At 67.5% G+C, this 56455-nt stretch carries 50 protein-coding genes and 1 tRNA gene (2 of these 51 cut by a window edge); 28 read left to right on the top strand and 23 right to left on the bottom strand.

Annotated elements, in window-relative coordinates:
* Window positions 1-362, bottom strand: the 5' end (the start) of a protein-coding gene (locus tag ACW17U_RS17955; protein ID WP_207205007.1) for a glycosyltransferase. It extends 847 nt beyond the left edge of the window; 362 of the gene's 1209 nt are visible here — the first part of the coding sequence; it begins with the start codon at window positions 360-362; the stop codon falls past the left edge of the window.
* 202 nt (window positions 363-564) lie between these two features.
* Here ACW17U_RS17955 and ACW17U_RS17950 point away from each other — a divergent pair, with 202 nt between their 5' ends.
* From ACW17U_RS17950 to ACW17U_RS17940, 3 genes are all read left to right on the top strand, one after another.
* Window positions 565-2232, top strand: a complete 1668-nt coding sequence (locus tag ACW17U_RS17950) for a glycosyltransferase family 4 protein (RefSeq protein WP_492054231.1) — start codon at window positions 565-567, stop codon at window positions 2230-2232.
* Window positions 2233-2348: 116 nt separating this feature from the next.
* Window positions 2349-2774 (top strand): Hsp20 family protein, encoded by a 426-nt coding sequence (locus tag ACW17U_RS17945; RefSeq protein ID WP_062150557.1) that lies wholly within the window; start codon window positions 2349-2351, stop codon window positions 2772-2774.
* Between the two features lie 99 nt (window positions 2775-2873).
* Window positions 2874-3143, top strand: a complete 270-nt coding sequence (locus tag ACW17U_RS17940) for a DUF1150 family protein (RefSeq protein WP_492054230.1) — start codon at window positions 2874-2876, stop codon at window positions 3141-3143.
* 23 nt (window positions 3144-3166) lie between these two features.
* Here ACW17U_RS17940 and ptsN read toward each other — a convergent pair whose 3' ends face one another.
* The 9 genes from ptsN to ACW17U_RS17895 form a co-directional block, all read right to left on the bottom strand.
* Window positions 3167-3631, bottom strand: a complete 465-nt coding sequence (gene ptsN, locus ACW17U_RS17935; RefSeq protein WP_062150562.1) for a PTS IIA-like nitrogen regulatory protein PtsN — start codon at window positions 3629-3631, stop codon at window positions 3167-3169.
* Between the two features lie 85 nt (window positions 3632-3716).
* Window positions 3717-4349 (bottom strand): ribosome hibernation-promoting factor, HPF/YfiA family, encoded by a 633-nt coding sequence (hpf, locus tag ACW17U_RS17930; RefSeq protein WP_062150565.1) that lies wholly within the window; start codon window positions 4347-4349, stop codon window positions 3717-3719.
* A 49-nt stretch (window positions 4350-4398) separates the two neighbouring features.
* Window positions 4399-5010: an exopolysaccharide biosynthesis protein gene (locus ACW17U_RS17925; RefSeq protein WP_492054229.1), complete on the bottom strand. Its 612-nt coding sequence runs from the start codon at window positions 5008-5010 to the stop codon at window positions 4399-4401.
* 76 nt (window positions 5011-5086) lie between these two features.
* A complete protein-coding gene (rpoN, locus tag ACW17U_RS17920; RefSeq protein ID WP_492054228.1) occupies window positions 5087-6580 on the bottom strand; it encodes an RNA polymerase factor sigma-54 in 1494 nt (497 codons plus the stop codon).
* Between the two features lie 184 nt (window positions 6581-6764).
* On the bottom strand, window positions 6765-7526 hold the full coding sequence (gene lptB / locus ACW17U_RS17915; protein WP_166504369.1) for an LPS export ABC transporter ATP-binding protein: 762 nt from the start codon (window positions 7524-7526) through the stop codon (window positions 6765-6767).
* A gap of 16 nt (window positions 7527-7542) precedes the next feature.
* Window positions 7543-8085, bottom strand: a complete 543-nt coding sequence (locus tag ACW17U_RS17910) for an LptA/OstA family protein (protein WP_492054227.1) — start codon at window positions 8083-8085, stop codon at window positions 7543-7545.
* Window positions 8086-8134: 49 nt separating this feature from the next.
* Entirely contained in the window at window positions 8135-8737 is a 603-nt protein-coding gene (gene lptC, locus ACW17U_RS17905) for an LPS export ABC transporter periplasmic protein LptC (protein ID WP_062151809.1), read from the bottom strand.
* Between the two features lie 20 nt (window positions 8738-8757).
* Window positions 8758-9375, bottom strand: a complete 618-nt coding sequence (locus ACW17U_RS17900; protein ID WP_492054225.1) for a ribonuclease D — start codon at window positions 9373-9375, stop codon at window positions 8758-8760.
* A 159-nt stretch (window positions 9376-9534) separates the two neighbouring features.
* Window positions 9535-9621, bottom strand: a tRNA-Leu gene (locus tag ACW17U_RS17895).
* A 144-nt stretch (window positions 9622-9765) separates the two neighbouring features.
* Here ACW17U_RS17895 and ACW17U_RS17890 point away from each other — a divergent pair.
* Window positions 9766-10731 carry a complex I NDUFA9 subunit family protein gene (locus ACW17U_RS17890; protein WP_492054223.1) on the top strand — a complete coding sequence of 322 codons (966 nt, stop codon included), beginning with the start codon at window positions 9766-9768 and terminating at the stop codon, window positions 10729-10731.
* Here the strand turns inward: ACW17U_RS17890 and ACW17U_RS17885 are convergent, their stop codons facing one another.
* Both ACW17U_RS17885 and ACW17U_RS17880 read right to left on the bottom strand, forming a co-directional pair.
* Entirely contained in the window at window positions 10732-11070 is a 339-nt protein-coding gene (locus tag ACW17U_RS17885) for a hypothetical protein (protein WP_492054221.1), read from the bottom strand.
* Between the two features lie 8 nt (window positions 11071-11078).
* Entirely contained in the window at window positions 11079-11879 is an 801-nt protein-coding gene (locus ACW17U_RS17880; RefSeq protein ID WP_062150585.1) for an undecaprenyl-diphosphate phosphatase, read from the bottom strand.
* A 231-nt stretch (window positions 11880-12110) separates the two neighbouring features.
* On the opposite strand from ACW17U_RS17880, the gene ACW17U_RS17875 reads away from it, so the two are divergent.
* Complete coding sequence (locus ACW17U_RS17875; RefSeq protein ID WP_492054220.1) at window positions 12111-13559, top strand: NAD(P)-dependent oxidoreductase; 1449 nt, start codon at window positions 12111-12113, stop codon at window positions 13557-13559.
* 6 nt (window positions 13560-13565) lie between these two features.
* Complete coding sequence (gltB, locus tag ACW17U_RS17870; protein ID WP_492054218.1) at window positions 13566-18083, top strand: glutamate synthase large subunit; 4518 nt, start codon at window positions 13566-13568, stop codon at window positions 18081-18083.
* Between the two features lie 519 nt (window positions 18084-18602).
* On the opposite strand, the gene ACW17U_RS17865 is transcribed toward gltB, so the two are convergent.
* The gene (locus tag ACW17U_RS17865) at window positions 18603-19775 is read right to left on the bottom strand and encodes a citrate synthase family protein (protein ID WP_492054216.1); all 1173 of its coding nucleotides are present in this window, start codon (window positions 19773-19775) and stop codon (window positions 18603-18605) included.
* A gap of 75 nt (window positions 19776-19850) precedes the next feature.
* Between ACW17U_RS17865 and ACW17U_RS17860 the strand changes: the two genes are divergently transcribed.
* The 6 genes from ACW17U_RS17860 to ACW17U_RS17835 all read left to right on the top strand — a co-directional run bounded on the left by ACW17U_RS17860 (window position 19851) and on the right by ACW17U_RS17835 (window position 26471).
* Window positions 19851-20948, top strand: coding sequence for a citrate synthase/methylcitrate synthase (locus tag ACW17U_RS17860; protein ID WP_492054215.1), 1098 nt, complete (start codon window positions 19851-19853; stop codon window positions 20946-20948).
* Between the two features lie 75 nt (window positions 20949-21023).
* Window positions 21024-21953, top strand: a complete 930-nt coding sequence (locus ACW17U_RS17855; protein ID WP_492054213.1) for a cation diffusion facilitator family transporter — start codon at window positions 21024-21026, stop codon at window positions 21951-21953.
* Window positions 21954-21990: 37 nt separating this feature from the next.
* Window positions 21991-23448: a D-glycero-beta-D-manno-heptose-7-phosphate kinase gene (rfaE1, locus tag ACW17U_RS17850; RefSeq protein ID WP_492054211.1), complete on the top strand. Its 1458-nt coding sequence runs from the start codon at window positions 21991-21993 to the stop codon at window positions 23446-23448.
* Window positions 23449-23568: 120 nt separating this feature from the next.
* Window positions 23569-24255, top strand: coding sequence for an FtsZ-binding protein FzlA (gene fzlA / locus ACW17U_RS17845; protein WP_062151815.1), 687 nt, complete (start codon window positions 23569-23571; stop codon window positions 24253-24255).
* A complete protein-coding gene (gene queG / locus ACW17U_RS17840) occupies window positions 24236-25372 on the top strand; it encodes a tRNA epoxyqueuosine(34) reductase QueG (protein ID WP_492054209.1) in 1137 nt (378 codons plus the stop codon). Before fzlA ends, queG begins: the two co-directional genes overlap by 20 nt.
* A 52-nt stretch (window positions 25373-25424) precedes the next feature.
* Window positions 25425-26471: an alpha/beta fold hydrolase gene (locus ACW17U_RS17835; protein ID WP_492054207.1), complete on the top strand. Its 1047-nt coding sequence runs from the start codon at window positions 25425-25427 to the stop codon at window positions 26469-26471.
* Window positions 26472-26521: 50 nt separating this feature from the next.
* Here ACW17U_RS17835 and ACW17U_RS17830 read toward each other — a convergent pair whose 3' ends face one another.
* Window positions 26522-27394, bottom strand: coding sequence for a UTP--glucose-1-phosphate uridylyltransferase (locus tag ACW17U_RS17830; protein WP_062150607.1), 873 nt, complete (start codon window positions 27392-27394; stop codon window positions 26522-26524).
* 167 nt (window positions 27395-27561) lie between these two features.
* On the opposite strand from ACW17U_RS17830, the gene bamJ reads away from it, so the two are divergent.
* Window positions 27562-28059, top strand: coding sequence for a BamJ family beta-barrel-assembly machinery protein (gene bamJ, locus ACW17U_RS17825; protein ID WP_492054205.1), 498 nt, complete (start codon window positions 27562-27564; stop codon window positions 28057-28059).
* Window positions 28060-28184: 125 nt separating this feature from the next.
* Here bamJ and ACW17U_RS17820 read toward each other — a convergent pair whose 3' ends face one another.
* From ACW17U_RS17820 to rfbC, 3 genes are all read right to left on the bottom strand, one after another.
* Complete coding sequence (locus tag ACW17U_RS17820) at window positions 28185-29387, bottom strand: threonine ammonia-lyase (protein WP_492054204.1); 1203 nt, start codon at window positions 29385-29387, stop codon at window positions 28185-28187.
* An 82-nt stretch (window positions 29388-29469) separates the two neighbouring features.
* A complete protein-coding gene (locus ACW17U_RS17815) occupies window positions 29470-30357 on the bottom strand; it encodes an alpha/beta fold hydrolase (RefSeq protein ID WP_492054202.1) in 888 nt (295 codons plus the stop codon).
* Between the two features lie 126 nt (window positions 30358-30483).
* On the bottom strand, window positions 30484-31047 hold the full coding sequence (gene rfbC, locus ACW17U_RS17810) for a dTDP-4-dehydrorhamnose 3,5-epimerase (RefSeq protein ID WP_492054200.1): 564 nt from the start codon (window positions 31045-31047) through the stop codon (window positions 30484-30486).
* A 33-nt stretch (window positions 31048-31080) separates the two neighbouring features.
* Between rfbC and ACW17U_RS17805 the strand changes: the two genes are divergently transcribed.
* On the top strand, window positions 31081-32103 hold the full coding sequence (locus ACW17U_RS17805; RefSeq protein ID WP_492054198.1) for a glycosyltransferase family 2 protein: 1023 nt from the start codon (window positions 31081-31083) through the stop codon (window positions 32101-32103).
* On the opposite strand, the gene argE is transcribed toward ACW17U_RS17805, so the two are convergent.
* Complete coding sequence (gene argE, locus ACW17U_RS17800; RefSeq protein ID WP_492054197.1) at window positions 32100-33275, bottom strand: acetylornithine deacetylase; 1176 nt, start codon at window positions 33273-33275, stop codon at window positions 32100-32102. The genes ACW17U_RS17805 and argE overlap by 4 nt on opposite strands.
* Window positions 33276-33633: 358 nt before the next feature.
* On the opposite strand from argE, the gene purU reads away from it, so the two are divergent.
* From purU to ACW17U_RS17765, 7 genes are all read left to right on the top strand, one after another.
* Window positions 33634-34476 carry a formyltetrahydrofolate deformylase gene (gene purU, locus ACW17U_RS17795; RefSeq protein ID WP_492054195.1) on the top strand — a complete coding sequence of 281 codons (843 nt, stop codon included), beginning with the start codon at window positions 33634-33636 and terminating at the stop codon, window positions 34474-34476.
* 76 nt (window positions 34477-34552) lie between these two features.
* Complete coding sequence (gene rfbB / locus ACW17U_RS17790; RefSeq protein WP_492054193.1) at window positions 34553-35617, top strand: dTDP-glucose 4,6-dehydratase; 1065 nt, start codon at window positions 34553-34555, stop codon at window positions 35615-35617.
* A complete protein-coding gene (gene rfbD / locus ACW17U_RS17785) occupies window positions 35617-36501 on the top strand; it encodes a dTDP-4-dehydrorhamnose reductase (protein WP_492054191.1) in 885 nt (294 codons plus the stop codon). The genes rfbB and rfbD (ACW17U_RS17785) overlap by 1 nt, the downstream gene beginning before the upstream one ends.
* 31 nt (window positions 36502-36532) lie before the next feature.
* The gene (rfbA, locus tag ACW17U_RS17780) at window positions 36533-37402 is read left to right on the top strand and encodes a glucose-1-phosphate thymidylyltransferase RfbA (protein WP_492054189.1); all 870 of its coding nucleotides are present in this window, start codon (window positions 36533-36535) and stop codon (window positions 37400-37402) included.
* Between the two features lie 251 nt (window positions 37403-37653).
* A complete protein-coding gene (locus tag ACW17U_RS17775) occupies window positions 37654-38451 on the top strand; it encodes an ABC transporter permease (protein ID WP_062150639.1) in 798 nt (265 codons plus the stop codon).
* Window positions 38452-38456: 5 nt separating this feature from the next.
* Window positions 38457-39203, top strand: a complete 747-nt coding sequence (locus ACW17U_RS17770) for an ABC transporter ATP-binding protein (protein ID WP_062150642.1) — start codon at window positions 38457-38459, stop codon at window positions 39201-39203.
* The gene (locus ACW17U_RS17765) at window positions 39200-41647 is read left to right on the top strand and encodes a glycoside hydrolase family 99-like domain-containing protein (RefSeq protein ID WP_492054187.1); all 2448 of its coding nucleotides are present in this window, start codon (window positions 39200-39202) and stop codon (window positions 41645-41647) included. The genes ACW17U_RS17770 and ACW17U_RS17765 overlap by 4 nt, the downstream gene beginning before the upstream one ends.
* Window positions 41648-41740: 93 nt before the next feature.
* On the opposite strand, the gene tkt is transcribed toward ACW17U_RS17765, so the two are convergent.
* Window positions 41741-43702, bottom strand: coding sequence for a transketolase (gene tkt, locus ACW17U_RS17760; protein WP_492054185.1), 1962 nt, complete (start codon window positions 43700-43702; stop codon window positions 41741-41743).
* Window positions 43703-43869: 167 nt separating this feature from the next.
* On the opposite strand from tkt, the gene ACW17U_RS17755 reads away from it, so the two are divergent.
* Window positions 43870-45900: an NAD(+) synthase gene (locus ACW17U_RS17755; protein WP_492054183.1), complete on the top strand. Its 2031-nt coding sequence runs from the start codon at window positions 43870-43872 to the stop codon at window positions 45898-45900.
* A 102-nt stretch (window positions 45901-46002) separates the two neighbouring features.
* On the top strand, window positions 46003-47292 hold the full coding sequence (locus ACW17U_RS17750; RefSeq protein WP_492054181.1) for a mannose-1-phosphate guanylyltransferase: 1290 nt from the start codon (window positions 46003-46005) through the stop codon (window positions 47290-47292).
* Here the strand turns inward: ACW17U_RS17750 and ACW17U_RS17745 are convergent.
* Complete coding sequence (locus ACW17U_RS17745; protein ID WP_492054179.1) at window positions 47276-48430, bottom strand: AGE family epimerase/isomerase; 1155 nt, start codon at window positions 48428-48430, stop codon at window positions 47276-47278. The two genes, ACW17U_RS17750 and ACW17U_RS17745, sit on opposite strands and share 17 nt — an antisense overlap.
* 101 nt (window positions 48431-48531) lie before the next feature.
* On the opposite strand from ACW17U_RS17745, the gene ACW17U_RS17740 reads away from it, so the two are divergent.
* The 4 genes from ACW17U_RS17740 to ACW17U_RS17725 all read left to right on the top strand — a co-directional run bounded on the left by ACW17U_RS17740 (window position 48532) and on the right by ACW17U_RS17725 (window position 51016).
* Entirely contained in the window at window positions 48532-49068 is a 537-nt protein-coding gene (locus ACW17U_RS17740) for a D-glycero-alpha-D-manno-heptose-1,7-bisphosphate 7-phosphatase (RefSeq protein ID WP_492054177.1), read from the top strand.
* Window positions 49065-49958: a dTDP-4-dehydrorhamnose reductase gene (gene rfbD / locus ACW17U_RS17735; RefSeq protein ID WP_492054175.1), complete on the top strand. Its 894-nt coding sequence runs from the start codon at window positions 49065-49067 to the stop codon at window positions 49956-49958. The genes ACW17U_RS17740 and rfbD (ACW17U_RS17735) overlap by 4 nt, the downstream gene beginning before the upstream one ends.
* Window positions 49959-49997: 39 nt before the next feature.
* Window positions 49998-50651: a fructose-6-phosphate aldolase gene (gene fsa, locus ACW17U_RS17730; protein WP_062150655.1), complete on the top strand. Its 654-nt coding sequence runs from the start codon at window positions 49998-50000 to the stop codon at window positions 50649-50651.
* A gap of 131 nt (window positions 50652-50782) precedes the next feature.
* Window positions 50783-51016: a hypothetical protein gene (locus ACW17U_RS17725; protein WP_062150658.1), complete on the top strand. Its 234-nt coding sequence runs from the start codon at window positions 50783-50785 to the stop codon at window positions 51014-51016.
* A 28-nt stretch (window positions 51017-51044) separates the two neighbouring features.
* On the opposite strand, the gene ACW17U_RS17720 is transcribed toward ACW17U_RS17725, so the two are convergent.
* A complete protein-coding gene (locus ACW17U_RS17720; protein WP_492054172.1) occupies window positions 51045-52031 on the bottom strand; it encodes a mechanosensitive ion channel family protein in 987 nt (328 codons plus the stop codon).
* A gap of 146 nt (window positions 52032-52177) precedes the next feature.
* Between ACW17U_RS17720 and ACW17U_RS17715 the strand changes: the two genes are divergently transcribed.
* Entirely contained in the window at window positions 52178-53338 is a 1161-nt protein-coding gene (locus tag ACW17U_RS17715) for a DegT/DnrJ/EryC1/StrS family aminotransferase (RefSeq protein ID WP_492054170.1), read from the top strand.
* 11 nt (window positions 53339-53349) lie between these two features.
* Here the strand turns inward: ACW17U_RS17715 and ACW17U_RS17710 are convergent, their stop codons facing one another.
* Together ACW17U_RS17710 and ACW17U_RS17705 are read right to left on the bottom strand one after the other, a co-directional pair.
* Window positions 53350-55092: an ATP-binding protein gene (locus ACW17U_RS17710; RefSeq protein WP_492054168.1), complete on the bottom strand. Its 1743-nt coding sequence runs from the start codon at window positions 55090-55092 to the stop codon at window positions 53350-53352.
* A 60-nt stretch (window positions 55093-55152) separates the two neighbouring features.
* Window positions 55153-56455: the 3' portion of a cisplatin damage response ATP-dependent DNA ligase gene (locus tag ACW17U_RS17705; protein ID WP_492054166.1), read on the bottom strand. Its footprint extends 308 nt past the window's final position; 1303 of the gene's 1611 nt are visible here — the last part of the coding sequence; its start codon lies beyond the right edge, outside the window — the gene reads right to left on this strand; its stop codon occupies window positions 55153-55155.

Below are 56455 nucleotides of genomic sequence, written 5' to 3'. Positions count from 1 at the left end.
TCCGCGCCCTGCGAGCGATAGAAGAACTCGCCAAACAGCATCTGGCGCGCCTGGGGAAACACCTCGCGAAGCTGCAGGGTCTCGCCCCAGCCCGGATGCCCGATGATCAGGTCTGGAGTGAAGCCATCAGCCTTCAGCTTCAGGGCCGCCTCGGCGGCCGCATGACCGCGCATCAAGTCGGCCTCGGCGCGGGTGGCGGCATCGAAGAGTCCCGGTGTTGAGCCGCGGGACAGGGTCCAGCGCCGGACATCGACGCCCGGCCGGCCCTTGATGCCAGACCCGCCGATCGCCGCCACCTTGTGGCCGCGCTTCAGGACGGCGTCAGCAATATGCGGAAACTGGCCCGGGAAATTCTGGTGCACGAAAAGTATTCGGCTGGCCGCCACATCGCCCTCATTGATCTGCCGCCCCCGTTCTTGGTCACGGTCGCGCAGGGCGTCAATGGCGTAGGTTCGCGGGCGGGCCTGCGGCCCAAGCTGGACGAGCGGCCTGCAAACCTCCTAAACCGCCCTTGGGCGTTGTCGGCGCATGCGGCGCGCCGTCCCTGTGCGAAAGGCCACTTCCTTGACGTCTCGTCTGGCGATCTATCACCCGGCCGGCCGGATCGGCCTTGGCGAAAACGTCTTCGGCAAGGATGTCGCCAATCTCGAACTGTTCCGGGCCATGGTTCAGCATGGCGGCCATGACCAGGTCGACTTCCTGACCCACGCACCGGTCCAGGCGGGGGATCTCCTGAAGAGCCTGGTTGGCGACCAGGCCTGCGCCACCCGCATCACCACCGCGAGCATCCTCAACCAGGGCGTTGCGGCGGCGGCCGGAACGCTTCTGCGCGGGGGCCCGCGCCTGGAGGAACTGGCCTGGCAGAGGCGGCGCAGCGTCGGCGACCGCGCCTTCAGCCTGATCGGCCTGATCCACACCATCGCCCCGCCCATGATGCGCCAGGACATCGCGATGGCGTCGGTAGCGCCGACCCAGCCCTGGGACGCCCTGATCTGCACGTCACCCTCGGTGCAGCAGGCCATGGAGACCATGTTCGACGACTGGTGCGAGTTCCTGGGGGAACGTTTCGGCACCGGCAAGCGCCTCATGCGCCCCCAGCTGCCGCTGATCCCGCTCGGCGTCGACGGCCCGGCGCTCGGCGCGGCCGCAGCGCGCGCCGATGTCCGCTCGGCGACACGGGCGGAGCTGGAGATCGGCGCAGAAGACATCCTGGTTCTGTGGGTGGGTCGACTGTCCTTCTTCGAAAAGGCCTTCCCGCAGCCGATGATGCGGGCGGTCGAGGAGGCTGCCAGGGCGACCGGGAAGCGCGTTCATTTCGCCATGGCGGGATGGTTTCCGAACGGCGCCGATGGCGAGCGCATGTATCGCCAGGCGGCTGCGGCCCACGCCCCATCGGTCGACTTCCACGTCGTTGACGGCAATGACCGCCAGCGCCTTGGGGACCTCTGGGCGGCCTCGGACATCTTTCTGTCGCTGGTCGACAATATTCAGGAGACCTTCGGCATCACGCCGCTGGAGGCGATGGCTGCCGGTCTGCCCGTCGTGATCAGCGACTGGGACGGCTATCGCTACACCGTACGCGACGGCCAGGAAGGGTTTCTGATTCCCACCCTCGGCGGGCCTGAAAACGCGCTGTCCGACGAGATGGTCGCCGGCCACGATTTCGGGCTCAAATCCTATCAGCAGTATGTCGGGGTCATTGCCCAGCACACCGCCGTCCATGTCGGACGGGCCGGCCAGGCGCTGTCCGACCTCATCCGCTCGCCCGACCTGCGTCGCCGGATGGGCGAGGCCGGCCAGCGGCGAGTGCGCGATGCGTTCGACTGGCCGGTCGTGGCCCGACAATACGCCGATCTGGCCCGGGAGCTGGCGGCGGTGCGGGCCGCCTCCGCAGACCCGCGCCCGCGTTCGACCCTTAATCCGGTCAAGGGTGATCCCTTCCGCAATTTCGCGGGGTTCGCGACCCAGGTCCTGTCGCTCAAGAGTAGCCTGACCTTGCGTCCCGGCGTCGATGTGGACGATCTCAAACGCGCCCAGACCATCGAGCTGGACATGTTCGCAGCCAACTGGCGGGGCAGCCATGAGGAATGCCAGCAGGTCTTCGCCCACCTGGCCGACGGTCGGGCCGCCACCACCGAAGACCTCCTGCTCCTGTTCCCGATGCCGCGCCGGCGAGCGGTCCAGCTGAGCCTGCTCTGGATGGCCAAATGCGGCTTCCTGGAATGGCTCTGATCGCGCCCGGCCTTGAAACCCCGGTGCACAGCCTCCACCTCTGGCCTGCGCCGTCGGGCCGTTGCTGATCCCAGGACGAACCGGCGGACGAAGTCGCTTAAGCGAAGGACTTCGCCATGAACCGGACTATTCTGTTCGACAGCCCCTTCCTGCTGGGTTTCGAACATACCCGAGACCTGATTGAACGCGCCGCCAAGGCCGCGTCAGAGAGCTATCCGCCCTATAATGTTGAGCAGGACGAGGAAGGCCGCGTCCGCATCACCCTGGCGGTGGCCGGATTTTCGCCGGATCAGCTGCATGTGACGGTCGAGGGCGGCCAGTTGGTCGTGGCCGGCAAGCGCGAGTCCGAGGCCCGACCCGAAAGTGATCGGGCCTTCCTGCACCGCGGCATAGCGGCGCGCGGCTTTGTCCGGACCTTTGTGCTGGCCGAAGGCATCGAGGTCATGGCGGCGACCCTCGAACATGGGCTGCTGCACATCGACCTGGCCCGGCCGCGTCCGGAGCGACAGGTCAAACGCATTCCCATCCGCTCAATCGCCTGAATCTCGCCGGCTTTTTAATGTCTGTTTTGTAGATCGGCCCCAGGGTCGGCCAAGCCGGGCCGACGCCGAGCCGTTCCCTATCCCAGGAGGTGGTCAGCCATGACGCCTGTTACCCACGACCCAGCCTTGACAACCGAAGCCTTCGCCGCGCTTGGCGGGCCCGACATGGTCTATGTGCGCCCCATCACGGCGGCGGAGATTCTGGCCGACGCGCCCGCCGGTACGGGCCATGACTTCGATCTGAGCCCCAACCAGGTTCTCTATGCCGTCTGCCGCGCCGACGGCGCGCGACTGGCAGTCCTGGTCGATCGCGACACGGCGATCGCCGCCGCCCTGGCCCACGAACTGGCCCCGGTTTCAGTCCACTGATCTGCTGAGAGGCTCGGCGGGCTTCAGGCCGCTGAGCTGGCGGCTTCCTGGGCCAGCAGGATATGCACGGCATCCGCCGAGCGAGCCTGGCGAAGTTGCTCGCGGAGTTCAGGCTGCCGCATCATGCGCGAGACCCGGGCCAGGGCCCGCAGGTGCTGGGCATTGGCATCCCGCGGCGCAAATAGGGCCACAAGAAGGTCGACAGGCTTGTCATCGACGGAATCGAACGCCACCGGGGTCTCGAGACGGACAAAGACCGCGCGCACGCGGTCGAGGCCATCAATGCGGGCATGGGGAATGGCCACGCCCTGTCCGACGCCGGTCGAGCCGGCCGCTTCGCGCTCCAGCAGGCCTTCGAGCACCGGCTCCGCATCGACCCCAAGCACCCGCGCCGCAACATCGGCGATCACGCCGAGCACCTGACGCTTGCCCGGAGCACTGACGCGCAGCGCCACCGCCCCGGGTTCCAAGAGATCGCCGATAGTCATGGACTTAAACGCTCACTTGCTGTCGGTCACCGCAACGCCATCGTCGAGGGCCCTCCAGAACGACCAGGATCCTGACAGGATCCCGTTAGCTCGCGGTTGACCCGTTCCCGTTCAGCGACTTGGTGCGTTCGGGATCGATCCAGCCGATATTTCCGTCTGGTCGCCGATACACCACGGACAATCCGTCATGGGCGGCGTTCCTAAACACGATTGCCTGGGACTCGGTCAAGTCCAGTTCCATGACAGCCATGGAAACAGTCATTATCTTCAAAGAGGACTGGGTTTCAGCGATGATCATGGCCGAAGGGGCACCGGCCGGGTGGGCCTCATCGCCGCCCCAGTCGTCGTCCTCGTGATCATCCACATCCGGTGCGCGCAGCACATACATCGCGGCATTTTCAGCCTGCTTTGCGGTGGCCGCGATCGAGTGGCTTTTTAATCGTCGTTTGTAACGCCTGATCCGGGTCTCGATCTTGGCCAGGGCGGCGTCGAACGCCGCATGGGCGTCACCGCCCGCTCCATGGCTGATCAGTTGCTGGCCCGAAGCCAGCTTTACCGAACAGTCGGCCCGGAAGGCATGGCCCTCCTTGCTGATGACCACGTCGGCATGGCCGCCGCGGTCAAAATACTTGCCGATGCTCAGGGTGATTTCGTCGGAGACTCGCGCTCGCAGAGCCTCACCAACGTCGACATGCTTGCCGGAGACTTGGACTTGCATGCCCTAACAACGCGCCTCTCCGGAGGCGGTGTCAAGCGCCGTATGGAGATCAGAAAAAGCTCGAAACCAGACCGATGATCCGCTGGACTGCAGCCACCACCACACCGGCGCTGACGAACAGCAGGCCCAGGCTGACCAGGGCCATCAGATAGCCCAGAAGGGCCAGCAACCCGTCCCTCTGCAACAGGGCCAGGGACAGGATCGCCACCGTCGCGCCGGGAGCCAGATTGCCCAGGGGGATGGGCAGAATCAGGACCAGGGCCAGCAGGGTGCAGACCACGCCGATCATCCGTTCGCCCAGTGGGGTGAACAGCCAGTCCAGGCGCGGACGGGTGATCATCTCCATGCGCTTGACCACGGGTGTCAGTCTGCGGAACAGGCCGCGCAGGCCATCGCGCTTGAGGGGACGGTCGAGCATGCCCCGGGGCAGCCAGGGCGCATCGGCCCCCAGGGCGACTTGCGGGGCCAGCAGCAGGATCGGCAGGCTGAGCACGGTTGAGGAGCCCGGCGGCAGGGGCAGGCAGTTCAGGGCCCCGAACACCAGCAGCATGGCACCGAAAGCGCGGCTGTCGAAGGCCTCCAGCATCTGACCGACGGTCAGGATCGGACGGGTATCCTCGCCAAACCCTTCGATCACATCCGCTAGGCTATCGGTCGACATGCTTGCTCCTGCTGCTGGAGCCTATAACGCACGACCCGACAACGGGTGATGAAGATCGCCGGACCTGCCGTTCTGCTCAGGCGGTTTCCTTGATCAGGCGCCGGCGCTCCACGGACGAAGGGATCCGCATGGCTTCGCGGTACTTGGCGACGGTGCGCCGGGCGATGTCGACTCCGGCGGCCTTGAGGATCTCGACGATGGCATCGTCGGAGTGGACATCCTTTTCGGCCTTCTCGGCCTCGACCAGGCCCTTGATCTTGTGCCGCACACTGGCGGCCGAATGGGCCTCGCCGCCCTCTGACGACTGGATGGCCGAGGTGAAGAAGAATTTCAGTTCGAACACGCCGCGCGGCGTAGCGATGTACTTGTTGGAAGTGACCCGGCTCACCGTGCTCTCGTGCATGCCGATGGCGTCAGCGACGGTCTTCAGGTTCAGCGGCCGCAGGTGCTCGACACCGAAGGCCAGGAAGCCGTCCTGCTGGCGGACGATCTCGCTGGAGACCTTGAGGATGGTCTTGGCCCGCTGATCGAGACTTTTGACCAGCCAGTTGGCCGTGGCCATGCAGTCGGACACGAAGGTCTTTTCCTGGTCCGTCCGCGCGCCCTTGGCGACCCGGGCGTGATAGCGCTGATCAACCAGAACGCGGGGCAGGGTGTCGGTATTGAGCTCCACATGCCACATGCCGCCCAGGCCCTCGCGGACATGGACGTCGGGCACCAGGGTCTCGGCGGTGTCGCTGGCATAGGCCGCGCCGGGTCGGGGGTTCAGGGCGCGGATCTCGCCGATCATCTCCCGCAGGTCTTCCTCATCGACACTGCAGGCCTTGCGCAGACCGGCCATGTCCCGCCGGGCCAGCAGCTCGAGATTGTCGAGCAGAGCAGCCATGGCCGGGTCGTAGCGGTTCTGGTCCTTGAGCTGCAGGGCCAGGCATTCGCGCAGGTCGCGGGCGCAGACGCCGGTCGGCTCGAAGCCCTGGACCACGGTCAGGACCCGCTCGACCAGGGAGAGGTCGCAGCCCAGGCGATCGGCCGTCTCGACCAGGTCGAGGCGCAGATAGCCGCCCTCATCGACCCCATCGATCAGGATCGTCGCCACAAGCTGTTCACCGACCGACAGGCCGGACTGGCTCAGCTGGCCCTGCAGGTGCTCCGACAGGGTCGGAACCGCAGTCAGGGCCCCTTCATAGTCGCCGTCATGGTCGAAGGAGCCACCGCCTCCGGCCCGCGACCAGTCGATCTGGCCACCGGCCTCACCGGCCTGTTCACCATCGCCGGTCGCGCGCTCGCCGGGCGAAACCTCGTCCGGGGTGGCATCCATTTCATGATTGGCCGAGCCTTCGGCCACGACATCGACGCCCAGATCGCTGGCCAGGGGCTCGCGCTCTGCCTCGGACGCGACTTCGCTCTCTCCCTCATCGCGTTGCAGGAGCGGATTGCGCTCCAGCTCGGCCTCGACGAAGGCGTCGAGCTCGATGTTCGACAGCTGCAGCAGCTTGATCGCCTGCTGCAGCTGCGGGGTGATGACGAGGCCCTGGCCTTGCCTGAGCTCAAGTCTGTGGCTGAGCGCCAATGCGCCCTCCTGGGCAAATCGAACAAAGTTTCGATCGCCATTGAAAGGCCAAGGAGGTTAACGCCTCGCCAACGCCTGCAATTATCGGGCCGGTGCGACCTTGCGACGTCGCACGCCCGCAGCACCCGACCCCTGCAGCGGGGCGACGTCGGGAGTCAAGTATTTGAATTTATAGCAGAAATGCTTAGACGCGCTCGGCGAAATGATCGCCGAGATAAACCCGGCGCACTTCCGGATCGTCGACAATTTCCTTCGGCGAGCCCTCGAAAAGCACCTCGCCCGCATGAATGATCGAGGCCCGGTCGATGATGTCGAGGGTCTCGCGGACATTGTGGTCGGTGATCAGGATGCCGATGCCGCGGGCCTTCAGATAGCCAATAACCTCGCGGATGTCGGCAATGGCCAGGGGGTCGATGCCGGCAAAGGGTTCGTCCAGCAGCATGAAGGACGGTTCGCTGGCCAGGGCGCGGGCGATTTCCACCCGCCGCCGCTCGCCGCCCGACAGGGCCACGGCCGGTGACTTGCGGATATGGGTGATCCGCAGTTCCTCGAGGATGTTGGTCACCGTCTCGGCGGCGGCGCGCGGGTCCTTCTCGCGCATCTCGACCACAGCCATGACATTCTGCTCGACCGTCATGCCCCGGAAGATCGAGGCTTCCTGCGGCAGATAGCCGACGCCGAGGCGGGCGCGCTGGAACATGGGCTGGGCGGTGATGTCTTCGCCGTCCAGATAGATCGAGCCGTAGTCGGCGGCGATCAGGCCTGTGATCATGTAGAAACAGGTGGTCTTGCCCGCGCCATTCGGCCCTAGCAGGCCGGCGACCTCGCCGCGCTTGAGGCGCAGAGAGACGCTCTTGACCACCGGGCGGTCGCCAAACGACTTGCCGATGGCGTCGACGAACAGGCCGTCAGCTTCGGGGCGATCGGCATCGCCAAGGGGCGTCATCTTCATGCGATCGAGCCTAACGGTTGGCCGGAGCCGGGGTCTGGGACTTTTCGGGATAGATCACCGAGCGCACCCGCCCGGTCTTGCCCCGCCCCTTGGCGCTGGATTCCAGCTTCACGTCATTGGTCTTGGTATTGACCGTCATCCGGTCGCCACGGGCCACGTCCTGGCCGCGCACCACGATGACATTGCCGGTGATGACGATGGTGTCATTGGCATAGGTGAAGACGGCATGGTCGCCCCGGACCGTCTGGTCCTGGTTGACGAAATAGACGTCGCCGTCGGCTTCCACATGATCGACATCGCCACAGCCGTTCGACCCGGGCTGGGCCCCCGGCTTGCGGGTCGAATAGGCATTGACCACGCTGGCGCGCAGCCGGCTCTTGTCCTGAAGCATCTCGACATTGCCGCGGAAGATCGTCCGGCACTGGCTGTTGATGTTTTCCTGCTCGTCCGCAGATATGTCCACGGGCGCGCTGGAGTCGTTGATGCTCTGGGCGAAGGCCGAGCCGCTCGCCAGGATCAGTGCGGTCGCCGCCGCTGCCATCCAACGCTGCATCAAGTCAGAGTCCTTATCTGCGAAGCACGGCCATGCCGCGCGCCTCTACTTACTTCCGTTCGAGCCGGGTGCGAACCCCACCCCTGAAAACGACCCGGTCGCCCTTGTCATATACGGTGTAGGCGTTGGATTTCACCTGCCCTGTCGGACCTTCGCCCAGCATGGCCGTTTCACCACTGATATTTCCGGTCCGGGTGTCGACCACCGCCTCTTCCGACGCGAAGCGATAGCCGGACCCATCATCGATGCGGACATCGCCACTGAGCGACAGCATCATCGTATCCTCGCGATAGATCCCCGACTTCGCCGTCACCCGGCTGGGCTGGGGCTCGTCGAAGCCGAGGGTCAGGGTTGGCGCATCGAGCCGGACATTCTGCATGTCATTGTCGTCACGCAGGGCCGACCGCGCGGTGATCATGAAGCTGCGGCCGTCGCCGGACTGGCCATAAAACCGCGGCGAGATCATGCGGATCTGGGTCTTGGCCTCTGCCGGAGGACGGGCGGCGGCGCGCATCGAGCGCCAGGCCACCTGGCCGGCCACGCCGACCAGGATCAGGCCGATCACGGCCGGCAGCACAATCCGCATCAGCCGGACGCGACGCGAACGCTGACGCCACCGACCCAGATCCCGGGCGATCGGTCGTCCTGGCATGGTCGCGGCGGCCGTCACGGTCAGGTGTGCGCGAAAATGTCGACCTCTTCCCAACCGGCCAGATCGAGGGCGGCACGGTGAGGCAGGAAGTCGAAAGCGGCCTGGGCCAGGGGCATACGTCCCTCGCGCACCAGCATGGCATTGAGCCGATCACGCAGCCCGTGCAGGTGGAGCACGTCGGAGGCGGCATAGGCCACCTGTTCGGGGCTGAGGCTGGCAGCTCCCCAGTCCGAGCTCTGCTGGGCCTTGGACAGCTCGACGCCGAGCAGTTCGCGCGTCACGTCCTTGAGGCCATGACGATCGGTATAGGTGCGGGCCAGCTTCGAGGCGATCTTGGTGCAATAGACGGGCGCGGTCATCACCCCGAGATGCAGCAGGAACATGGCAATATCAAAGCGGCCGAAGTGGAACAGCTTCAGGACCGTCGGATCGGTCAGCAGGCGCTTGAGGTTCGGCGCGTCATAGGTGGTCCGGTCCAGCTGGACCAGATGGGCGTCGCCGTCACCAGCCGACAGCTGCACCACGCAAAGCGGGTCTCGTCCCAGGCGCAGGCCCATGGTTTCCGAATCGATCGCTACCGCCGTCGCGCCGGCAAAGGTGCCGTCGGGCAGGTCGCCCACATGAACAAAATTGGCCAAGGTCTCAGAGCTCTCCGGCGACAGGCCTGAACGACAGACGTCGCCGAGGCTCGCGTGCCCGAACGGGTGCGCGCGACACTATAATCACGATGAAAGAGATATCTATTCGGAAGGAACTATCGGCGCCACCCCGACCTTCTTACGAAGGTTGGTAGGGGGTGGTGCCCAGGAGAGGACTCGAACCTCCACGACCTTTCGATCACTGGCACCTGAAGCCAGCGCGTCTACCAATTCCGCCACCTGGGCCCGCAGAGCGATCCGTGGATCGCCGCGAGGCCGGGACGTTTAGGGAAAGGTTTTGATGCCGTCAATCGCCAAATCGCGCATTTCGTTGCGAAGCCTCTCGCGGTCGTCTATCCCCCGCATCATCGCAGGCGACGGGGATTGAAGATGCAAGGTCTGGTCACAGTGTTCGGCGGCTCCGGCTTCGTCGGCAGCCAGGTCGTGCGGCAGCTCGCCAAGGCGGGCCACCGCGTTCGCGTGGCGGTGCGCCAGCCCAACCTGGCCTACAGGATGCGAATGCTGGGCGATGTCGGCCAGATCGAGGTCGTCCAGGCCAATGTTCGCAACCTCGCCTCGGTGGACCGGGCGCTGGAAGGGGCTGAGGCCTGTGTGAACCTGGTGGGTCTGCTGTACGAATCGGGCCGCCAGAAATTCCAGGCCGTCCATGTGATGGGTGCCCAGACCCTGGCCGAGCGCGCCAAGGCGGCCGGTGTCAGCCGCTTCGTGCAGATCAGCGCCATCGGCGCCGATGCCAAGTCCGAGGCCAAGTACGCCCGCACCAAGGCCGAGGGCGAGGCGGCGGTCCGCGCCGTCTTCCCGGGCGCGGTGATCATCCGCCCGTCGGTGGTCTTTGGGCCTGAGGACAATTTCTTCAACAAGTTTGGCCAGATGGCCGCGATCAGCCCCGCCCTGCCCCTGGTCGGTGGCGAGACCCGCTTCCAGCCGGTTTTCGTGGGCGACGTCGCAGCCGTGATTGCCCGGGCGGCCAGCCACCCGGAAGCCGAGGGCCTGACCTATGAACTGGGCGGCCCCGGTATCTTCACCATGCGCCAGATCCTGCAGCTGATCCTGACCGAAACCGGCCGCGACCGCGCCCTCGTGGCCTTGCCCTGGCCTGTCGCGCGCCTGCTGGGCCAGGTCGGCGACCTGATGGCGGGCCTCCTGCCGATCGCCCCGCCGATCACCAGCGACCAGGTCGAGATGCTGAAGAGCGACAATGTCGCCGACCATGGCCTGCCGGGCCTGGCCGAGGCCGGTATCGTCCCGACCAGCATCGAGGCGATCGTGCCGTCCTACCTCTATCGCTACCGGAAGGGCGGCCAGTACGCCCCGACCCCGGCGGGAGCATTCTAGCTAGGCCCTAGACGGGCTGGTTACCGTCAACAAAGCGATGAAGTCGGGATCCGTCACGGCCTCATCGCTGTCGGTCATCTGATAGGTTCCTGGATCGCCGGGCTCGATGGCCTCCAGTACCGGCGCGATAATGATGGTTTCGTGCCCGCTTGGCGGTGCGATCTCGATGCCGGTCTCTGGGTCGCAGACAACGACCTTACCGAAGATCTGTTGCCGCCGTGTGACCCGCCCCTCGCTGTCGAGATAGGTCAGGCCGACAAGCAGGGTCGCGCCGATCAGATCTTCGGCAAGTCCTGCATCCCAATCGTCTTCGCCTAGATTTTCGAAACTATCTGACATCCGACGCCTCAGCGCGGGATGTACAATAGCCCCAGTCCCACGACGCCCACGGCGATCCGCCACCAGGCGAACGGCGCGAAGCCGTGCTTGCTGATGAAGTCCAGCACCGTCTTGACCACAAAGACGCCGGAGACCAGCGCCGCCAGGAAGCCAAGGCCGATCAGGCCCAGGTCATTGGTGCTGAGCTTGTCGATGTTCTTGTAGAGGTCATAGGCAAATGCGCCGGCCATGGTCGGCATGGCGAGGAAGAAGCTGAACTCGGCGGCCGAACGCTTGTCGCACTTGAGCAGCAAGGCACCAGCGATGGTTGCCCCCGAACGCGAGACGCCCGGCACCAGGGCCAGGCACTGGAACAGGCCGATGATAAAGGCGGTCTTCAGCGGATAGTCGGAAACGTCGGTATAGCGCGGCTCAAGCTTCATGCGGTCCAGGGCCAGCAGGGCGAACCCGCCGGTGATGAGGGTGATGCAGACCAGCAACGGCGATTCGTAGAGGACCGTCTTGATGAAGTCGTGGGCCAGTACGCCGACAACGACCGCCGGCAGGAAGGCCAGGAAGACGCCTAGAATGAAACGGCGCGAGCCGGGATCGCTCGGCGCCGTGGTCAGCAGTCCCCAGAGGCGGCCGAAATAGACCCCGGTAATTGCAAGGATCGCGCCAAGCTGGATCAGAACCTGAAAGGTGTTTCCGGGGCTGTGGAAGCCCAGAAAATGGCCGACCAGCAGAAGATGTCCCGTAGAGGACACAGGAATGAATTCGGTCAGGCCTTCGATCAGGCCCAACACGATTGCGATCAACCAATCCGGCATCGGCTTCCCCCAGGACACAGGCCCCCGGCGTGCGCCTGACACGGTAAACAAGGAGTTCATCTATAAAGTGGACTAATTCTGCGCCCAGATGCGAGCATCTCGCAGCGCTGCGCAGGAAGCCCCGTATATAAAAGTCAATTATATAGACCACCGCATTCTTCTTGCGGAAAAGAGTCCTTATGAGCCCGCCATACGCAATTTTTCTCCCGGCAACGGGGCGAGGGAAGTCGCATGGCCGAGCGCATGCTGAAATTCACCACGGTGGCCCGCAAAACGCCTGAAAAGCGGGCGGCGGAAGCCCGTAATGGCGACTTCCACGAGATCTATGCCGACTTCATCGACGCCAAGGCGACCGAGCAGGCCTCGCGTTGCTCGCAATGCGGCGTGCCGTTCTGCCAGACCCACTGCCCGCTGCACAACAACATCCCCGACTGGCTGCGGATGACCGCCGAAGGCCGTCTGGAAGAGGCCTATCAGCTGTCCCAGGCCACCAATTCCATGCCGGAGGTCTGCGGTAGAATCTGCCCGCAGGACCGTCTGTGCGAAGGCAACTGCGTCATCGAACAGTCGGGCCACGGCACCGTGACCATCGGTTCGGTCGAGCGCTACCTGACCGACAAGGCCTGGGAGATGGGCTGGGTGAAGCCCCTGGTCGCTGGTGCCGCCACTGGCCAGTCGGTCGGGATCATCGGGGCCGGGCCCGCCGGCCTCGCCGCCGCCGAACTGCTGCGCGAGCAGGGCCATGAGGTCGTGGTCTATGACCGGCACGATCGGGCCGGCGGCCTGCTGATCTACGGCATTCCCGGCTTCAAGCTGGAAAAGGACGTCGTCGAGCGTCGCACCGGCCGCCTGGCCGAGGGCGGGGTGGTCTTCAAGCTGGGCTTCGAGGTCGGCCGCGACGCCAGCCTGCAGGACCTGCGCGACAGGCACGACGCCGTGCTGATCGCCACCGGCGTCTATGCCGCCCGCGATCTGGTGGTGCCGGGTTCCGGCAGCCAGGGCGTGGTACCGGCGCTCGACTATCTGATCGCGTCCAACCGTACCGGTCTTGGCGACACCGTCGCTGACTATGAGAACGGCACCCTGAACGCCGAGGGCAAGGACGTGGTCGTGGTCGGCGGCGGCGACACCGCCATGGACTGCGTCCGCACCGCCATCCGCCAGGGCGCGACCTCGGTCACCTGCCTCTATCGCCGCGACAAGGCCAATATGCCCGGCTCCCTGCGCGAAGTGGCCAATGCCGAGGAAGAGGGCGTGACCTTCGAATGGCTGGCCGCCCCCCGCGCCCTGTCGGGCGATGCCGAGGCCGTCACCGGCGTGCGCGCCATCCGCATGCGTCTGGGTGCCCCGGACGCCTCGGGCCGTCAGTCTCCGGAAGAGATCGAGGGCGGCGATTTCGATCGCCCGGCCCAGTTGGTGGTCAAGGCCCTCGGCTTCGAGCCCGAGAACCTGCCCGAACTGTTCTCGGCCCCCGACCTGAAGACCACCCGCTGGGGTACGGTGAAGGCCGATGTCCGCAACCAGATGACCAATCTGGACGGCGTGTTCGCGGCCGGCGACATCGTGCGCGGTGCGTCCCTCGTGGTGTGGGCGATCAAGGACGGCCGCGACGCTGCAGACGCGATTGCCCGCTATCTGAAGTCCAAGGTCGGCGCCCCGGCGCTGATCGCGGCGGAGTAGAAGATCATGAGCCAAGACATCCAGCACTATCTGGCCAACCGCCAGCGCCTGATCGACGGTCACGCCTATGATCCGACCACCGAGCGCGACGCCTGCGGCGTCGGCCTGGTCTGCGCCATCGACGGCACGCCGCGCCGCGAAGTGGTCGAACTGGCCATCAAGGCCCTGAAGGCCCTCTGGCACCGCGGGGCGGTCGACGCCGACGGCAAGACCGGCGACGGGGCCGGCATCCTGCTGTCGGTGCCCCAGGACTTCTTCACCGACCAGGTCCGACGCACCGGCCACGCCCTGCGGGCCGGGGCCATTGCCGTCGGCCAGATCTTCCTGCCGCGCACCGATCTCGGGGCCCAGGAGGCCTGCCGCACGATCGTCGAGGCCGAGGCCCTGCGTTTCGGCTTCTACATCTATGGCTGGCGCCAGGTGCCGGTGAACACCGCCGTGATCGGCGAAAAGGCCAATGCCACCCGGCCGGAGATCGAGCAGATCATGCTGGCCGCCCCGGCCGGCCTGGAAGGCGAGGCCCTGGAACGCGCCCTGTTCCTGTGCCGCAAGCGGATCGAAAAGCGCGTCCATGCCCAGAACCTGTCGGGCTTCTACATCTGCTCGCTGTCGGCCAAGTCGCTGATCTACAAGGGCATGTTCCTGGCTGAGGCCATCGACGAGTTCTATCCTGATCTCAAGGACGACCGCTTCGCCGCCAATGTGGCGATCTTCCACCAGCGCTATTCGACCAATACCTTCCCGGAATGGCGTCTGGCCCAGCCCTTCCGGATGCTCGCCCACAATGGTGAGATCAACACGATCAAGGGCAACATCAACTGGATGAAGTCCCACGAGATCAAGATGGCCGCCCAGGCCTTCGGCGAGTTCGGGGATGACGTCAAACCGGTGATCCAGCCCGGCGGGTCGGATTCGGCCAGCCTGGACAATACCTTCGAGGTCCTGGTCCGCGCCGGTCGCGACGCGCCGATGGCCAAGGCCCTGCTGGTGCCGGAGGCTTCGGGTCCCGGCCTGTCAGCTGCCCACCAGGCGCTCTATTCCTACTGCAATGCCGTCATGGAGCCCTGGGACGGTCCGGCCGCCCTCTGCGCCACCGACGGCCGCTGGGTCGTGGCAGGCAAGGACCGCTCGGGCCTGCGTCCGCTGCGCGTGGCCTATACCGACGACGGTCTGGTGATCATGGGTTCGGAAGCCGGCATGTGCGGCGTCGCCGAGAGCCGCATCACCCGCAAGCTGGCCATCGCCCCGGGCCGGATGATCGCCATCGACCTGGCCGAGGGCCGGCTCTATGGCGAGGACGAGATCATCGATGAACTGGCCGGCCGCCATCCCTATACCGAATGGCTTGGCAACATGGTCGATCTCGAAAAGGAGATCGGCCCGGGTCCCGAACCGCGCCGCTATGGCCGCGAAGAACTGATCCGCCGCCAGGCTGCCGCTGGCCTGAGCCTTGAGGATCTCGAGATGATCCTCGCCCCCATGGTCGAGGACGGCAAGGAAGCCGTCGGCTCGATGGGCGATGACAGCCCCCTGGCCGTGCTGTCGGAAAAGTACCGGCCGCTCAGCCACTTCTTCCGTCAGAACTTCAGCCAGGTGACCAACCCGCCGATCGATCCGCTGCGGGAAACCAATGTCATGAGCCTGAAGACGCGGTTCAAGAACCTGGGCAACATCCTCGCCCAGGACGCCGCCCAGGCCGACGTTTACGTGCTGCAGAGCCCGGTCCTGACCACCGGCATGTATGAGCGTATCCAGGGCCTGCTGGGCGAGAAGAACGTCGTCGTCATCGACTGCACCATGCCCCTGCCCGCCCCCGAGGCCCGGGCCGGCGACGCCCTGCGCGCCAATCTCGACCGCATCCGGGCCGAGGCCGAGGATGCCGTCCTGCGCGGCTGCGGGGCCATTGTCCTGACCGACGAGAACAGCCGCGAGGACCGGGTCGCCCTGCCGATGATCCTGGCCACCGGCGGCGTCCACAGCCACCTGGTCGGCAAGGGCCTGCGCTCCTATGTCTCGATCATCGTCCGCTCGGCCGAGTGTCTCGATACCCACTATTTCGCGGTGCTGGTCGGGGTCGGGGCCACGGCGGTCAATGCCTATCTGGCCCAGGAAACCTTCCAGGACCGTCTGGAGCGCGGCCTGCTCGGCGACAAGTCGCTGAAGGACGTCTGCCTGAACTTCAAGGGCGCCATCGAGGCCGGTCTGCTGAAGATCATCTCCAAGATGGGCATCAGCGTCATCTCGTCCTATCGCGGCGGCTACAATTTCGAGGCCGTCGGTCTGTCGCGGGCCCTGGCCGCCGAGTTCTTCCCCGGCATGCCGTCGCGCATCTCCGGCATCGGCCTGGCCGGCGTCGAGAGCAAGGCGGTCGAGCTGCACCGCAAGGCCTGGGGCCCGGCGGCGGTGACCCTGCCGGTCGGCGGCCTCTACAAGCTGCGCCGCTCCGGCGAGGCCCATGCCTTCGAGGCACGCCTGATCCACACCTTGCAAAGCGCCTGTGACAGCGGGGACTACGAGCTCTATCGCCGCTGGTCCAACGGCCTGCGGACCCAGAAGCCGATCCAGCTGCGCGACCTGCTCGACTGGCGCTCGGACCGTAGCCCGATCTCGACCGACGACGTCGAGAGCGTCAACGAGATCCGCAAGCGCTTCGTCACGCCCGGCATGAGCCTCGGGGCCCTCGGCCCGGAAGCCCACGGCATGCTGAACATCGCCATGAACCGCATCGGGGCGAAATCCGTCTCGGGCGAGGGCGGCGAGGACTCGGCCCGCTACAAGCCCCTGCCCAATGGCGACAATCCCAACAGCGCCATCAAGCAGGTGGCCTCGGGACGGTTCGGGGTCACGGCCGAATATCTGAACGAATGCGTCGAGCTGGAGATCAAGGTCGCCCAGGGCGCCAAGCCCGGTGAGGGCGGCCAGCTGCCCGGCTTCAAGGTCACCGAGATGATCGCCAGGCTGCGCCATGCGACGCCCGGGGTCATGCTGATCAGCCCGCCGCCGCACCACGATATCTATTCGATCGAGGACCTGGCCCAGCTGATCTATGACCTCAAGCAGATCAACCCGGTCGCCCGGGTGACGGTCAAGCTGGTGGCCATGACCGGCATCGGCGCCATCGCGGCCGGCGTCGCCAAGGCCAAGGCCGACGTGATCCTGGTCGCCGGCGGCGTCGGCGGCACCGGGGCCTCGCCCCAGACCTCGGTGAAATATGCCGGTGGTCCGTGGGAGATGGGCCTGTCGGAAGCCAACCAGGTTCTGACCCTGAACAATCTGCGCCACTCGGTGGTGTTGCGGGCCGACGGCGGCATGCGGACGGGCCGCGACATCGTCATCGCGGCCATGCTGGGGGCCGAGGAGTTCGGCATCGGCACGGCCTCGCTGGTGGCCATGGGCTGCATCATGGTGCGCCAGTGCCATTCCAACACCTGCCCGGTCGGGGTCTGCACCCAGGACGAGGCCCTGCGCGCCAAGTTCACCGGCACGCCGGACAAGGTCATCAACCTCTTCACCTTCATCGCCGAGGAGGTTCGCGAGATCCTGGCGGGCCTGGGCTTCAAGTCCCTGCAGGAAATCGTCGGGCGCACCGATCTGCTGGCCCAGGTCAGCCGCGGCGGCGAGCACCTCGACGACCTCGACCTGAACCCCCTGCTGGTTCGGGCCGACCCCGGCCAGAACAAACCCTACAATACCGTCGTCGGCCGCAACGAGGTGCCCGACACCCTCGACGCCCAGATCGTCCGCGACGCAGCTCCCCTGCTGGAGCGCGGCGAGAAGATGCAGCTGACCTATACGGTCCGCAGCACGGCCCGCACGATCGGTACCCGCACCTCCAGCCATATCGTCCGCAAGTACGGCATGAAGGGCCTGCCCGCCGGCCACCTGACCGTCCAGCTCAAGGGTTCGGCCGGCCAGAGCCTTGGGGCCTTCGCGGTCCAGGGCCTGCGCATCGAACTGACCGGCGAGGCCAATGACTATGTCGGCAAGGGCCTGTCGGGCGCGACCATCGTCATCAAGCCCTCGCGCACCCTGGCCGCCCCGGAAAGCAATGCCCTGATCGGCAATACCGTGCTGTTCGGTGCCACCTCCGGCCGGCTGTTCGCCGCGGGCCAGGCGGGCGAGCGCTTTGCGGTCCGCAATTCGGGTGCCACCACGGTGGTCGAGGGCTGCGGGGCCAATGGCTGCGAGTACATGACCGGCGGCCAGGTGGTGATCCTCGGTCCGACCGGCGGCAATTTCGGGGCCGGCATGACTGGCGGCATGGCCTTCGTCCTCGACCAGCACGGCCGGTTCGAATCCCAGATCAATCCCGAAAGCATCGTCGTCCAGCGCCTGGCCTCACCCTATTGGGAGGGCGTGCTGCGCTCGCTGGTCGCCGAACATGCCCGCGAAGCCGACTCGGCCTTCGCCGCCTCCCTGCTGCGCGACTGGGACCGGGTGCGGGATCTGTTCTGGCAGGTCTGCCCCAAGGAGATGGTCAGCCGCCTGCCACAGCCGCTGGTGGCGGAAGAGGTCGCGGCCTAAGGCGCTTTTTGGGCGCGGAGGACTCGCCCCCTCCGCGCCTTCGGCGCTCCTCCCCCGTAGGGGGAAGATGAAGGGCGCTGACTCATCTTCCCCCTGAAAGGGGGAGGACGACCTGCGCAGCAGGACAGGAGGGGGCCTGCGGCGTCGGCCGGAAGAAGCACCGCCTCGCCTCCGCGCCCACGCAGGAGCCATCCTTAAATCTCACGGCGAGACGATCGCTGGTCTGGAAAGGTCACTCCGCCGACACCGCCCTTCGGGCGGCCGCTCCGCGGCGGCGGGCAATGTCTGCTTCCGAGACTGAGCGGGCCTTCAGTTTGCCCGAACTGACGGCCAACGCCGGACGCCCCCTCCGTCACGATGCGTATTCGCATCGCGCCACCTCCCCCGCACGCTTCGCTACGGGGCAGGTGGGTTCATCTGTTCTTCTCCTGCCCCGTGAAACGGGGGAGGTGGCGCGGCGCCGATAGGCGACGTGACGGAGGGGGCGCTGCTGAGCCTGACTTCCGCAACCCACCCTTCTCAGACCTTCAGCCCGCCGGCGTCCGCAACCAGCGCCTCGCCCACATACCGCGCCCTCGGCCGGATCAACCGCCCGGTCTGCCCCTGCTCGATGGCATGGGCCAGCCACCCGGCCGTGCGCGCCACGGCGAACAGGATGAAGGGCGCATCGGCGGGCAGGGCCAGGGCTCGGGCCAGACCCACCAGGGCGAAATCGATATTGGGCAGCTGCCCCGTCGCGGCCTCGGTCTCCCGCCGGAGATCCTCGAGCAGGGCGGGCGGCTCGAACGCCGCCAGTAAGGTCCGCGCCCGAGGATCCCCGTCCGGATAGAGCGGATGCCCAAAGCCCGGCGTCGACGATCCCTGCGCCAGGCGGGCGCTCACGGCCTTGGCGGCACCCGTCCGGTCCGCCTCGGCGACGAAGGCCTCGACCCGCGCCGCCATGCCGCCGTGCAGCGGACCTGACAGGGCGCAGAGCCCGGCCAGGGCGGCGGCCGACAGCGACGCCCCCGTCGAGGCCGCCACCCGGGCCGCGAAGGTCGAGGCGTTCAGTTCGTGATCGGCCAGCAGCACCAGGGCCATCCGCAGCAGGTTCGCCCCCGCCGCGTCGACGCCCCAGGCCCGCGCCAGACGCTGATGCGCCGCGCCTTCGGTGACCTCGCCCGCCGCCGCATCGACCACGGCGTCGAGCAGGCTGGCGGCCTCCATGGCCAGGGCCAGCGGCGCCCGTCCGCGCGCTGGAGCTTCGGCCCCCGCCCGCAGCGCCAGGGCGTTGAAGAGGCGGGCGCGAGCGGTCTCGCCGGCCACGACATCCCCGGCCCGCGCCGCCTGCCAGGCCGCGCCATGGCCGCCGCGCAGCAGCCGCGCCGTCTGTTCCAGGGTGTGGTCCTGCGCCAGAACCGCTGCATCGCGGCCGCGATACCAGAGCCTGCCGCCCGCCACCGTGGTGATGGCCGAGGCCAGGACCGGCTCGCCCCAGGCTATGGCCTCGGCCGCCACATCGGCCGCGCGCCGGCCCCGGGCCTTGCGGGCCTGCAGGGCGGCGACGTCGGAGGCCCGGTAGAGACTGCGGCGGGGATCATCGGGATGGGCGGCGGCCTCGATCCGGCCGCGGCTCACATAGGCATAGAGGGTCTGGGGCCGGATCCCCAGCCGGTCCAGCACCTGTTCCGCGTCCAGCCAGTCATTCGCCATATAGATTGATTATATTGATCAAGATTGACGATCAAGTGCGGAGAGCGCGATCTGGCCGGCGAAAGGAGACCTGAAATGTCCGATGGTCTTGCCCAAGGGCTTGAAGGCGTGATCGCCGCCCATACCGTGCTGTCCGATGTCGACGGGGCCCATGGCCGCCTGGTCATTCGCGGCTACGCCGTCGAGGATCTCGCCGGCCACACCCCCTTCGAGCAGGCGGCCCACCTGCTGTTCGACGGCTTTTTCGATGACCTGCCGGCCGATCTGGCCCCGGCCATAGGCGCAGCCCGGGTCCGGGCCTTCGCCGAGGTCGGGGCGCTGGACGAGGGCCTGGCAAGGCGCGATCCGGTCGAGGCCATGCGCGCCCTGCTGGCCCGCCTGCCCGACGGCGATGATCTGGCGACGGCCCTGCTGCTGCTGGCCGCCCCGGCCGTCCTGACCCCGGCCGTGCTGCGGGTCGCGGCCGGCCAGGCCCCGGTCGCCCCCGATCCGGCCCTGTCCCATGCCGCCGACATCCTGCGGATGACCCGGGGCCAGCCCGCGACCGAGGCCGAGGCCCGGGCCCTGGACGCTTATCTGGTCACGGTCTGCGACCATGGCCTCAATGCCTCGACCTTCGCGGCCCGGGTGATCGCCTCGACCCGGGCGGGCCTGACCTCGGCGGTGCTGGGCGGGATCTCGGCCCTGAAGGGTCCGCTGCACGGCGGCGCGCCGGGGCCGGTGATCGACATGCTCGACGCGATCGGCACGCCGGAAAACGCCCGGCCCTGGCTGGAACAGGCCCTGGCGCGCGGCGACCGGCTGATGGGGTTCGGCCACCGCATCTATCGCGTCCGCGACCCGCGCGCCGACGCCCTGAAGGCGGCCGTCCGCCGGCTGTCAGGGGCCTCGGGGACCCTGCCCGGCCGCGTCGCCTTCGCCGAGGCCGTCGAGCAGGCGGCCCTGCAGATCCTGCGCGAGCGCAAGCCCGACCGGCCACTGGATACCAATGTCGAGTTCTACACCGCCCTGCTGCTCGAGGCCCTGGGCCTGCCGCCGGCCAGCTTCACCTGTGTCTTCGCCATGGGCCGGACGGCCGGCTGGATCGCCCATGCCCGCGAACAGCTGGCCGGCGGCAAGCTGATCCGTCCGCAGTCGGTCTATGTCGGACCCGGGGTGAGGCAGGCGGCCTGATCGCCGCAAGGCGAGAACGACTCGCGCGAGTCGTTCTCGCTGGGGTGCAGCCGCCCGGCTTGGTATGGAGCGGGCATGACCCTCTCTGCCCTGTCGCCCGAAACCCAGGCCCTGACCCGTCGCGTCACCGCCCTGTCGGTGGCGGTGGCGGCCGTGCTGATCGTGGTCAAGACCCTGGCCTGGCTGGCCAGCGGCTCGGTGGCCATGCTGGCCTCGCTGTCGGACTCCGGTCTCGACCTGGTGGCCTCGCTGATCACCTTCTATGCCGTGCGCTATGCCGCCGAGCCGCCGGACGCCGAGCACCGCTTCGGCCACGGCAAGGCCGAGGCCTTTTCCAGCCTGATGCAGGGCGGCCTGGTCTTCGCCTCCGGGGCCCTGATCGGCCAGGAGGCGATCCGGACCCTGTACCATCCCCGCCCGGTCGAACAGGGCGGCATCGCCATGGCGGTGATGGTGGTATCGATGGTCCTGACCCTGGGCCTGATCATCGCCCAGTCGAAGGTGCTGAAATCGACCGGCTCGATCGCGGTCTCGGGCGACCGGGCCCACTATGCCGCCGATCTCGGCTCCAATGCCGTGGCCCTGGTCGGGATCGGCGCAGCCGCCTTTCTGGGAATCGTCTGGATCGACGCCGTCGCCGGCCTGATCGTCGCCCTGTGGCTGATCTGGGGGGCGATCGGGGTGTTCCGCGAGGCCTCGCACCAGCTGATGGACCGCGAACTGCCCGACGAGGACCGCAAGCGGATCGTCGCCCTGGCCACCGAGGACCCCCGGGTTCTGGGCGTGCACCAGCTGCGCACCCGCGCCTCGGGACCCTATGTCCACATGCAGATGCATGCCGACCTCGAGGCCGGCATCTCGCTGGCCGAGGCCCACACCATCATGGTCAATGCCGAGAACCGGCTGCTGGAGGCCTTTCCGGCCGCCGACATCATCATCCACCCCGACCCCCGGGGTAAGGCCGAGAGCCATGGCGGGCTGTTCGCCGAGGCCCATCACGGCTAGTAAGCGCGGGATCCTCTTCGAGACGAGCCGCCTCTGCATGGACGACACCCTGGCCCAACTGCCCAAGGCCTTTGCCGGCAAGACCGTGCTGGTGCTGGGCGACGTGATGCTGGACCGCTTCATCTACGGGGCCGTCGACCGCATCTCGCCCGAAGCGCCGGTGCCGGTGATCGCCGTGGAGCGCGAGACCGCCATGCTGGGCGGGGCCGGCAATGTCGCCCGCAACATCGCCGCCCTGGGGGGCCAGGCCGTGCTGATCGGCCTGATCGGCGATGACGAGGCCGGCCGCGCCCTGACCGCCATGCTCGCCGACGAGGCGGGCCTGGAGGCCCATCTGGTCACCGACCCCAGCCGCCGGACGACCGAAAAGGTCCGCTACATCTCCGGCTCGCACCAGATGCTGCGGGTCGACCGCGAGGATCGCGGGCCGGCCGAGCCCGTCGGGCTGCTGGCCGCCTTCAACCAGCGCCTGGCCGCCGCCGATGTCGTGGTGCTGTCGGACTATGCCAAGGGCGTCCTGACCGACGGCATCGTCCGCGCGGCCATCGATGCCGCCCGGGCCGCCGGCAAGCCGGTGATCGTCGATCCCAAGAGCCGCAACCTCGCCCGCTATGACGGCGCGACCCTGGTCAAGCCCAACCGCAAGGAAGCCGCCGAGGCCACGGGCCTGGCCGAGGCCAGCGACGAGGCCTCGGAAGCGGCCGGCGCGGCGATCCTGGCCCTGGCGCCTGGTCTGGAGGCCGCCCTGATCACCCGCGGCGGGGCCGGCATGACCCTCAGTGTCCGGGGCCAGCCGCCCGTGCACCTGCCCGCCACGGCCGTCGAGGTCTTCGATGTCTCGGGAGCCGGCGACACCGTGGCCGCGACCCTGGCCCTGGCCATGGCCGCCGGGGCCGGCCTGGCCGATGCCGCCCGTCTGGCCAATCTGGCCGCCGGTCTGGTGGTCGCCAAGCTCGGAACCGATGTCGTCACGGCCGGCGAGCTGACGGCCCTGGCCCGCTCCCGGGCCGGCGAACCGGCCAGGATCAAGATCGCCGACCTGCCCCAGGCCCTGGAGATCGTGGCCGGATGGCGGGCCCGCGGCCAGACGGTCGGCTTTACCAATGGCTGTTTTGACCTGCTGCATCCCGGCCACGTGTCGCTGCTGGACCAGTCCCGAGCCGCCTGCGACCGGTTGATCGTCGGCCTCAATACCGATGCCTCGGTCTCGCGCCTGAAGGGCCCGACCCGGCCGGTGCAGTCCGAACAGGCCCGCGCCATCGTTCTGGCCTCGCTGTCCTCGGTGGATCTGGTGGTGCTGTTCGACCAGGACACGCCGCTGAATCTGATCCAGGCCTTCCGCCCCGATGTGCTGGTCAAGGGTGCCGACTACACCGTCGAGACCGTGGTCGGTTCCGACGTTGTGCTCGGCTATGGCGGCAAGGTGCTGCTGGCTGACCTCAAGGCGGGCCAGAGCACCACCGCCCTGATCGGCCGAATGAACGCCAAACCCTGAGCCGGCCCGGCCCAAAACGTCGCACAAGCGCCTGCTTTGCTTGGGTTAACAGTGTTCAGCAACAGGTTGTTAAGCAAACCGGCGCATCGCTCTTTCGATGCAGCCTGAGCGTCAATGGGCATGAGCGTCGATCGCACCCTTCACCATTTCCCCCTGGACCCCGCCTCGCGGCAGGTGCGTCTGGCCCTGGGTGAAAAGCGTCTGGTCTTCGCCGAGGTCCAGGTTCGCTACTGGGAAGGTGCGCCAGATTTCCTCAGCCTGAACCCGTCGGGCATCACCCCGGTCCTGGTCGAGATCCGCCACGAACGCCGGACCGTGATCTGCGAGACCCGGGCGATCCTGGAACATATCGAGGAACAGGATCCCGAACCGGCCCTGCTGGGTCGCGACGCGGCCGAGCGCGCCGAGGCCCGCCGTCTGCTGCAGTGGTTCGACCGCAAGTTCGACAACGAGGTCAACGGCTTCCTGCTGCACGAGAAGATGGAAAAGCGCCTGCTGCGGCTGGGCGCGCCGGACCTGGCCGCCCTGCGTCGGGGCCGCGAGGGCCTGCGCCACCATCTGGCCTATGTCGACGGCCTGTTGCAAACCCGCGACTGGCTGGCGGGCCGGCGGATGAGCCTGGCCGACTTCGCCGCCGCCGCCCACCTGTCGGTGATCGACTATTTCGGCGATGTGCCCTGGCAGGACTTCCCGGCCGCCAAGACCTGGTACATGAAGCTGAAATCGAGGCCCTGCTTCAGGCCCATCCTGGCCGATCGCTGGCCCGGCCTCGCGCCGGCCGCGCATTATGACGACCTCGACTTCTAGCCCCCCGAACCTGGACTTTCGCGACGAGATCCGCGCCGAAGCCCTGCGGCTGGGTTTCGACGCCTGCGGCTTTGCCGATGCGGCGACCGCCTGGCCGCATGGCGAGCAGCTGGCCCGGTTCGTCGCTGAAGGCTTCCACGGCGAGATGGGCTGGATGGAAGAGACCCTGGAGCGTCGCAGCCATCCCACCGCCATGTGGACCGACGCCCGCAGTGCCGTGGTCCTCGGCCTGAACTATGGCCCCGAGCACGATCCGCTGACCGTCCTCGACCATAAGGACCGCGCGGCGATCTCGGTCTATGCCCAGGGCGACGACTATCACGAGGTGGTCAAGAAGCGGCTCAAGCTGCTGGCCGGCTGGATGCACCGGCGCTTTGGCGAGGAGGTGAAGGTCTTTGTCGACACAGCCCCGCTGATGGAAAAGCCCTTGGCCCAGCGGGCCGGCCTGGGCTGGCAGGGCAAGCATACCAATCTGGTCTCGCGGCCGTTCGGCTCGTGGCTGTTCCTGGGATCGGTCCTGACCACCCTGGACCTGCCGCCGGATCCGCCCGAGGTCGATCACTGCGGCTCCTGCCGGGCCTGTCTCGACATCTGCCCGACCGGGGCGTTCCCGACCCCCTATCGCCTCGATGCCCGGCGCTGCATCTCCTACCTGACCATCGAGCTGGCCGGGCCGATCCCGCCCGAGTTCCGGCCCGCCCTCGGCAACCGCATCTATGGCTGCGACGACTGCCTGGCGGCCTGTCCGTGGAACAAGTTCGCCCAGGTCGCCGGCGAGGCCAGGTTCCACGCCCGCGAGGCGCTGAAGGGGCCGTCCCTGGCCGAGCTGGCGGGGCTGGACGATCCGTCATTCCGGGCGCTGTTCTCCAAGAATCCCATCAAGCGCATCGGTCGCGACCGCTTCGTGCGCAATGTGCTCTATGCGATCGGTAACAGCGGGGATGCGACCCTGATGGGTGTGGTTGAGCCGTTATTGAGTGATCCGGCACCGGTCGTGCGCGGCGCGGCGGTCTGGGCGGCCCGGCGGCTGGACCCGGGGCGGACAGCGCCGGCCGGCGACCGTGAGTTCGAAACGGATCAGGCCGTGCTGGACGAATGGGCTCTCCCGCTCGTCTGAAGCCCGCTCGGCAAATACTGGAACCCGGAGACCGGCCCTGCTACCACAGCCCATGTTCCAAGCCGCCAAGATCATCGCCGCCGCCCTTGTGCTGGCGACCTCATTCGGTGCCGTCGCCCAGGCCGCGCCGGTTCCGGCCAAGCCCGCCTGCCAGCCGATCAACGAAGAGAGCTTCGTCAGGATCGGCGGCATTGAGCAATGGGTGACCATCAAGGGGTCTTGCCGCGACAATCCGGTGGTCCTCGTCCTGCACGGCGGACCCGGCAATCCCATCAGTCCCTTTGCCGACGCTCTGTATGGCTCCTGGGAAAAGGACTTCACCCTGGTCCAGTGGGACCAGCGCGGGGCGGGCAAGACCTTTGGTCGCAATCCGGACAATGCACCCCTGACCATCGAGGGCATGGCCCGCGACGGCATCGAGGTCTCGACCTATCTCATTGCCCATCTCGGCCAGAAGAGGGTCGTGCTGGTCGGCGGGTCCTGGAGTTCGGTCCTGGGCGTGCACATGGCCAAGGCGCGGCCCGAGCTGTTCCAGGCCTATATCGGCACGGGCCAGCTGGTTCGAAATCCCGACAACCAGATCGCCAGCTACCAGAAGGTTCTGACCCTGGCCCGCGCTGCGGGCGACACCGCGACCGTGGCCACACTCGAGGCCCTCGGGCCTCCGCCCTGGATCAATCCCCGCGCCTTTGGAACCCTGCGCCGGGCGACCCGGGTCTATGAGGCCAAGACCGCAAAGCCGGCGCCGAAAGCCTGGTGGGCCCCGGCCGCACCCTATGCCACCGATGCCGCCCAGGCTGATTACGAGGCGGGCGAGGAGTTTTCCTTCATCCAGTTCGTGGGGATGAAGGGCGACGGCATGCTGTCCCATGTGGACCTGCCGGCCCTGGGCCCGGCCTTCGCAATCCCGATGCACTTCGTCCAGGGCTCTGAAGACCTCGTCACCACCCCCGAGGTGGCCAGGGCCTATTACGACTCGATCACCGCGCCCCGGAAAACCTGGCGCCTGGTGACCGATGCCGGTCATGATCCCAATGAGAGCCTGCTGGCGGCCCAGCACGACATCCTGATGACGCAGGTCCTGCCGCAGACGCGGTAGGGCCCGGAGCGTTTTCCCGACCCTGATGAAGCCGTAAGGTCTGAAAGGGCTTAGGCCTTCAGCAGCTCCTCGATCGCGGCCCGGGCCGCAGGGCCCAGCTCCGGATGGGCCAGGGCCAGGGCGACATTGGCCCGCAGCAGGCCGATCTTGTCGCCGCAGTCATAGGTGATGCCCTCATATTCCAGGGCGTGGAAATCCTGGGTCGCCATCAGCTTCAGCATTGAGTCGGTGAGCTGGATCTCGTTGCCGGCCCCCTTTTCCTGGCTGGCCAGCAGGTCGAAGATCTCGGGCTGCAGGATGTAGCGGCCGCTGATGAAAAGGTTCGAGGGCTCGGTGCCTTTCGGCGGCTTCTCGACCATGCCGGTCATGCGGTTCAGGCGGCCGTCCTGGCCGTCCAGGGCCACGATGCCGTACTGGTGGGCCTGACCCGCCGGGCAGGGCTCGACCACGACGATATTGCCGCCGACCTGGTCATAGGCCTCGATGGCCTGGGCCAGGGCGGAGGTCTGGGCGTGCATGACCATGTCGGGCAGCAGCACCGCAAACGGCTCGTCGCCGACGATGTCGCGGGCACACCAGACGGCATGGCCCAGGCCCAGGGGGGCCATCTGGCGCACGAAGCTCATCTCGCCGGGCTTGGGCAGCTCGTCCAGCAGCTCCTTGAGCAGATCGGTCTTGCCCTTGGCCGCCAGGGCCGCCTCAAGCTCGACCTGGTGATCGAAATAGTCCTCGATCGCGCCCTTGTTGCGTCCGGTCACGAAGATGAAGTGCTCGATCCCCGCCGCCCGGGCCTCGGCCACGATGTAGGACAGGATCGGCCGGTCCACGACATTGAGCAGTTCCTTCGGGGTCGTCTTGGTGCCCGGCAGAACGCGGGTGCCGAAGCCGGCGACGGGAAGAACAGCCTTGCGGACGGGTTTCATGAGCGCCTCATGGTTTTCGCTTGCAGAGGGTTCTAGGGGGCGAAAACCCGAAACGCCACCGTCGTTCGATGAAATCCTCTCTGTCATCGGGCTAGCGGCACGCGGAAGATTGATCTTCGCGCGGGGCCTGCTAGCTGGTTCGCCAGAACCGTTTCGGAGGCTCCCCCATGCATCGTCGTGCCCTTCTTTCTCTCCTGACCGCCGGGGCGGCCGTCTCCCTGGCCGGCTGCGGCAACAAGAAGGCCGCCGAGAACCTGGTGGCCGCCGACGCCTTCATGGCCAAGAACGCCAAGGAGCCCGGCGTCGTCACCCTGCCTGAGGGCCTGCAGTACAAGATCATCCGTTCGGGCCCGAACGGCGGCATGCACCCGACCCGCGCCGACGAGGTGAAGGTCAATTACGAGGGCAAGCTGATCGACGGCACGATCTTCGACAGCAGCTATGAGCGCGGCGTGCCCGCCTCATTCCCGCTGGACGGCCTGGTGCCGGCCTGGGTCATCGCCCTGCAGCGCATGAAGGCCGGCGACGAGTGGATGCTCTATGTGCCGCCGGCCCTGGGCTATGGCGCCGAGGACAAGGGCCCGATCCCCGGCAACAGCGTGATGATCTTCCGCATCGAACTGATCGACGTGCTCCGCGCACCGACCGGGACGGCGAAGGGGTAGGTTTAGATCCTCCCCTCTTGGGGGAGGTGGCCCAGAGGGCCGGAGGGGGCAAGCTCGGCCTAAGCCGCATTAGCCCCCTCAGTCGCCTCGCGACAGCTCCCCCAGAAGGGGAGCAGCTAGCGCCCCTACACCGGCCGCGGCGGGTAACCCTTCTCGCGGAGGGCGTCGATGATCTCCTGGGTGTGCTGGGCGTCGCGGGTTTCGATGGTGATGTCGAATTCCGCGCCCTTGGCCGGCACGTCCAGGGCCAGGCGGTTGTGATTGACCTCGATGATATTGGCGCCCATGACGCCGATCACATTGGCCACGGTCGACAGCAGGCCCGGACGGTCATCGCCGACGATCCGCAGGCTGACCAGCCGCTGGGCCCGGACCAGTTCGCGGGTCAGGACCGAGGCCAGCAGGCGGGTGTCGATATTGCCGCCGCACAGGATCAGGCCGCACTTCTTGCCCCGGAAACGCTCCGGATAGGCCAGCAGGGCCGCCAGAGAGGCCGCCCCGGCGCCCTCGGCAATGGTCTTTTCGACATTGCAGTACAGCGCCACGGCCTGCTCGATATGCGGCTCTTCCAGCAGCAGCACGTCATCGATCAGCGGCCGGGCCACGCCATAGGTCAGCTCGCCCACGGTCTTGACCGCCACGCCCTCGGCAATGGTCTGGCCGCCGCAATGGGCGGTCATGCCGCGCATCTTGGCGGTGAAGGACGGATACATGGCCGGCTCGCAGCCGATGATGCGGATATCGGGCTTCAGAGCCTTGGCCGCCGTGGCCACGCCGCTGATCAGACCGCCGCCGCCGATCGGCACGGGCAGCACTTCAAGGTCGGGCGCATCTTCCAGCATTTCCAGGGCGATCGTGCCCTGGCCGGCCATGATGTCGTAGTCGTCGAACGGATGGACGAAGGTCAGGCCCTGCTCTTCGCGCAGGCGCAGGGCGTGGGCATTGGCGTCGTCATAGCTTTCGCCCTCGATGATCACCGTCGCCCCGAAGTCGCGCGTGTGCTGCACCTTCACGAACGGTGTGGTCTTGGGCATGACGATGGTGACGGGCACGCCCAGCCGGGCGCCGTGATAGGCCAGGCCCTGGGCATGGTTGCCGGCGCTGGCGGCGATGACGCCCTTGGCCTTCTGGGCGTCGGACAGCAGCATCAGCTTGTTGAGCGCCCCGCGCTCCTTGTAGGCGGCCGTGAACTGCAGGTTCTCGAACTTCACCCAGACCTCGGCCCCGGTGATCTTCGACAGGGTCTTGGAATAGCGGCACGGCGTGCGCTCGATATGGCCCTTGAGGCGGCCGGCGGCGGCCTGGATGGCGGCGAGGTCGAGAGTCATGAGCTACCTGTCTGGACGCCGAACACCGGCGTCCGGGGGCGTCTAGCACATTCGATCGCGGCTCCGCACGCCCTGCGGTGCCTCAGGGGACCCGATCGAGCAGATCGGCGATCGCAGCCCAGGCTTCGGGCTCGGTGAGCATTGGCGCATGACCGACTCCGGGGACCTCGACCACCGCCATGGCGGGCGCAGCGGCGCACATTCGTTCCACGATCGCCGGATTGACGAGGTCGGAAATGCCGCCGCGCACCAGCAGCACCGGACGGTCCTGGGTCAGGGCCCGGAACAGGGGATACATGTCCGGGGCCAGGGCCGAGGCCCCGTCCTGGCTGGCGGCGGCCGCAGCCCTGATCGGGGCCGAGATGTCCGGATCGCAGGCCAGGACGAAGCCGCCGTCCTTCTCGTCGAAGACCCGGCGGGCGAAACGGTCCCAGTCGGCGTCGCCATAGGCCGGGAAGGCGGCCTGGTTGATGCGGCGGGCATAGGCCACGGCCTCGTCCCAGGTCTCAAACCGGCTGGCCCCACCGGCATAGGCGGCAATGCGGGTCAGGCCGACCGGCGAAAGCTCGGGGCCGACATCATTCAGCACCACCGCCGCAATGGCTTCCGGCTTGAACGACGCCAGGACCATGGTGATCAGGCCGCCCATGCTGGTGCCGACAAACACCGCCTTCTCGATTCCGGTGGCGGCCAGCAGGCCGACGATGTCGCCGGCATAGGTGCCGGGATGATAGTTCAGCGGCTGGGGGTCCCAGGCTGACAGGCCCCGGCCGCGCACATCCACCGCCAGGACTCGCCGGCCCCGGGCCGCGATCAGGGGGGCCAGATCCTCGAAATCCCGGCCATTGCGGGTCAGGCCGTGGATGCAGATCACCGGCAGTCCGGAGGTTTCGCCGACGGCTGCATAGTCGCGGGCATGCAGCGGCAGGCCTTCGCCGGAGGTCCAGTAGAGGTCGGTGAAGCCGGTCATCTTTGCATCCTTGTCGAACACTTGCCCCCACCGGGTTGCTGCGCAACCGTCCGCCCCCGGAGGGGGCGGATGATTTCGTCTTCCCCCTCCGGGGGAGGAGCGCGTCAGCGCGGAGGGGGCGAGCAATCAGCCCCCGTACACGAACGGTGGGTCGATCTCGGCGAGCAGCGGCGCCGCCTCGTCCCGCGCATTGGCGCCGATCTCCGCCGTCGGAATCGTCCAGTCGATGCCGATGGCCGGATCGCTCCAGCGCACCCCGCCTTCGGCGGCCGGGGTGTAATAGTCGGTGCACTTGTAGAGCACCTCGCAGTCCTCGGTCAGGGTGCAGTAGCCGTGCGCGAAGCCCTGGGGCACCAGCAGCTGCTGGCGGTTCTCCGCCGACAGTTCGGCCCCGACCCACTGGCCATAGGTCGGCGAGCCCTTGCGGATGTCGACGGCCACATCGAAGATCGAACCGACCACGCAGCGCAGCAGCTTGTCCTGGGCATGGGGCGGCTTCTGATAGTGCAGGCCACGCTGGATGCCGCGCTTGGTCGAGCGCACATGATTGTCCTGCACGAAGATCCGTTCGAAGCCGGCCTCCTTCAGCGCCGACTCGCGGAAGGTCTCTGAAAACCAGCCGCGCTCGTCGCCATGGCGGGCGGGCGTGATAAGCAGGACCTCGGGAATCGCCAGGGGGGTGATTTTCATGACCAGAACGCTCCAGGGACAAGTTCGCCACCGATGCCGTCTGTGACCGCCGATGACAAGAGCGCGCCAAGCATCAGCGTGATCATCGTCTCCTATGAGAGCGGTCCGACCCTGGAACGCTGCCTGGCGGGCCTCGCGGCCCAGACCTTCACCGATTTCGAGATCCTGCTGGTCGACAATGCCTCGACCGACGGCGCGCCCCAGGCGGCCGTGGCGGCCGACCCCTCGATCCGCTTCCTCGAGCCGGGGGCCAATCTCGGCTTCGCGGCGGGCAATAATCTGGCGGTGAGCCAGGCCAGGGGCCGCTGGCTGGCCCTGCTCAATCCCGACGCCTATCCCGAGCCCGGCTGGCTGGCGGGCCTGATGGACGGCGCGGCACGGCATCCGGCCGTTCAAAGCTTTGCCTCGCTGCAGACCTCGGCCGATGATCCCGGTGTGCTGGACGGGGCCGGCGACAACATGACCTCGGCCGGCATTCCGTTCCGGGGCGGCTATGGCCGCCGGCTGCCGGCTAATCTGCCCGAGGGCGAGGTGTTCTCGTCCTGCGGCGCGGCCATGCTGATCGACAAGGCGCTGTTTGCAGACCTCGGCGGCTTTGATGAGCGGTTCTTCTGCTACTGCGAGGATGTGGATCTGGGCTATCGGCTGCGCCTGACCGGCCACAGGACCCTGCTGCTCCCCGGTGCGCGGGTGGCCCATGTCGGCTCGGCCAGCACCGGCGTGCGTTCGGACTTCGCCATCTTCCACGGCTCGCGCAACCGGGTCTGGACCTTCCTCAAGAACACCCCGCCCCTGCTGCTCTGGCTGACCACCCCGCTGCATGTGGCGGTAACGGCGGCCCTGCTGCTGCTGCACCTGCGCCGGGGCGACGCCGGGCCGGCGGTGCGCGGGATCAAGGCGGCCCTGGCACAACCGGCCCTGGACGCGGTGCTGGCCGACCGCAAGGCGGTTCAGGCGCGACGCAAGACGGGTTCGGGCGCGATCCTGCGGGTGATGTCGATCGACCCGGCGGCGTTCATCGGGCGGCGGTTCGTGATCCGGAAGCCGAAGCTCTAGAGGGAAAGCTCCTCCACCAACCGCACCATGAAGGCCGCCCCGCGTTGCATCTGGGAGATCTCCACGAACTCGTCGGGCTGGTGGGCCTGGTCGATCGAGCCCGGACCGCAGATCACCGTCGAGAAGCCCGCCCCCTGGAACTGCCCGGCCTCGGCGGCATAGGGCACCACCCGGGCCGGGCCGTTGTCGCCGGCCATGCGACGGGCAAAGGCCTCGGCGACGCCGTCGACCTCCGGCGCGAACGAAGGGGTCAGGGAGCGGCGCTCGACCCTGACCCCGGCCTCCGGGGCGCGGGTCTTCAGCTCGGCGTCCATGGCCTCGGCCCTGGAGAAGAAGTCCGCAAGGATCGCCAGCGGATCCATGCCGGGCGGGGTGCGCAGGTCGAAGATGAACACGCATTCGCGGGCCAGGATATTGACCGCCGTGCCGCCATTGACCTGGCCGATGGTCAGGGTCGCGCCCCTGGGCGTGAACGGCGAGGCGGGGTCGGCCTCGCGTTCCAGGCGTTCCGACAGCTCGACAAGGCCCGCCATCAGCCTGATCGCCGCCATATTGGCCGAGACGCCCAGATGGGTCAGGCTGGAATGGGCTTCGCGGCCCGAGACCGTGACCCGGAAACTGGCAATGCCCTTGTGGCCCTGGACCGCGACCATGTCGGTCGGCTCGCCGACCACCACCAGGGCGGGCCTGGGCAGGTCGCGGGCGATCACCGCGATCATGTCGGGCGCGCCCAGGCAGCCGACCTCCTCGTCATAGGAAAAGGCCAGGTGCACGGGCCTGGAGAGCGTCGCGGCCGCCAGGTCCGGGGCGGCGGCCAGGGCCAGGGCCAGAAAGCCCTTCATGTCGCAGGTTCCCCGGCCATAGAGCCGGCCGTCACGCTCGGTCAGCACGAACGGGTCGGTCGACCAGGGCTGACCGTCGACCGGCACCACGTCTGTGTGGCCCGACAACACGACCCCGCCCTCGACCGCCGGGCCGATGGTGGCCAGCAGGTTCGACTTGGTCCCGTCGGCATTGGGCACCCGCCGCGAGGCCACCCCCAGGTCGGACAGATAGGCCTCGACCCATTCGATCAGCGCGAGATTGGACAGGCGCGAGGTGGTGTCGAACGACACCAGCCTGGCCAGAAGGTCGATGGCGCGGTCGGACAGCGCTTCGGAAGAGGATGCCATGGGGTGAGCCTAGCCCCGTATCACCGCCGCTGCCTAGGCAGGGCTGTTGGAGGCAGACGAAAAACGGTTGTCATCCCGCCCCGACCTTGCGCCGGGGGCGCAGCGCGCAGATCCGGGATCGACGCCTGAGCGCCGCGTTTCCGGCGGTCCCGGATCTGCGCCCGGCTATCGCCGGACTTGTCTGGGATGACCGCTTTTCCCGCTGCGACACCCTATGAGCAGACTTGGCTGGCGAGAAGGGCGGGGCAAGACCGTGCCGAAGCCATGCCGATCTCCGCTCTCGACGAGCGAATTCATCCTCGCGCGCCGGGGCTGGCGGCTTTTCTTCGGCGCGACAAGCCTCTAGAGGGAGCGGATCATGATCCTGACCCTTTCCTGTCCCGACCAGCGCGGCATCGTCGCCAAGGTGTCCGCCTTCCTGTTCGAGCGTGCCTGCAACATTCTCGACGCCCAGCAGTTCGACGATCAGGAGACCGGCCAGTTCTTCATGCGCGTGGTGTTCGACGCCGACGGGGCCGATCATGACGCCCTGCGCGCCGATTTCAGGGTGGTGGCTCAGGCCCTGTCGATGAAATGGACCCTGCGCGACCGCAAGGATCGCTACCGGGTGATGATCCTGGCCAGCAAGTTCGACCACTGCCTGGCCGACCTGGTCTATCGCTGGAAGATCGGCGAGCTGCCGATGGAGATCGCCGGCGTCGTGGCCAACCACCCGGCCGAGACCTACGCCAATGTCGACCTGACCGGCCTGCCCTTCCATCACCTGCCGGTGACGAAAGAGACCAAGTTGGAGCAGGAAGCAGCCCTGTGGCAGCTGATCCAGGACACCCGGACCGACATCGTCGTGCTCGCCCGCTACATGCAGGTGCTGTCGGAGGGTCTGTCGGCCAAGCTTGCCGGGCGCTGCATCAATATCCACCACTCGTTCCTGCCGGGCTTCAAGGGCGCCAAGCCCTATCACCAGGCCCATGCGCGCGGCGTGAAGGTGATCGGGGCCTCGGCCCACTATGTCACCGGTGACCTCGACGAGGGGCCGATCATCGAGCAGGACGTCGAGCGCATCAGCCATCGCGACACGCCCGAGGACCTGATTCGCAAGGGTCGCGACATCGAGCGCCGCGTCCTGGCCCGCGCCCTGCGCTACCAGCTGGAGGACCGCGTCCTGCTGAACGGCCGCAAGACGGTGGTGTTCACCGACTAGCCTGGCCGGAGAAGCGGGTTGCGTCCCGCCGCGCTTCTAAGCTACGGGGCGGGCTTGGTATTCTGAAGGATCTTGCATGTCGCAAAACCTCCGCATCATGGTCACCGGCGGCTGCGGCTTCATCGGATCGGCGGTCTGTCGCTACCTGGCGGATCTCGGCGATGCGGCGATCCTCAATTTCGACGCCATGACCTATGCCGCCTCGGAGGCCAGCCTGGCCGACCTGCGCGGCCACAACAGCTATTCGTTCGTGAAGGGCGACGTGGCCGATACCTCGGCCGTCACCGAGGCCATCGCCGCGTTCCGGCCGACCCACATCATGCACCTGGCCGCCGAGTCGCATGTCGACCGCTCGATCACCGGTCCCGGCGCCTTCATCCAGACCAATGTCATCGGCACCTATGTGATGCTGCAGGCGGCCCTGGACTACTGGCGCAGCCTGGACAGCGCCGCCGCCGAGGCCTTCCGCTTCCATCACATCTCCACTGACGAGGTGTTCGGCAGCCTGGGGGCCGAGGGCCTGTTCTCCGAGACCACGCCCTATGATCCACGCTCGCCCTATTCGGCCTCCAAGGCCTCGTCCGATCACATGGTCCGCGCCTGGCACCACACCTATGGCCTGCCGGTGGTGGTCTCCAACTGCTCCAACAATTACGGGCCCTATCACTTCCCCGAGAAGCTGATCCCGCTGGTCACCCTCAATGCCCTCGAGGGCAAGCCGCTGCCGGTCTATGGCAAGGGCGACAATGTCCGCGACTGGCTCTATGTCGATGACCATGCCCGGGCCCTGGTCCTGATCGCCACCCAGGGCAAGGTCGGCGAGAGCTACAATGTCGGCGGCCGCAATGAGCGCACCAATCTTGAGGTCGTCGAGGCGATCTGCGACCTGCTCGACGAGCTGCGCCCCCAGGCCGGCCTCAAGCGTCGCGACCTGATCCAGTTCGTCCTCGACCGTCCGGGCCACGACGCCCGCTACGCCATCGACGCCACCAAGCTGGAAACCGAGCTGGGCTGGAAGGCGCAGGAGAACTTCGAGACCGGCCTGCGCAAGACCGTCGAATGGTACCTGGCCCGCGAGGACTGGTGGCGGCCGCTGCGCGAACGCTATGACGGCCAGCGCCTGGGGCTGAAGTCCGCCTGATGTCCTCTCCGCGCATCGCGCTCTTCGGTGCCAACGGCCAGTTGGGACACGATCTCTCGGCCCTGGCCGCAGCGCGCGGCCTCGACCTGGTCGCCCTGCAGCGCCCGGCCTTCGACGCGACTGATCTGGCAGGCCTCGATGCGGCCCTGGCCGATCTGGACTTCGATGTCGCCATCAACAGTGTCGCCGTCACCCGCGTCGACGACTGCGAGGCCAACCCGGCTCCGGCCGTGGCCATCAATGCCCGGTTCGCCGAGGCGCTCGCCAGGACCTGCGCCCGCAAAAAGGCCCGGCTCGTCCAGGTCTCGACCGACTATGTGTTCGGCGGCCAGGCCCAGCGGACGCCGCTGGACGAGGAGGCCGCGCCGGCTCCGATCAATGTCTATGGCGAGACCAAGCTGCAGGGCGAAGTCCTGGCCTGTCAGGCGCATGACGACGTCATCGTGGCCCGCGTCGCCTCCCTGTTCGGCGTGGCCGGTGCCAGCGGCAAGGGCGGCAACTTCGTCGAGACCATGATCCGGTTTGGCCGCGAGCGCGGGGCGCTCAAGGTCGTCGCCGATCAGGTGATGTCGCCGACCGGGTCCTGGGACGCCGCCGAGGCGATCCTCGACCTGATCAGGGTCGACGCCCCGGGCGGCCTCTATCACGTGGTCAATTCCGGCGCGGCCAGCTGGCACGACTTTGCCAGCGCCATCATCGACCGCGCCGGCGTCGCTGCAAGCGTCTCGCCGATCCCCACGAGCGAGTTTCCGACCCCCGCCCGCCGGCCGCCCTACAGCGTGCTGGCCCATGGCAAGGTCGAAAAGGCTCTGGGCCGGACGATGCCGGCGTGGCAAGACGCTCTGGACAGATATTTGACAGCCAAGGGTCACCGGCAGACGTGACCCGTGCGCGGGGCAGTAGAGGCAGGAATTCATGAAGGGCATCATCCTCGCGGGAGGATCGGGCACACGTCTGCATCCGGTGACACTGGGCGTCAGCAAGCAGCTGCTGCCGGTCTTCGACAAGCCGATGATCTATTATCCGATCTCGATCCTGATGATGGCGGGCATCCGCGACATCATGATCATCAGCACGCCTCGCGACCTGCCCCTGTTCCAGGGCCTGCTGGGCGACGGCTCCAGCTGGGGCGTCAATTTCGTCTATGCCGAACAGGCTGAACCGACCGGCCTGGCCGACGCCTATCGCATCGGGGCCGAATTTGTCGGCAACGGACCCTCGACCCTGATCCTCGGCGACAACCTGTTCTATGGGGCCGGCATGGGCCGCATGCTGGAAAGCGCGGCGACCCGCGCCCAGAACGGAGCCTCGGTCTTCGCCTATCTGGTCAAGGATCCCGAGCGCTATGGCGTGGTCGAGTTCGATGAGAACAATCACGCCATCAGCATCGAGGAAAAGCCGACCCAGCCGCGCTCGAACTGGGCCGTGACCGGCCTCTACATGTATGACAGCCAGGTCGTCGACTTCGCGCGCGACCTGAAGCCTTCGGCACGGGGCGAGCTGGAGATCACCGACATCAACCGCATCTATCTGGAAAGCGGATCCCTGTCGGTCGAGCGCATGGGCCGGGGCTTTGCCTGGCTCGATACCGGCACCCATGACAGCCTGCTGGAGGCTTCGGAGTTCGTGCGGGCCATCGAGCACCGCCAGGGCCTGAAGATCGGCTGCTGCGAAGAGGTCGCCTACCAGAACCGCTGGATCAATACCGACCAGCTTCTGGGCCTGGCCCATGACCTGCAGAAGTCGCCCTACGGGGCCTATCTGCGGTCGATCGCCGAAAACTAGGCGGTAGCGCTTTCGGCCCGGTCAACCGGTGCCGAGAGCCTTGCCGACCAATGGTCCAGGCCGCCGAACCGGCCTAAACCGCCAGAAAAATCAGCGAAGTCACGCTGTCCGATGAGATGTTTCACAAGGCTTCAAGGCCTGTTAAGAAGGCGCCCGCTTCACCGGAGTGGAAAGTTGGATGGCTTCGGCCGTCGCCAACCTGTTTGCGAGAGTGTTCGGATTTGTCTGCCGTCAACAGGAATGGCTTCTGAATGAGCCTCTTCGGAAGTTTCAAGGCCGCCGCGCTGGACCTGTACCGCGGCGTGCTCCTGACGCCTCTGTGGTGGCGGGTCAGTATCGAACAGACCGTGACGCGCTATCGCCGCAGCCTGCTGGGTCCTGTCTGGATGGCCAGCACCACCCTGGCGACCGCCTTCTCCCTAGCCATCGTCTTCGGCTCGATCTTCGGCGGCGACGCCAAGGACAACCTGTCCTTCATCATGATCGGCGTGGTCGGCTGGTCGATCACCGGCGGCATCCTGCCCGAGATCGCCAATACCTTCGTCAATGCCGCTGGCTTGATGCAGGTGCGCAACCTGCCGCTGAGCTTTCATGCCTTCCAGCAGATGAGCAAGACCTTCATCAACTTCCTGCACCAGATCATCGGTCTGTGGCTGGTGCTGATCCTGATGAAGCTTGCGGTGATCCCGCACTGGACCCTGCTGGTGAACCTGCCCATCGCCCTGCTGACGGGCCTGTTCATCAGCATTCCGCTGGGCATGATCTCAGTGCGTTTCCGCGACATCAACTATATGGTCGGTTTCGTCGCACAGAGCCTGTTCATGCTCACACCCGTGTTTTGGAAACGCACACAGGTTCCCGAATCAATGCGCTGGATCGTCGATCTCAACCCGTTCAGCCACCTGCTTGAGATTGTCCGGCAGCCGTTGATGGGGGCCGCTGCGCCGATCCATGATGTCCAGGCGTCACTGGCCTTCCTCGGCGTCGCCGCGCTGCTTACGCTGATCAGCCTCACCCTTGTCCGCACCCGCGTCGTGTTCTGGCTGTAGGCGACATGAACAGTTCCATCGAACTCACCGACGTCACGCTCGACTACAACCTCTACAGCGTGCGCGCCCAGTCGCTGCGCAACACCGTGCTGAACATGGCGGTCGGCGGCCGTCTGATCCAGGAGGGCAAGGACGTCACCTATGTCCGGGCCCTGTCGAATGTCAGCCTGAAGCTCCAGGAAGGCGACCGCCTGGCGGTGATCGGCCACAACGGTTCAGGCAAGACCTCGCTGCTGAAGATCCTGGCCGGCATCTATTCGCCGACCTCGGGCAAGGTGGATGTGCGCGGGCGGATCAGCTCGATGATCTCGATCTCGGTCGGCCTCGACATCGAAGCCTCGGGTCTGGAGAATATCCGCAACCTGGCCATGATGCAGATGATGTCGGACCGCGAGATCAAGAAGCGCCTGCCCTCGATCGTCGAGTTTTCCGGCCTCGGTGCCTTCGTGCACATGCCGCTGAAAACCTATTCAGCCGGCATGGCCGCGCGCCTGACCTTCTCGGTGGCCACCCAGATGGACGCCGAGATCCTGATCATGGACGAGTGGATCAGCGCCGGCGACGCCGACTTCCAGAAGCGCGCCGCCGACCGTCTCAACAGCATGGTCGATTCCGCCAAGATCGTTGTGCTGGCCACCCACGACTATCAACTGGCCGCCAAGGTCTGCAACAAGGTCATGACCATGGAATCCGGCGTGCCGACCTTCCTGGGCACCACGGAAGAATGGCTCGAGAGAAGCAGCGCCGCGTGAGCGAGCGGCTTCCTGCGCCCCGGAAGGCCGTCGAGCCGACCGGATCGCCCGGTCAGTTCAGGACCCATGCCCCCGACGCGGAACTGCTGCTGCGCCTGACCCGGGCCGAACAGCCCCCCTTTGACGATGTCGCCTCGGTCCGGGTGACGGTGAAACTGCGGGCCCTGGAAGGCCTGGTCGAAGCCCCGAGCGTCCTGATCGACTGGGGCGATGGCCTGGACCAGGCCCAGCCCGTGACGCTCAAGCGCCTGGCGGAAGACACCTATGTGGTGGTGGCCCATACCAATGCCGGGGCCCTCAGCCAGGTCGTGCTGCTGCCGTCCAGCGCGCCGGGCCTGTTCGAACTCAGCGCCTTTCGGCTCGAACCCGCCGCCGAGCCCGCCGCCGGGGCACCGCGGCTGTCGGCTCCCCGCCGTCTGCTGCGGGCCGGACTCCGCCGGATGGCCCCTGGCACCGCCCGGGCGGTCCGGATCGCCCTGCGCACCCTGAGGCATCCCGAGAGCACGCTCCGCCTGGTCCGCCAGACCCTGACACCGCGCCGTCAGGACCCCTGGCGGGACGCCTATCAGCACGCCTTCAATGTGGCGCGGCACGCCTTCAGCCCCCATTTCGCCGCTCCGGCCCTGGGTCCGCCGCCAAAGGCCGATGAGGCCCCCCGCGTGCTGGCCTTCTACCTGCCGCAGTACCATCCGTTCCCGGAGAACGACCAGTGGTGGGGCAAGGGCTTCACCGAGTGGACCAATGTCAGCAAGGCGACGCCGCAGTTTGTCGGCCATTACCAGCCCCGCCTGCCCGGCGAACTGGGCTTTTACGACCTGAGGGTGCCCGAGGTCCTGCAGGCCCAGGCGGCCCTGGCCCGCAGCGCCGGCGTCGACGCCTTCTGCTTCCATTACTACTGGTTCGGCGGCAAGCGGCTGCTGGAACGGCCGCTCGACGCCTTCGTCGCCGATCCCGCCATCGACCTGCCCTTTGCCCTCTGCTGGGCCAACGAGAACTGGACCCGCCGCTGGGACGGCGACGAGCAGGACGTCCTGATGGCCCAGGACCATTCGCCGGAAGACGATCTGGCCCTGCTCGACGACCTGGCCCGCTACATGGCCTCGCCGCGCTATGTCCGGGTCGGCGGCCGGCCACTGCTGATCCTCTATCGCCCCGACACCCTGCCCGATGCGGCCGCCACGCTCGACCGCTGGCGGGGCCGCGCCCGCGAGCGGGCTCTGGGCGAGCTGTTCATCCTCTGCACCAACGCCTTCGGCTATTCGGCCTGGCGGGAGGCGGGCTTCGACGGCCAGGTCGAGTTTCCGCCCCATGCCCTGAAAAAGGGCGAGATCACCGAAAGCGTCGAGCGTCTCAATCCCGACTTCAACGGCCGGGTCTATGACTATGACGCCGTGGTCCAGGACCGCATCGCCGCCCTCGAAAGCCGGACGGACGCCCGAATCTATCCCGGCGTGATGCCCTCCTGGGACAATGAGGCCCGCAAGCCGGGCTGCGGCAACATCTTTCACCAGGCCACGCCGCAGCGCTTTCATGACTGGGCCGGCGCCGCCCTCGACTGTTCGGTGCGTCTGGCACCGGCGGACGAGCGGCTGGTCTTCGTCAATGCCTGGAACGAATGGGGCGAGGGGGCCTATCTGGAGCCGGACCGCTGGCTGGGCCATGCCTCGGCCCAGGCCCTGCGCAATGCAGTCGCCAGCCGCGCCCCGACCCCGGCCCGCAACCACCCGGCCGTCGCCGCCTCGCAAGGCAGCGAGAAGCGCCATGACGCGGTGATGCTATTTCACATCTTCTATGCCGATCTGGTCGACGACCTGGCCCAGCGCCTGGCGCCGCTACGGGCCGAGATGGACGTCATCATCACCTTCCCGGACCAGTGGTCGGAGGCGGCCGTCGAGGCCCTGGCGGCGGCGGTACCGGGGGCCGTCCTGGTGCCCATGGCCAATCGCGGCCGGGATGTGCTGCCGTTCCTGACCGCCCTGCGGATCGCCCGTGAGCGCGGCCATACGGTCTTCTGCAAGGCCCATACGAAGAAGTCCCCGCACCGGTCGGACGGTGCCGCCTGGCGCGACCGGCTGCTGGACGGCCTGATGTCGGCCGAGCGCGCCCGCAAGGCCCTCGACCTGTTTGCCGGGGATGCTCGGCTGGGCCTGCTGGCCCCGGACAGCGCCCGCATGCTGTTCAGCGATCCGGGCGTCATGGTCCACAATGGCGAGGGCGTCGACCGCCTGTCGCGGCAGCTGAACTTCCGTTATGGCCCCGACACGGCCTTTCCGGCCGGGACGATGTTCTGGGGCCGCATTGCAGCCTTCGAGGCCCTGGCGGGTCACGACCTGACCTTTGAGCCCGAGCTTGGCCGGGTTGACGGGACCCTGGCCCACGCCTTTGAGCGCAGTGTCGGCTGTCTTGCCGAAGCCGCCGGCTTCCGGGTGTCCTGGGGCCTTTAGGCCAGGGCCTGCCGGCACAGGGCCAGGGCGGGCGGAACCTGTTTCGGCTTGAGGCGACAGGGCGCGCGGCAGGCGCGCGCCCCTGGGATCAGATCAGCCGGCGGCCGCGACCACGGCCTCGGCGGTGATGCCGAATTCCTTGTAGAGGCGCTCGAACGGGGCGCTGGCGCCGAAGCCGGTCATGCCGACAAAGCCGCCGTCCTCGCCGATGAAGCGTTCCCAGCCCTGGCGGATGCCCGCCTCGACCGCGATGCGCTTGGGAGCCGTCCCGATGACCGCCTGACGATAGGCGGCCGGCTGCTGTTCGAACAGTTCCCAGCAGGGCACCGAGACCACGCGGGTCGGCTTGCCCTGGCCCTGCAGGATGTCGCGTGCGGACACGGCCACGGCCACTTCGGTGCCGGTGGCAAAGATCGTCACCGCTGCGGTGCCGCCCTCGGCGGCCAGCAGCTCATAGGCACCCTTGGCCGACAGGTTTTCGGTGCCCGAACCGCGCACGCCGGCCGTCTTCTGGCGCGACAGGGTCATGACCGAAGGGGTCGAGGTCTGCTGCAGGGCCAGCTTCCAGCACTCGGCGGCTTCCACCGCGTCGGCCGGACGGAAGACCAGCAGGTTGGGAATGGCCCGCAGGGAGGCCACGTGCTCGACCGGCTGGTGGGTCGGGCCATCCTCGCCCAGGCCGATGGAGTCGTGGGTCATGACGTGGATGACCTTGGCCCCCATCAGAGCCCCGAGCCGGATCGCCGCGCGGCTATAGTCGGCAAAGGCCAGGAAGGTGCCTGAATAGGGAATGACGCCACCGTGCAGGGCCATGCCGTTCATGGCCGCAGCCATGCCGAACTCGCGGACGCCATAGTGGACATAGCAGCCGGCATAGTCCGGCGCGTCGAGGGGCTGCATGCCCTTGACGAAGGTGTTGTTGGAGCCGGTCAGGTCGGCCGAGCCGCCGATCATCTCCGGAATCGCCGGGATCAGGTGATCCAGGGCGGCACCGGAATGGACGCGGGTGGCATTGGCGGGCTTGGTCTCCGCCATTTTGGCGATATGGGCATCGACGGCTTCAAAGGCGCCGGTCGGCAGGGCCCCCGAGACGGCGCGGTTGAACTCGGCAGCCTTGGCCGAGCCCTTCAGGCCCGCCTCCCAGGCCTTGCGGACCCGGGCACCGCGACGGCCGACGCTCTTCCAGGCCTTGGCGATGTCATCCGGCACCGTGAACGGCTGGGCGTCCCAGCCCATGGCGACGCGCGAGGCGGCGATCTCGTTGTCGAACAGGGTATAGCCGTGGCTGTGGGGGTCGCCTTCTTTCGGACCCGCACCCTTCGAGATCAGCGTCTTGCACGCGATCATGGTCGGACGGTCCTGTTTGGTGGCCCAGCGCAGGGCCGCGGCGATCTTGCCGTGGTCGTGGCCGTCGACGACCTTGACCGCCCAGCCGGCGGCCTTGAAGCGCGCGACCTGGTCACCGGTCTCGGCGATGGTGGCGACGCCGTCGATGGTGGTGTTGTTGTCGTCGAACAGCACGGTCAGCTTGGCCAGCTTCAGGCGGCCGGCGATGCTGATTGCTTCATGGCTGACACCTTCCATCAGGCAGCCGTCACCGGCGATCACCCAGGTGCGGTGATCGACGAGGTCGGACCCGAAGCGCGAGACCAGATGGGCTTCGGCCATGGCCATGCCCACGGCCGTGGCCAGGCCCTGGCCCAGCGGACCGGTGGTGCATTCCACGCCGGGCGTGTGGTGGACCTCGGGGTGGCCGGGGGTCAGCGAGCCCCACTGCCGGAAATTCTCGATTTCCTTCATCGTCACGGCCTTGAAGCCGGTCAGGTGAAGCAGGGAATAGAGCAGCATAGAGCCGTGGCCCGCCGACAGCACGAAGCGGTCGCGGTCGGCCCAGTCGGGCTTGCTGGCGTCAAACTTGAGGAACTTGCTCCACAGCACGGTCGCCACATCGGCCATGCCCATCGGCATGCCCTGGTGTCCGGACTTGGCCTTGTGGACCGCATCCATGGAAAGGACGCGGATCGCGTCGGCCATTTTGATGGGCGAAACGGGCATGGGCGTTCGTCTTTGTTCGTTGTGTTTTGCAGGGCTGCGCGGGCGCGAGGTCGCACGATGACCCTTTCGGGTCAAGGTTTGCAGGTGCTGGTCATCATGCTCCGGACACGTTATAGCTTGAACCCGACTTATGCTCAGTTTCAGCATAACCTCGAAAGGTCGATCGCTTGACGAGCCACCCGTTCTTCTCGCCCTACCGACATGGCTTTGTCCGCGTGGCCACGGCCGTGCCCAAGGTCAGGCTGGTCGATCCGGCCGCCAATGCCGCCAGCACGCTGGACCAGGTGCGCGAGGCCGATGCGGCCGGCGTGGCGGTGATGGTGTTCCCGGAACTGGGCCTGACCGGCTATTCGATCGAAGACCTGCTGCAGCAGACCGCCCTGCTAGACGCGGTCGAGACGGCCATCGAGACCCTGGCCAGGGCCAGTGCCGACCTGGCACCGCTGTTCATCGTCGGCGCGCCGCTCAGGCTCGAAGGTCGGCTCTACAACACCGCCGTCGCCATCCAGGGCGGCGGGGTGCGGGGCGTGATCCCCAAGAGTTTCCTGCCCAACTACCGCGAATTCTACGAGCGCCGCTGGTTCACCCCCGGCGCCGGCGTGGTCGGCCGGACCGTGACCCTGGCCGGGCAAAGCGTGCCCTTCGGGACCGACATCCTGCTGCGGGCCAGCGGCCCGACACCCTTCACGGTCGGGATCGAGATCTGCGAAGACGTCTGGACGCCGACTCCGCCCAGCACCGCCCAGGCCCTGGCGGGCGCCGAGATCCTGCTGAACCTGTCGGCCAGCAACATCACCATCGGCAAGTCCGAGACCCGCCGCCTGCTCTGCGCCAGCCAGTCAGCCCGCGCCATTGCCGCCTATGTCTATTCGGCGGCCGGGGCGGGCGAGAGCTCGACCGACGTGGCCTGGGACGGCCATGCCGACATCCACGAGATGGGCAATCTGCTGGCGGAAACCCCGCGCTTCTCGACCACCGCCGTCATGACCCTGGCCGATATCGATATCGACCGGATCCGCCAGGAGCGGATGCGGGTGGTCAGTTTCGGCGATGCCGCCGCCCTGACCCCGACTGCGTTCCGGATCGTGCCCTTTGACTTCACCCCGCCGGCCGGTGACCTGGCCCTGGCCCGCACCGTCGAACGCTTCCCGTTCACGCCGTCCGACCCGGCCAGGCTGCGCGACAACTGCTACGAGGCCTACAATATCCAGGTCCAGGGCCTGGCCCGCCGGGTCGAGGCTTCGGGCCTGAAGACGCTGGTGATCGGGATATCGGGTGGCCTCGACTCGACCCAAGCCCTGATTGTCGCCGCCAAGGCCATGGACCAGCTGTCCCTGCCCCGCGCCAATATCCTGGCCTACACCCTGCCCGGCTTCGCCACCTCGGACCGCACCAAGGCCAATGCCTGGGCCCTGATGAAGGCCATGGGCGTGACCGCCGGCGAGATCGACATCCGCCCGGCCGCCGAGCAGATGCTGAAGGACCTCGACCATCCCTACAGCCGGGGTGAGGCGGTCTATGACGTGACCTTCGAGAACGTCCAGGCCGGCCTGCGCACCGACTATCTGTTCCGCCTCGCCAATCATAACAGGGCCCTGGTCGTCGGCACCGGCGACCTGTCGGAACTGGCCCTGGGCTGGTGCACCTATGGCGTCGGCGACCAGATGAGCCACTACAATCCCAATTCCGGGGTGGCCAAGACCCTGATCCAGCACCTGATCCGCTTCGTGGCCGCCTCAGGCGACGTCGATGCGGCCACGGCCGACCTGCTGGAGGACATCCTCGCCACCGAGATCTCGCCCGAACTTGTGCCGGGCGAACAGGTTCAGGCCACTGAGAGCTTTGTCGGCCCCTATGCCCTGCAGGACTTCAACCTCTATTACCTGACCCGCTATGGCATGACGCCGTCCAAGATCGCCTTCCTGGCCTGGACCGCCTGGCATGACGCCGGCCAGGGCGGCTGGCCGGTCGGCCTTCCCGAGGACCAGAGGCGCGCCTATGACCTGGCCGAGATCCGGCGCTGGCTCGAGCTCTTCCTGCGCCGCTTCTTCGCCAACCAGTTCAAGCGCTCGGCCATGCCCAACGGGCCCAAGATCTCGTCGGGCGGAGCCCTGTCGCCGCGTGGCGACTGGCGCATGCCCTCGGATGCGACAGCCGAGGTCTGGTTGGCCGAACTGCAGGCCGGCGTGCCGGTCTGAGCCTGCGACCCCTTTTCGCCCCCTTGCGTCGGATGATCGTTAAGATACCCGTGCTAGTTGACGTTGCGGCCCCAAGGCGGGGTCGATGATCCTGGGGGTCTTGTGAGCGCGATCTATCCGGTGATCCTGTGCGGCGGTTCGGGCACCCGCCTGTGGCCGGCCTCGCGCGCCGACCAGCCCAAGCAGTTCCTGAAACTGATCGGCGCGACCTCCAGCTTCCAGGACACCGTCCTGCGGGTGAAGGACCTGCCCGGTCGGGCCGAGATCGTCATCGTCACCGGCGAGGCCATGGTCGGCTTTGTTCTGGCCCAGTGTGACGAGATCGATGTGGCGGTCACCGTGCTGGTCGAGCCGGAAGCCCGCGACTCCGCCCCCGCCGTCGCTGCGGCCGCCGCCTATGTCCAGTCCCGCGACCCGGACGGCGTGGCCCTGATGCTGGCCGCCGACCACCATATTGCCGAGCCCGAGATCTTCGGTCAGGCAGCCCTGACCGCAGCTCAGGCCGCCGCCGAGGGCTGGATCGTCACCTTCGGGGTCCGGCCGACCGGGCCGGCCACCGGCTTTGGCTATATCCGCCCCGGCGAGCCCCTGGCGGGCGGCGCCGTCAACCGGGTGGCCGCCTTCGTCGAAAAGCCCGACCGTGCCACCGCCGAGACCTATGTCGTCCAGGGCTATCTCTGGAACAGCGGCAATTTCGCCTTCAAGGCCGAGGTCCTGATGGGCGAACTCGACGCCTTTGAACCCAGCGTCTCGGCCGCCGCCCGCGCCTGTGTCGCCGCCCTCGACGTCAAGGACGGCCTGGGTCGGCTGGACAAGGCCGCCTTTGGCCAGGCGGCCAGGATCTCGCTCGACTATGCCGTCATGGAGCGGACCCAGAAGGCCGCCGTGGTCCCCGCCGCCTTTTCCTGGTCGGACCTCGGGGCCTGGGACGCGATCTGGGAGGCCTGTCCCAAGACCGAGGACGACAATGCCGTGTCCGGCGACGTCACCCTGATCGACTGCGAGCGGGTCCTGGCCCGGTCGACCGGCCCCTTCATCGGCGTGATCGGCCTGTCCGACATCATTGTGGTCGCCGAGCCCGACGCAGTGCTGGTCTGCCACCGCGACGCCAGCCAGGCCGTGAAGACCCTGGTCGACGGTCTCAAGCGCGACGGTCGCGCCATCGCCCATGGTCGCGAGCGTGGCGGAGCCCGGCGGCTCCTGTCGACCACGACCACGGCCAGGGTCGAACAATGGACCCTGAAGGCCGGCGAAACGGTCGAGCTTCCTGCCGGAGTCGTTCAGGTGCTGGAGGGAGACGTGGAAGGCCTTGGCCCGGTCACCAGCCTGGACCAGCCCCAAACCGTCAGGGCCTCAAACACCGCTATTCTGCTGATCACGTCGCGGCCTTAACGGCCCGGTCCATTTCGGCGATCGCACAGACGATATGATAGAACGAGGAGGCCGGGGCGGCTTCCTCGACAAAGGTGCCGTCGGGCCTGAGCTTGTCTCGCCACAGGCCCGGCACGGGCGTGCGGAGATATTGCAGCAGGCCCTCGGCGCCGTCGGCCGCCACACCCCACCAGCGCGCCTCGCCGGTGATCTCGGCGGCCAGCACCCCGGCCTTGATCCGCTCGGTTTGCGGCCAGAGACGCGCCCCGCCGTCATAGACGCTCATGTCGGTGAGCAGGGCATTGATGGCCACGCCCCGTTCGGCATCGACCCCGACGGTCTCGGCGAGATCGATCATCCGCAGGGCCGCGGCGGTGGCGTCGGGCCGGGCGGCCAGTCGTCCCCAGCGCAGCAACAGCCAGCCCCATTCATACTGATGGCCCGGTTCCCAGATCTGGCCGGCCTGGCCCGGAGCGGGCGTCCAGTCCGCCGCGAAATACTCGCGCAGGGCCCCGGTCCCAGGATCGATGAAGCGCGCCAGGGCCAGTTCGGCGATCTCGTCGGCCAGGCCCCGCCAGACCGGATCAGGGTCGAACGCCGCCCAGGCCAGGCAGGCCTCAAAAAGGTGCATGTGCGGATTGGAATGCTGGGGCGGGTCCATCGGTGTCGACTCGCGGAAGCCGCCCAGCTCGTGTTTCAGGGTGTCGATCAGGGTCTGGCGGACCGACACGGCCACCTCGCGCAGATCGGCACGGCCGGTCACCTGACAGGCACTGGCCAGGGCGAACAGGGCGAAGGCCTGGTCATAGAGCGCGGCCGTCTCATCCAGGCTGACGCCCCCGGGCCCGACCAGGGTGCGGAACAGGCCGTCGGGCCGACGATAGACGTCGAGATAATAGGCCAGGCCATGGTCCACCGCCGACCGCCAGGGCCCGCTCCAGCCTAGATCGCCGGCGGCGGCGAAGGCATAGATCTGGCGCGGCAGCACCCGACCCCGGCGCGGCGAATCGACCGCCTCGCCCGATTGCTGGACGGTCTCGAAGAAGCCGCCGCCGGTCTGGTCTGCCCCGACTGACCACCACAGGGGAAAGGCCGTCTGGTTGACCCAGGTCTTCAGACGGTCGCGCAGGCGCGCGGCATCAGAGAAGGCATCGGTCATCAGAAGCGCTCCGGGTGGAGGCTGCTTTCTAGGCCAAGTTGCGGCCCAGCGCCAAGACGCCGGCTTGGCGCCGCACGGCCTCAGGCGATAAAGCTCGCCCCATGGACACCCTGCCGCCCCTCGCCGCCGTTTTCCTCGACCGGGACGGCGTGCTCAATATCGACCATGGCTATGTCAGCGACCCCGACCGCCTGGAGTGGATCGACGGTGCGCGCGAGGCCGTCGCCGCCCTGACCCGGGCCGGGCTGAGGCTGATGGTGGTGACCAACCAGTCCGGGATCGGCCGCGGCTATTTCGAGGAGGCCGCCATGCATGGCTTCCATGCCGAGATGCAGCGACAGCTGGCGCCCCTCGGCGGCCGGATCGAGACCTTCTATTTCGCGCCCCATCACGAGGATGCCGCCGTGGAGGCCTATCGGGTCGCCGACCATCCGGACCGCAAGCCCAATCCCGGCATGCTGCTGCGCGGTCTGGCCGAGGCCGGCCTGACCGCCGACCAGGCGGTGATCATCGGCGACAAGCCCAGCGACGTCGAGGCCGGCCGCCGGGCCGGCATGCCGGGCTATCTGTTCCCGGGCGGCGACCTGCATGCCTTTGTCGTCTCGGTGCTGGGCGACCGGGTCCCCGGCCTGGCATGAGCCTGAAGGTCCTGCAGTTCGGGGCCACCGGCCAGGTCGGTCAGGCCCTGATCGCCGCCGCCCGGGGGAAACTCAGCCTGACGACCCTGACGCGCGCCGAGGTCGACCTGACCGACCCCGCTGCCGTCCGCGCCGCCGTGCTGGCGGCCGATTGCGACCTGGTCTGGAACGCTGCCGCCTTCACCATGGTCGACCGGGCCGAGGCCGAGCCCGAGGCGGCCTTTAAGGTCAACGCGACCGCACCGGAGGCCATGGCCGCTGCCTGCAGCGAACGCGACGTCCCCTTCGTGCACCTGTCGACCGACAGCGTGTTCGACGGCCAGACGACCCGGCCCTATGTCGAGGCCGACCCGGCCCGGCCGATCAGTGTCTATGGCCGCTCGAAACTGGCGGGCGAGGCGGCCGTTCTGGCCCGGCCACGCACGGCGGTGCTCCGGGTCTCCTGGGTGTTTTCCCCCTACGGCCGCAACTATGTCGCCTTCATGCTGGAGCTGGGCCGCACCCGCGACGTGCTGAAGGTGGTCGCCGACCAGTATGGCAGCCCCACCGACGGCGAGGCCCTGGCTGCCTTCATGGTCGAAGCCGCGCCACGCTGGGCGGCGGGCGGAGCGGGCGACGCGGCCTTTGGCCTGTTCCATTTCGCCAATGCCGGCGAGACTAGCCGCTTCGACTTCGCCCAGGCCGCCATCGCGCGCGATCCCCTGACCCGGGCGCACCTGGAGCCCACGACCCAGGCCGCCTTTGCCGAGGCCGCGGCCCGACCGCCGCGCTCACCCCTGGACAGTGGCAAGCTGGCCCGGGTGTTTGGCTTCACGCCCCAGCCCTGGCGACCGGCCGTTGAGCGGGCAGCCGACCAGCTTGTGCTGGCGTGGGCGGCTCCAGCGCGATAAACCGGCCAAAATCTCCATAAAATCCAGCGCAAGAGTCCCATGCAGATCTTCCTCGACAGCACCGACACCAAGGTCATTGCCGACCTGGCCTCCACCGGCCTGGTGGATGGCGTGACCACCAACCCGACCCTGATCGCCAAGTCGGGCCGGCCGATGCTGGAGGTGATCGCCGAGATCTGCGACCTCGTGCCTGGCCCGATCAGCGCGGAAGTGGCCGCCACCACCGCCGACGCCATGATCGCCGAAGGCCAGAAGCTGGCCGGCATCGCCCCCAATGTCGTGGTCAAGATCCCCCTGACCCGCGATGGCCTGATCGCCTGCACCGCCTTCGCCAATGAAGGCATCTCGACCAATGTCACCCTGTGCTTCTCGCCGACCCAGGCCCTGCTGGCCGCCAAGGCCGGCGCGACCTTCGTCTCGCCGTTCATCGGGCGGCTGGACGATTACGGCTTCGACGGCATGGACCTGATCCGCGACATCCGCACCATCTATGACAATTACGGCTACGAGACCGAGATCCTCGCCGCCTCGGTGCGCAATGTCGCCCACGTCAAGGACGCCGCCATTGTCGGCGCCGACGTCGTCACCATCCCGCCCGCCGTGTTCAGCGACCTGTTCAAGCATCCCCTGACCGACAAGGGCCTGGAACAGTTCATGAAGGACTGGGCCGGCACGGGCCAATCCATCCTCTAGGGGTTGAACCGGGTGGCAGCGGGTTCGCCTGCTGCCACTCAGGGTGATCACTGATTATTTCGCTGACGCGAACTGTATTCGCACATGCGGTCTTTTGTCCTAGGCTGGTCCCAGCCACAGGAGAGACCCTCATGGTCCCGAGCGACGCCATCGCCGAGTTTCGCCTCGCCGATACCGCCGAAGCCGCGAGCTTCTCGACCTTTCTCCAGGGCTTCCTGTCGGCCAACGGCTATCCGTTCGTGATCATCCACAATGCCCCGGACCTCACCGGTGAACGCCGCCGGGTGGAGTTCGAAGACGCCAGGGTCAGCCGCAAGTTCGCCCAAGAGTGGCTGCGCCTTCGGGGCACACTGGGCCAGGCCTGAACCGGTCCCGCCGCCCGCCGCCTGCCACTCAGGCCCTGGGCGGTGAAGGGGTCTTGCTCGAGCCCGATTTCCGGCCACCACGGGCCCCTGGCAGCTTGAACATCAGATGGTGTTCCCCCTCACCCGGCATGGCCGGCGAAGGATCGACCGCCTTTGACGGGCGCGGCGGCGGCAGGTCCTGGCGGGCCGGATCTTCCGACAGCAGGTGAGCGGTCAGCATCAGGTCGGTCCTGACCGCGGCATAGTCCTCACGGGCGGTCCAGGCGCGGATCGCGGCCTGGGCGAAGGCTTCCGACAGGTCGGTGACCTCGATCTGCACCGCCGGCTCCTGGCGGATGCGCGGATCGCCCTCGGCCCGCTCGCGCAGGCGCTTGAGAACGGCGACCAGATCGGTCTTCAGCGGGACCTTGAACAGCACGTCCACCCGCCGCGTCCGGTGGGTGGAGTAGTTGAGGATGACATCGCCGAACACCTTGCTGTTGGGGATCATCACCTTGACGTTGTCGGGGGTGGCGATCTCGGTGAACAGCAGGTCCAGCGACTTGACCGTGCCGATCCGCGTCGCCGTCTCGATGGTGTCGCCCACCTTGTAGGGGCGGAACAGCAGGATCATCACCCCGGCCGCCACGTTCGACAGCGCCCCCTGCAGCGCCAGGCCGATGGCCAGCGAAGCCGCGCCCAGCACGGCGATGATCGAGGTGGCCTGCACGCCCACCTGCTGCAGCACCGCCACCAGACCGACGGCGATCACCGCATAGCGCACCAGTGAGGCGCCGAAGGTCTGCAGGGTGGGGTCGGGATTGGTCCGGTGTACGCGGCCCAGGGCCCGCCGCATCGCCCCGGCCAGCCATCCCGCCAGCCAGAAGGTCAGGATCAGGATGATCCCGGCCACCACCAGATTGATCGCCACCTTGCCCGACCAGTCGAGGAAGTGTCCCAGCATGGTCTCGTCGGGTTTCACATGGGCAATCGAGGGCAAGCGGGCATCGGGCGGAATAAGCGTCGGCTTGGTCATGGAACTCTCGATGGCGCCCCCACCGCGAGCGGTCAACGGCGAGGTCCCCCGGCCTGTTCCGTCACGACGGCGCTTCGTGCCCGCGAAACAGTCGGTTACATCAATTGGCTCGAACTCGCTTCGATCCGCCTCTATGAGCCCCGCCCATGAGCATGCCCTTCATCGACCTCGCCGCGCAGCAGCGCCGGATCCGTGACCGCATCGACGTCGCCATCGCCGGCGTCCTCGACAGCGGTGCCTATGTGATGGGCCCGCAGGTCCGCGAGTTCGAGGCCAAGCTGGCGGCGTTCGGCCAAGCCAAGCTCGCCCTGTCCTGCGCCAACGGCACCGATGCCATCGCCCTGCCACTGATGGCCTGGGGTATCGGCAAGGGGGATGCGGTGTTCTGCCCGTCCTTCACCTTCGCCGCCACGCCCGAGGTGGTGCCGTGGGTCGATGCGACGCCGGTCTTTGTCGACATCCTGCCCGACACCTTCAACATCGATCCGGCCAGGCTCGAAGCCGCCATCGCCGCTGTGAAGGCCGAGGGCCGGCTGACCCCCAGGGTGGTGATCGCCGTCGACCTGTTCGGCCAGCCGGCCGACTATCCGGCCCTCAAGGCCATCTGCGACCGTGAAGGCCTGAAACTGATCGCCGACAGCGCCCAGGGCTTCGGCTGCACCCTCGATGGCAAGCATCCCCTGCACTGGGCCGATGTCGCCACCACCAGCTTCTTCCCGGCCAAGCCGCTCGGCTGCTATGGCGACGGCGGGGCTGTCCTGACGAATGATCAGGACCTGTGGGACCTGATGGACAGCTACCGCGTGCACGGCAAGGCCGTGGCCCCGGACCTAGTGGGCCGCACCTTCGATCACGACACCAAGTACCTGAACACCCGCATCGGCATGAACTCGCGCCTCGACACGATCCAGGCAGCGATCCTGATCGAGAAGCTGGCAATCTTTGCCGAAGAGATCGCCCTGCGCCAGGTCGTGGCCGACCGATATGCCGAGGGTCTGAAGGGTGTCGTTCTCTCAACGCCCGGCGTCATCGCCGGCGGCGTCTCGGTCTGGGCCCAGTATGTGATCGAGCACCGGAACCGCGACGGCCTGGCGGCGCATCTGAAGGCGCACGGCATCCCGACGGCGGTCTATTATCCGGTCCCGATGCACATCCAGGCCCCCTATGCCGACTTCCCGCGCGGGGTCGGCGGCCTGCCGGTGACCGAAGCCAAGGCCGAGTCCGTCCTGGCCCTGCCCATGCATCCCTATCTGGGCGAGGCCGATCAGCAGATCATCATCGACGCGATCCGGGCCTTCAACGGCTAGCGAAATCTGCTTCAGGCGGCGACGGCACGATCCAGGGCGTCATAGAGCGCGCGGATATCGAGGGGCTTGGCCAGCCAGTCCGTCATGCCGGCGTCATGGCAGGCCCTGACCTCCTCGACCGCCACGCCGGCGCTGAAGCCGATCACCGGCGTATGGCGATTGAGGCCGTCGCCCGCCCGCAGTCGCCGGGTGGCCTCGCAACCGTCGAGGCCGGGCATGTTGACGTCCATCAGCACGATGTCGAACCGTTCTGCGGCAAGGCATTTCAGCGCCGACAGTCCATCCGAGGCCGTCGACAGGCTGACGCCGAGGGGTTCAAGCACCAGGGCCAGGGTACGGCGATTGACCTCGTGGTCATCGACGGCCAGCACCCTGAGGCTCGACATCCGGGGCGTTGCGCCCTCGTCCCGCGCCGCGCCGGCCGCCGTTTCCGGTCGACCCTCCGGCAGGGTCAGGGAGAGGCGGAAGATCGCGCCCCGGGGCTCGGCAGGACGGGCATCCAGCTCGCCGCCCATGAGCCGCGCCAGTTCCCGGCTGACGGTCAGGCCCAGGCCCGTGCCGCCATAGGTGCGCGCGGTTTCCTGCGAGGCCTGGCTATAGGGCGTGAACAGGCGGGCCATGGCCTCGGGCGGGATGCCGGCGCCGTGGTCCTGCACCTCGATGACGATCTGCAGCTGGCCGCCCGCCTGGGGGGCCACCGCCAGACGCAGGTCGATGACCCCCTCGTCGGTGAACTTCACGGCATTGGACAGCAGGTTGTTGAGGATCTGCCTCAGCCGGAACGGATCACCCTGGACCCAGACCGGTGCCTGATCCTCCGTACCCTGGCGCAGAACCAGCCCCTTGGCGACGGCCTGGGCGGTCCAGAACCGGGTGGCGTCACCCATAGCCCCCAACAGGTCGAAATTGCGGGTTTCCAGACTCATGGCCCGGGCCTCGATCTTGGCCTGGTCCAGCATGTCGGTCAGCAATCCGGTCATCAGATGGCCGGCGTCGACGATCAGGTCGGCGGTGGCGGCCGTCTGGGCAGGTGGAACGCCCCGACGGATCAGATGGGCGCCGGCCAGGATCGCGGACAGCGGCGTGCGCAGCTCATGACTGACTATGGCCGCCATCGCTGCCCGGTCGGCCACGGCAGCCTCGGCCTGGATGCGGCGGGCGTCCGATTCCGCATGGGCCAGGACCACGGCCTTGCGGGCCTGGTGCAAACGCCGCCAGGTGCTGTGTACCGCGATGGTGAAGAAGATCACCATCGTCGCCAGGATGGCCACCTGGCCGTAGGAGGTGCGCCACCACCAGATCGGCAGCGTGACCAGACTGATCGCATAGGGTCCGGCCCCCAGATAGAACAGAGGCCGGCTGTCGACGCCGGAGGCGACATTGTTCAACAGTCCGCCCGCCAGCAGCAGCAGGGCCAGGGCCATCAGGGACGGCTGGTCGCTGTACCAGAGGATCGCCGCTGCACCGGCATGGACCGCCCCCATGGTGAAGACAGAGACCAGCATCAGCACGGTCCAGGCCTCGACATGGCGGGTCGGCATGCGCCCCCTGGCAAAGGGCCTGACCGCGATGAATTCCAGGGCCTGGACCGCCAGGCTGGACAACACCCACATCCCGATCAGGTCATCCCGCGAAGCCAGATGCAGGGCCCAGCTCAACAGGGCCATGACGCCGAGGCGGGTAAAGACCTGTTTGTAACGCTCATCGGCATTGGCAGGCAGATAGGGCAGCAGGGCCGCCAGAAACTTGGACATGATCTGTCTCCCGTCGCCCGGCCTAGGCAAAACTGGCAAAGGAGAGGTAAACGCTGCGCCCTAGTCCAACAGGCGCTCCAGGGTTTTGAGTTCATCGGCCTCGCCGGCCGGCTTGTCCCAGCGGATGCGATGGATGCGCGGAAAGCGCATGGCGACGCCGGACTTGTGGCGGGTCGAGCGTTGCAGGCCCTCGAACGCCACCTCGAACACCAGGCCAAAGCCTGCTTCGGCCCGCACCGACCGCACCGGTCCGAACCGCTCAACCGTGTTGTCGCGGACGAACCTGTCGATCCGTTTCAGCTCTTCATCGGTGAAGCCGAAATAGGCCTTGCCCACCGGGGTCAGGGACCGTCCGCCCTGGTCGTCCGCGCGCCAGACCCCGAAGGTATAGTCGGAATAGAAGCTGGAGCGCCGGCCGTGGCCGCGCTGGGCATACATCAGGACCGCGTCGATCAGCTGCGGATCGCGTTTCCACTTTAACCACGGCCCCTTGGGGCGTCCGGGTTCGTAGACACTGTCGCGACGCTTCAGCATCAGCCCCTCGGCCAGCCGGGCATCGCCCTCCGGCGGCTCGCCCCGCAGGATTGTCAGCCCGGCCCAGGTCTCGAACGGCTGCAGCGGCGACAGGTCGATGCGCGGGCTGGCGATCGCCGCCACAAAGGCCTCCAGCCGCGCCCGGCGGGCGACGAACGGCAGGGCTCGCAGATCGGTCTCACCGTCCAGCAGCAGGTCATAGGCGCGGATGGCGGCCGGGAAGGCGGCCAGCAGCCTGGCATTGACCGTCTTGCGGTTCAGCCTCTGCTGCAGGTCGCCGAACGGGGCCAGGGCCCCGTCGCGGATCACCAGCAGCTCCCCGTCTAGGGCACCCTCGAAGTTCAGGGCCGCCAGCACGTCGGGAAAGCTCGCCGAGATGTCGTCACCGGTGCGGGTATAGAGCCGCCGCTCGCCCCGCTCCGAAACCGCCTGGACCCGGATACCGTCCCATTTCCACTCGGCCACATAGTCAGCCGGGTCGAGCCTCGCGAAATCCACCGCCTCGTCGATCGCCTGGGCCAGCATCACCGGCCGGAACCGTCCCGGCGCATCGGGCGAGGGCCGCGCCGCCCGTCCCTCCAGCCAGGCCAGCAGGTCGCCATAGGGCGGCTGCAGCCCATGCCAGACCTCCTCGATCTCGCCGATCCCGACCCCGCCCAGATTGGCGCAGGCCTGTTTGGCGAGCCGCGCCGACACTCCCACTCGCAGGCCGCCGGTCACCAGTTTCAGCAAGGCCCAGCGACCATCGGCATCGAGGGCGTCGAGCCAGGCCTCGATCCGGCCCGCGACCTCGCTGCGGGAAGCTGATTTCAGGGTCTCGACCACCTCA

The sequence above is a fragment of the Caulobacter sp. AVps16 genome, assembly GCF_058681455.1.
Note: the sequence above shows the minus strand (reverse complement) of the source record. Positions and strands in the feature narration are given on the sequence as shown.

What these genes read in the sequence shown, in the direction of transcription:
- bamJ (WP_492054205.1), top strand. Translation starts at nt 27,562, where the DNA reads ATGCATCGTCGTGCCCTTCTTTCTCTCCTGACCGCCGGGGCGGCCGTC.
- ACW17U_RS17710 (WP_492054168.1), bottom strand. Translation starts at nt 55,092, where the DNA reads ATGTCCAAGTTTCTGGCGGCCCTGCTGCCCTATCTGCCTGCCAATGCC.
- ACW17U_RS17925 (WP_492054229.1), bottom strand. Translation starts at nt 5,010, where the DNA reads ATGTCGACCGATAGCCTAGCGGATGTGATCGAAGGGTTTGGCGAGGAT.
- ACW17U_RS17740 (WP_492054177.1), top strand. Translation starts at nt 48,532, where the DNA reads ATGGACACCCTGCCGCCCCTCGCCGCCGTTTTCCTCGACCGGGACGGC.
- queG (WP_492054209.1), top strand. Translation starts at nt 24,236, where the DNA reads ATGACGACCTCGACTTCTAGCCCCCCGAACCTGGACTTTCGCGACGAG.
- rfbD (WP_492054175.1), top strand. Translation starts at nt 49,065, where the DNA reads ATGAGCCTGAAGGTCCTGCAGTTCGGGGCCACCGGCCAGGTCGGTCAG.
- rfbB (WP_492054193.1), top strand. Translation starts at nt 34,553, where the DNA reads ATGTCGCAAAACCTCCGCATCATGGTCACCGGCGGCTGCGGCTTCATC.
- ACW17U_RS17815 (WP_492054202.1), bottom strand. Translation starts at nt 30,357, where the DNA reads ATGACCGGCTTCACCGACCTCTACTGGACCTCCGGCGAAGGCCTGCCG.
- lptB (WP_166504369.1), bottom strand. Translation starts at nt 7,526, where the DNA reads ATGACGCCCCTTGGCGATGCCGATCGCCCCGAAGCTGACGGCCTGTTC.
- ACW17U_RS17885 (WP_492054221.1), bottom strand. Translation starts at nt 11,070, where the DNA reads ATGTCAGATAGTTTCGAAAATCTAGGCGAAGACGATTGGGATGCAGGA.
- ACW17U_RS17860 (WP_492054215.1), top strand. Translation starts at nt 19,851, where the DNA reads ATGTCCGATGGTCTTGCCCAAGGGCTTGAAGGCGTGATCGCCGCCCAT.
- gltB (WP_492054218.1), top strand. Translation starts at nt 13,566, where the DNA reads ATGAGCCAAGACATCCAGCACTATCTGGCCAACCGCCAGCGCCTGATC.
- ACW17U_RS17770 (WP_062150642.1), top strand. Translation starts at nt 38,457, where the DNA reads ATGAACAGTTCCATCGAACTCACCGACGTCACGCTCGACTACAACCTC.
- ACW17U_RS17745 (WP_492054179.1), bottom strand. Translation starts at nt 48,430, where the DNA reads ATGACCGATGCCTTCTCTGATGCCGCGCGCCTGCGCGACCGTCTGAAG.
- fzlA (WP_062151815.1), top strand. Translation starts at nt 23,569, where the DNA reads ATGAGCGTCGATCGCACCCTTCACCATTTCCCCCTGGACCCCGCCTCG.
- tkt (WP_492054185.1), bottom strand. Translation starts at nt 43,702, where the DNA reads ATGCCCGTTTCGCCCATCAAAATGGCCGACGCGATCCGCGTCCTTTCC.
- ACW17U_RS17820 (WP_492054204.1), bottom strand. Translation starts at nt 29,387, where the DNA reads ATGACTCTCGACCTCGCCGCCATCCAGGCCGCCGCCGGCCGCCTCAAG.
- ACW17U_RS17910 (WP_492054227.1), bottom strand. Translation starts at nt 8,085, where the DNA reads ATGCAGCGTTGGATGGCAGCGGCGGCGACCGCACTGATCCTGGCGAGC.
- ACW17U_RS17875 (WP_492054220.1), top strand. Translation starts at nt 12,111, where the DNA reads ATGGCCGAGCGCATGCTGAAATTCACCACGGTGGCCCGCAAAACGCCT.
- ACW17U_RS17865 (WP_492054216.1), bottom strand. Translation starts at nt 19,775, where the DNA reads ATGGCGAATGACTGGCTGGACGCGGAACAGGTGCTGGACCGGCTGGGG.
- rfbC (WP_492054200.1), bottom strand. Translation starts at nt 31,047, where the DNA reads ATGAAAATCACCCCCCTGGCGATTCCCGAGGTCCTGCTTATCACGCCC.
- ACW17U_RS17775 (WP_062150639.1), top strand. Translation starts at nt 37,654, where the DNA reads ATGAGCCTCTTCGGAAGTTTCAAGGCCGCCGCGCTGGACCTGTACCGC.
- ACW17U_RS17720 (WP_492054172.1), bottom strand. Translation starts at nt 52,031, where the DNA reads ATGACCAAGCCGACGCTTATTCCGCCCGATGCCCGCTTGCCCTCGATT.
- ACW17U_RS17725 (WP_062150658.1), top strand. Translation starts at nt 50,783, where the DNA reads ATGGTCCCGAGCGACGCCATCGCCGAGTTTCGCCTCGCCGATACCGCC.
- rfbA (WP_492054189.1), top strand. Translation starts at nt 36,533, where the DNA reads ATGAAGGGCATCATCCTCGCGGGAGGATCGGGCACACGTCTGCATCCG.
- rfaE1 (WP_492054211.1), top strand. Translation starts at nt 21,991, where the DNA reads ATGGACGACACCCTGGCCCAACTGCCCAAGGCCTTTGCCGGCAAGACC.
- purU (WP_492054195.1), top strand. Translation starts at nt 33,634, where the DNA reads ATGATCCTGACCCTTTCCTGTCCCGACCAGCGCGGCATCGTCGCCAAG.
- hpf (WP_062150565.1), bottom strand. Translation starts at nt 4,349, where the DNA reads ATGCAAGTCCAAGTCTCCGGCAAGCATGTCGACGTTGGTGAGGCTCTG.
- argE (WP_492054197.1), bottom strand. Translation starts at nt 33,275, where the DNA reads ATGGCATCCTCTTCCGAAGCGCTGTCCGACCGCGCCATCGACCTTCTG.
- ACW17U_RS17940 (WP_492054230.1), top strand. Translation starts at nt 2,874, where the DNA reads ATGACGCCTGTTACCCACGACCCAGCCTTGACAACCGAAGCCTTCGCC.
- ACW17U_RS17855 (WP_492054213.1), top strand. Translation starts at nt 21,024, where the DNA reads ATGACCCTCTCTGCCCTGTCGCCCGAAACCCAGGCCCTGACCCGTCGC.
- ACW17U_RS17805 (WP_492054198.1), top strand. Translation starts at nt 31,081, where the DNA reads ATGCCGTCTGTGACCGCCGATGACAAGAGCGCGCCAAGCATCAGCGTG.
- ACW17U_RS17945 (WP_062150557.1), top strand. Translation starts at nt 2,349, where the DNA reads ATGAACCGGACTATTCTGTTCGACAGCCCCTTCCTGCTGGGTTTCGAA.
- ACW17U_RS17835 (WP_492054207.1), top strand. Translation starts at nt 25,425, where the DNA reads ATGTTCCAAGCCGCCAAGATCATCGCCGCCGCCCTTGTGCTGGCGACC.
- ACW17U_RS17890 (WP_492054223.1), top strand. Translation starts at nt 9,766, where the DNA reads ATGCAAGGTCTGGTCACAGTGTTCGGCGGCTCCGGCTTCGTCGGCAGC.
- ACW17U_RS17880 (WP_062150585.1), bottom strand. Translation starts at nt 11,879, where the DNA reads ATGCCGGATTGGTTGATCGCAATCGTGTTGGGCCTGATCGAAGGCCTG.
- ptsN (WP_062150562.1), bottom strand. Translation starts at nt 3,631, where the DNA reads ATGACTATCGGCGATCTCTTGGAACCCGGGGCGGTGGCGCTGCGCGTC.
- ACW17U_RS17715 (WP_492054170.1), top strand. Translation starts at nt 52,178, where the DNA reads ATGAGCATGCCCTTCATCGACCTCGCCGCGCAGCAGCGCCGGATCCGT.
- rfbD (WP_492054191.1), top strand. Translation starts at nt 35,617, where the DNA reads ATGTCCTCTCCGCGCATCGCGCTCTTCGGTGCCAACGGCCAGTTGGGA.
- lptC (WP_062151809.1), bottom strand. Translation starts at nt 8,737, where the DNA reads ATGCCAGGACGACCGATCGCCCGGGATCTGGGTCGGTGGCGTCAGCGT.
- fsa (WP_062150655.1), top strand. Translation starts at nt 49,998, where the DNA reads ATGCAGATCTTCCTCGACAGCACCGACACCAAGGTCATTGCCGACCTG.
- ACW17U_RS17830 (WP_062150607.1), bottom strand. Translation starts at nt 27,394, where the DNA reads ATGAAACCCGTCCGCAAGGCTGTTCTTCCCGTCGCCGGCTTCGGCACC.